We start from the raw sequence: 40,840 nt of genomic DNA, 5'->3' as shown, positions 1-40,840 counted from the left end.
CAACCCCTCCGTATATCGCGGCGCTCGCCCCCTCATCCCGCTGCCGCGGACTTCTCCCCGGCGGGGAGAAGAAACAAGCTGAGGCCTCCTGCTTCACAGACAAGCACCTTCAGGTTCAGCTTATTCCCAACCCCTCATGCATCTTTCGCCACCCCGCCTACGTCAATTGACGTATACGGTTTCGCTCTCACGAGATCGATAGTCCCTCCCAGCAGCGGCCGCAGATGCCGCTGAGCCTCCACGAGAGGCCAAACAAGGAGAGGGGTTCTTCCGATGATATTCCGCAAGACGCTTAGTGCTGCGCTGCTTGGCGCGATCCTGTCCACCACCGCCTTCCACGGCGCTTTTGCCGCTGACGACACCATCAAGGTCGGCGTGCTGCATTCGCTGTCCGGTACGATGGCGATTTCAGAAACGACGCTGAAGGACGCCATGCTGATGCTCATCGACGAGCAGAACAAGAAGGGCGGCGTGCTCGGCAAGAAACTCGAAGCCGTAGTGGTCGATCCGGCTTCCGACTGGCCGCTTTTCGCCGAAAAGGCCCGCCAGTTGATTTCGCAGGACAAGGTCGCCGCCGTTTTCGGCTGCTGGACGTCGTCCTCGCGCAAATCCGTGCTGCCGGTCTTCGAGGAACTGAATTCGATCCTGTTCTATCCGGTTCAGTATGAGGGTGAAGAATCCTCGCGCAACATTTTCTATACGGGTGCGGCGCCGAACCAGCAGGCCATTCCGGCCGTAGACTACCTTGCCAATACCGAAGGCGTGGAGCGCTGGGTTCTGGCCGGCACGGACTATGTCTATCCGCAGACCACCAACAAGATCCTGAAGGCCTACCTGATGTCGAAGGGCGTCAAGGAAGAGGACATCATGATCAACTACACGCCGTTCGGTCATTCCGACTGGCAGACGATCGTGTCCGATATCAAGAAATTCGGCTCTGCCGGCAAGAAGACCGCCGTGGTCTCCACCATCAACGGCGACGCCAACGTGCCTTTCTACAAAGAACTGGCGAACCAGGGCATCAAGGCTGAAGACATTCCCGTCGTCGCCTTCTCGGTCGGCGAAGAAGAACTTGCCGGTCTTGATACCGCACCGCTGGTCGGCCACCTTGCCGCCTGGAACTACTTCCAGTCCGTCGATGCGCCGGTCAATGCCGAATTCATCAAGACCTGGCATGCCTTTACCAAGAACGACAAGCGCGTGACCAACGACCCGATGGAAGCCGCCTATATCGGCTTCAACGCCTGGGTAAAGGCCGTCGAATCTGCCGGCACGACGGATACGGACAAGGTTCTCGATTCGATTATCGGCGTTTCCGTGCCGAACCTTTCGGGCGGTTACTCCACCGTCATGCCGAACCACCACATCACCAAGCCGGTGCTGATCGGCGAAATCCAGGCCGACGGCCAGTTCGAAATCGTGCAGCAGACGCCGCAGGTCGTGGGTGACGAATGGTCGGATTATCTGCCGGATTCGAAGGATCTGATCTCGGACTGGAGGAAGCCGATGTCCTGCGGCAACTTCAATGTGGCCAGTGGGAAGTGCGGCGGCAAGGGTAGTTGATTAGCGAGGTGGGTGCCGCCCCCGTTGTTGGGGGCGGTTTTCTCATTGGAAACTGAGCAAGAATTACCCCCCTCTGCCCTGCCGGGCATCTCCCCCTCAAGGGGGGAGATCGGCAAGACGCTTTCTCGCCGCTTCATTCTCAAACATCGAGATAGGCGAGACCTCGCCACAGGTCGATCTCCCCCCTTGAGGGGGAGATGCCCGGCAGGGCAGAGGGGGGTAAGCGGCATATTCAGGTCGCACAAAATTAAAACGCCCAAGGAACCCGACATGACGATCCGATCTTTTCTCGGAGCCATTTTCCTCTGGCTCACCCTGGGGATCGCAGCCCAATCCTTCGCGCAAAGCGAGCCGAAGGCGCTGATCGACCAGCTCGGCACGGCGGATTTCAAGCAGGCCGAAGTGCTGATCGGGCAGATTGCCGCCACGGGCGATGCGCGTGTCGTGCCGGCGCTCGAGGCTTTTGCGGCGGGCGATCTTTACGTGCGCAAGGCCGACAATCTGGTGTTCATGACGAAGCCGGCAGGTTCCAATTTTACGCTGATCGACCCGCTGACGGGCGAAAGTGCGGGTGAAGCGCCGAAGGCGGCTGTCAGCAAGATCAAGGTCAACAATAATCTGCGCCGGGTCATCCGCGCCGCACTCGGCGGCCTGACCCTGCTCAGCCCGGAAAAATCCGTGCGGCTTTCCGCGGCAGACGCCGTTCTGAAAGCGCCGAGCGCGGAAAATCTCGAATTGCTGGAAGCGGCCATCGCCAAGGAGGCCGATACTGAGGTGCGGACCCGGATGGAGGAGGCGCGGGCTGTCTCGCTGCTCTCCTCCGAACGGTCGCTCGAAGAGAAGAGGCAAGCAATCGCCACCATCAAGAGCCTTGGCGGGCGCGATGCCATCGGCATTCTGATGGCGGCTTCCTCGTCGGTGGATCAGAGCCTGAAGCCGGATATCGACAGCGCCATATCGAGCATCGAAAGCTCCCTTGCCTTCTGGGACTATGCGCAGAATGTCTGGTACGGCCTGTCGCTCGGTTCCGTGCTGCTGCTGGCCGCCATCGGCCTTGCCATCACCTTCGGCGTGATGGGCATCATCAACATGGCGCATGGCGAGATGGTGATGATCGGCGCCTATTCCACCTTCATGGTGCAGGAGGTGATCCGCACGCATTTCCCCGGCCTGTTCGACTGGTCGCTCGCCATCGCTCTGCCCGCCGCCTTTCTGGTGACGGCCTTTGTCGGCCTCGTGATGGAGCGCGGCGTCATCCGTTTCCTTTACGGGCGGCCGCTGGAAACGCTTCTCGCCACCTGGGGCATCTCGCTTATCCTGCAACAGGGCGTGCGCTCCATCTTCGGGCCTACCAATCGTGAGGTCGGCAGCCCGAGCTGGATGTCCGGCTCCTTCAGCGTCGGTTATCTCAATTTCACCTGGAACCGGGTGTGGATCGTCTGCTTCTCGCTTTCGGTGTTCTTCGCGCTGCTGGTTCTCCTGAAGCGCTCCGCCTTCGGCCTGCAGATGCGCGCCGTGACGCAGAACCGCCGCATGGCCTCTTCCATGGGCATTCGCACGCCGTGGGTGGATGCCTTCACCTTCGCGCTCGGTTCGGGCGTTGCCGGTCTCGCCGGCGTGGCGCTGTCGCAGATCGACAATGTCTCGCCCAATCTCGGCCAGAGCTACATCATCGACAGTTTCATGGTGGTGGTGTTCGGCGGCGTCGGCAATCTCTGGGGAACGCTGGTGGGCGCCCTGTCTCTCGGCGTGCTCAACAAGTTCCTTGAGCCGACGGTGGGCGCCGTGCTCGGCAAGATCCTCGTGCTCGTTCTCATCATCCTGTTCATCCAGAAGCGGCCGCGCGGTCTCTTCGCACTCAAGGGAAGGGCGATCGAAGCATGATTACCGGCTTCCTTCTGCGCGCGCTCGACCGCCGCATCTCCATCGCCATCGGCATCATTCTGGCCATCGCCGTGCTGGTGCCTGCCTCCAACCTGCTTTTGCCGGCCGACAGCGCGTTGCGCATCCCGACCTATATCATGTCGATGCTCGGCAAATATCTGGCCTATGCGCTGCTGGCGCTCGCGCTCGATCTCGTCTGGGGTTATTGCGGCATTCTCTCGCTTGGCCATGCCGCCTTCTTCGCGCTCGGCGGTTATGCCATGGGCATGTATCTGATGCGACAGATCGGCACGCGCGGGGTTTATGGCCATCCGGTGCTGCCTGATTTCATGGTGTTCCTCAACTGGAAGGAACTGCCGTGGTTCTGGCAGGGCTTCGACATGTTCTGGTTTGCGGCGCTGATGGTGCTGGTGGTGCCGGGGCTGCTGGCCTTCGTGTTCGGCTGGTTCGCTTTCCGCTCGCGTGTCAACGGTGTTTATCTCTCCATCATCACCCAGGCCATGACCTATGCCCTGCTGCTTGCCTTCTTCCGCAACGACATGGGTTTCGGCGGCAATAATGGGCTGACCGATTTTAAGGATATTCTCGGCTTCTCGGTGCAGGCGGATGGTACGCGCGCTGTGCTGTTCGCCATGACGGCGGTGATGCTGGCGCTCTCGCTGCTGATCGCCTCCGGCATCGTCAATTCCAAATTCGGCAAGGTGCTGGTGGGCGTGCGCGATGCCGAAAGCCGGGTGCGTTTCCTCGGTTTCCGGGTGGAAAACATCAAGCTCTTCACCTTCGTCGTTTCGGCCATGATGGCGGGCATTGCCGGCGCGCTGTTCGTGCCGCAGGTGGGCATCATCAATCCCGGCGAATTTTCGCCCGCCAACTCCATCGAAGTGGTGGTGTGGACGGCGGTGGGCGGGCGCGGCACGCTGATCGGGCCGATTATCGGCGCTGTCCTGGTCAATGGCGGCAAGAGCTATTTCACCGGCGCTTTCCCCGAATTCTGGCTGTTTGCGCTGGGCGGGCTGTTCATCGCGGTGACGCTGTTCTTCCCCAAGGGCATCGTCGGCACGCTGCAACACTATCTGGTCCGGCGGCGCGAAAAGCGGGTCGCGCTTGCGGCAGGCGGCACACAGCCGGGCAATGACAGCGCCGCAACAGTGGCGCAACAGGCGGCGGAGTGAGACGGATATGAACACGATTTCCGAAAACAGAACGAAAAGCCTGCTTTATCTCGACGGCGTCTCGGTGTCCTTCGATGGGTTCAGGGCGCTCAATTCCCTCTCCTTCGTGGTGGAACCGGGCGAGCTGCGCGCCATTATCGGCCCGAACGGTGCTGGCAAGACGACGATGATGGATATCATCACCGGCAAGACGCGGCCGGATACCGGCACGGTGCTGTTCGAAGACAGCATCGACCTCACCAAAAAGGACGAGGCGGATATCGCCCAGCTCGGCATCGGACGAAAGTTCCAGAAACCGACGGTCTTTGAAAGCCATACCGTCTGGGACAATCTGGAACTGGCGCTCAACCGCAAGCGCGGCGTGTTCGCGACGCTGTTTTACCGGCTGACGGAGGAAGACAAGGCCCGCATCGAGGAAATCCTCGCCACCGTGCGCTTGAGCCACCGCCGCGGCGATCTCGCCGCCAACCTCTCGCACGGCCAGAAACAATGGCTGGAAATCGGCATGCTCTTGGCGCAGGAGCCGAAGCTCTTGCTGGTGGACGAGCCGGTGGCCGGCATGACGGATGCGGAAACCGCCGAAACCGCCGTGCTTTTGAAGGAAATCGCCAAGACCCGTTCGGTTGTGGTGGTGGAGCATGACATGGGTTTCATCCGCGAACTAGGGGTGAAGGTGACGTGCCTTGCCGAAGGCTCGGTGCTGGCCGAAGGGTCGATTGATTTCGTGTCGAACGATCCGAAGGTGATCGAGAATTATCTGGGGCGGTGATGGTGGTGTTTGCGCTCGTGATACCCCCCTCTGCCCTGCCGGGCATCTCCCCCTCAAGGGGGGAGATCAGATGCCGCACCCGCCCGTTCCATGGGCAGAGTTTTCGCCGCTTGCCGATCCTCCCCCCTTGGAGGGGGAGATGCCCGGCAGGGCAGAGGGGGGTAACGCCTCCCACCAATGCGCCAATGGAGTCTCACCATGCTGAACGTCGACAACATCAACCTCCATTACGGCGCAGCCCAAGCGCTCCGTGGCGTTTCGCTGACGGCGGAGATGGGCAAGATCACCTGCGTCCTCGGCCGCAACGGGGTGGGCAAAAGCTCGCTGCTGCGGGCCGTTACCGGGCAGCACGCCATTAGTGCCGGGACGATCAGCTTTGAAGGGGCGTCGCTGGATGGGCTGGCGCCTTACCACCGGGCCAAGCGCGGTGTCGGTTACGTGCCGCAGGGGCGGGAAATCTTTCCGCTGCTCAGCGTGCAGGAGAATCTCGAAAGCGGCTATGCGCCGCTGCCGCGTAAGGAACGGTTCATTCCCGACGATATTTTCAGCCTGTTTCCGGTGCTGCAATCCATGCTGGGAAGGCGCGGCGGCGATCTCTCTGGCGGACAGCAGCAGCAGCTCGCCATCGGCCGGGCTTTGGTGACGCGGCCGAAAATTCTCGTTCTCGACGAGCCGACCGAGGGCATTCAGCCGTCGATCATCAAGGATATCGGCCGGGCGATCAAATATCTGCGCGATTCTACCGGCATGGCGATCCTGCTGGTCGAGCAATATCTGGATTTCTGCCGCGAGCTTGCCGATTACGTCTACATCATGGACCGGGGTGAAATCGTGCATCAGGGGCTGGCCGAAACGCTGGATACGCCGGAAGCGCGGCGTCACCTGACAGTATAAATCGAGACTAAAACCCCTGTGCGCCGATCACGGCGTGCAAACGGCCGATTAATATTTTGAAAGCCTATGCGTCTCGACATGGCTTTCATGCGTAATTTTAGCATTTCATTGAATAAAAGCCTGTGATATTGGCAGCGCAAATGCTGCATGCGAGACACAGGAAAAGTCTATTCGCACGCCGCGACAGTTGATCCCTTACATTCCACGCACGTCCGACGTATCGTCGGGGAAACCGTGCCCAATAAAGGCGTGTCAATGAATCAAGACTTTGCCATTGGCCGGGCCGCCCGGCTGTTCCGCTCCGCCCGCACCCTCTTTCTGGGTCTTGCGATGTGCGCGAGCGCCGGTGTCGCAGCGTCGGCATCGACCTGCGGTCAGTTGCCCGGACCCGGCATGGAACCGGGCAGGCATGATTTTTCCATTCTCTCCAACGGTGAAAAACGCGACGGCGTCTATTTTGTTCCCTCGGCCTATGACGGAAAAAAGCCGCTGCCTGTCGTGTTCGATTTCCATGGCTCCAACAGCAATCCGCATGGCCAGCTGAACCGCAGCGGCTGGGACAAGCTGGCCGAGCGTGACGGTCTGGTGGTCGTGGCGCTGGCCGGCAGCCTGAATGGCGAATTGCCCGGCACCCATGCCTGGAATGTTCCCGGCGTCACCAAGCGTCCGGGCGGGCTGGACGAGGTCGGCTTCATTCGCGATGCCATCACCATGGTGAAGGGCAAGTTCTGCGTCGATGAGGAGCGTTTTTACGGTTCCGGTTATTCCGGCGGCGGGCGCATGCTGTCGCAATTCATCTGCAATGGCAGCGCGGATTTCACCGCTGCCGGTTTCGTCGCCTCGCTGCGCGCGGGTTATCCGCTGGAGACCGAGGGCAAATGGGCACCGGATGCGGCAAGCTGCACGCCGGCGCGGCCGATGTCCATCATCGCCTTTGCCGGGCTGAAGGATCCCGCCAACCCCTATCAGGGCGGCGGCAAATCCTATTGGCAATATGGCGGCGAGACGGCGCTGAAGCGCTGGGCCGAGATGGACGGCTGCAAGGGCGCTGCCAAAAGCAAGGTGGGCGAAAGTTTCACCGTCAATTCTTATGACGTCTGCAAGGCCGGCGCACGCATTCAGTCCTATGTCATCAACGATTGGGACCACGCCTGGCCGCGCGCCACCATGAAGGCGGAAGTGCTGGCGGCGAGCGCCGTCGTCACCCGCAAGCCGGGCGGCGAACAGACGCCGAAGGCGGAACCGGCCGTGGAGCGCAAGATGCCCACAGGCGAAGTGACGCGCACGGTTGATGCGGCGGAAAGAATGTGGGATTTCTTCCGCAATACGGAAGGGCAGCTGGTCGTGGATGCCGTCGTCAAGAAGGATTGCGGCGCAAAGGCCTCATCCGCTTCCGCAACCGCTTCGGAGACCGCGTGCAGCCAGAACAGCAAGCCATCGGCCCTTCCGGTCGCCAAGACGCTCAACCTGTCCGGCAGCAGCGCGCCCGTGGCAGAGGACGCATTGTAACCAAAGCGGTTGAAGGGCGCAGCCGGCTGGAGGAACTGTTCCAGGAAGGCTGCGCCAAAATCCGCCTGCCGGAAACCTTTTCGAACGAAGCCGAAGCCATTCTCATCAATTCCTCCGGCGGCCTGACCGGCGGAGACGAACTTGAATGGCAGGCGGTGGCCGGCGCCGGCACATCGCTGGTGGTGACCACGCAGGCCTGCGAGAAGGTTTACAAGGCATCCTCCGGAACCGCCACCGTTACCGCCCGGGTTTCCGCCGGGCCGAACGCCCGATTGCACTGGCTGCCGCAGGAAACCATTCTCTTCGACCGGGCGTCGCTGACCCGCCGGCTGGAAGCCGATCTCGACCAATCTTCCGAATTCATCGCCGTCGAAGCCGTGCTGCTCGGTCGCCAGGCCATGGGCGAGGCGATGGCGCATGGCCTTTTCCGCGACCGCTGGCGTATTCGCCACGGGGGTAAGCTGGTGCATGCCGAAGAGCTTCTGCTGCAAGGCGAGGTAGCGGCGCTGACCGCGAAACCGGCGGTTCTGGCCGGTCAGGTCGCCTTTGCGACGCTGCTTTATATCGGGCCTCTGGCCGAGGCGCTTCTGCCTAAAATCCGGGCTATTGCCGGGGAAAGCGGCGGCGCCAGCGAATGGCAGGGCAAGCTTGTTGTTCGCGTCTCTGCCGAAGATGGTTTCTCCTTGAGAAAATTACTTTTTCCGATCATTTCGCTCTTGCGAAACGGCGCGCCAGTGCCGAAAGTCTGGAATCTGTAAACCCTTCGGATCGTCGGCAACCGGCGTCCTTCGGGGTCTGTCAAACAAGTCGAATTTGGCCCCGGAAACGCTTTGATTTGCGGGGCAGGTGCGAAAGCTGCGGGACCACGATGAACCTTAGCCCAAGAGAAAAAGACAAGCTGCTGATTTCCATGGCCGCCATGGTGGCGCGCCGTCGGCTGGAACGCGGCGTGAAGCTGAACTATCCCGAAGCGATTGCGCTGATTACCGATTTCGTGGTCGAGGGCGCCCGCGACGGCCGTGCCGTGGCCGAGCTGATGGAAGCCGGCGCGCATGTCATTTCCCGCGACCAGGTGATGGAAGGCATCGCCGAAATGATCCATGATGTGCAGGTGGAAGCGACGTTTCCCGATGGCACCAAGCTGGTGACCGTTCACGAACCGATACGGTAAAGGGGGGAGCCTATGCCGGAGAAAAGTCTGCAGGATCAGATTGATGCGATAAAGTTTGAGTTGAGTTCTCCGAAGAGGGCGCCTTTAACCAAAGACTATGCCATCACAACAACGATCGGCACCGGCATCGCGATTGTTTCAGCGGTCGTCGCAGCGACTTTCACTTACGCGACGTTTCAGAACCGTCTGGATGATATCGACGCGCGTTTGGCATCGCTGCCGCTTACGGAAATATCGAAAAAGGTCAATTTTCTCGAGTGCAGGGAACGGGAACATGTTGCCGCGATCAGAGCGATATTTGCGGATCTGAGGCAGGTCCTTGTGTCCATCAACAGCGACTATTCCGTGCTGGAGCAGAAGATGGATCGTCAACTCGCACTACAGGAAGATCAGTTGAAAAACAGCAGTTGCGGAGTCGCACCATGAAACCCGGCGAAATCATTACCGCAGAGGGCAGCATCGAACTCAATGCCGGCCAGCCGACCGTGACCATCGAAGTCGCCAATTCGGGCGACCGGCCGGTGCAGGTGGGCAGCCACTATCATTTCTATGAGACCAATGCGGGTCTCCTGTTCGACCGCGACAAGGCACGCGGCATGCGCCTCGATATTCCTGCCGGCACGGCGGTTCGTTTCGAACCCGGCCAGAAACGGGAGGTGACGCTGGTGCCGCTTTCCGGCAAGCGCGAGGTTTACGGTTTCCGTCAACAGGTCATGGGGAGGTTATGAAATGGCGACGGCGCATTATCATGGAAGCTGCCAGTGCGGCGATGTGAGCTTCGAGGTCGATGCCGATCTCGACCATACCGTCATCTGCAATTGTTCGCGCTGCAAGCGCCTGGGTTCCACGCTGGCCTTCGCGCCGCGTGAGAAATTCACGCTGCTTTCCGGCGAGGACAAGCTGGCGGAATATCTCTTCAACAAACACAAGATCCATCATCTTTTCTGCTCCACCTGCGGCATCGAAAGCTTTGCTTATGCCGATGGGCCGGATGGAACGCCGATGGTGGCGGTAAACGCCAATTGTCTCGATGGTGTCGATCCCCGGGCGCTGAAGCCGCAGGCTTTCGATGGCGCGGCGGCCTGAGCGATGGAGATGAGCCGAAAAAACGTCCTTCTGGCGGCCGTGCTTCTTTGTGCGACCGCCGGCCTGTCCATGCCGGCCGCTGCGCAGGGCGAGCCGGATTGCAAGGCCCCGCAGACGCAGGCGGACATGACCATCTGCGCCGGCAAGGATTACGAAAAGGCCGACAAGCAGTTGAACGCCGAATATCAGAAGCTGCGCAAGCTGCTCACCGAGCGCGACAAGGCGGCGGATGCAGATGGCAAGGGTGCGACCGACGCGCTGGTGACTGCCCAGCGCGCCTGGGTGGCGTTTCGTGACGCCAATTGCGCGCTTTCAGGCTTTCAGGCGCGCGGCGGCTCGATGGAACCGATGCTGATTTCCTCCTGCCTTGCCGAGATGAGCGGCAAGCGGGCGGAAGAGCTGCGTCAGTTGTCGGAAGGTTTCTGAACGCATGGGGCGGCGCATCACGATTGTTGGAAACGGGGAACTGCCGCAGGGTGCTGCTGATTTCATCGATTGTTCCGATATCGTCATCCGCTTCAATGATTGCCGGTCGCTCGGGCCAGGCGGCACACGCACCGATGTGGTGGCGGTGTGCAATACCGGGCGGCCGGGCCTTGAGATGACTGAGGGGAGCGAATGGCGCGAGAGTGACGGCGTGCGGCAGGCCTCCGCCATCTGGTCTGTGCGCGATCCGGCGAAATTTGCCGAAATGGAGACGGATATCCGCGCGCGCTGGCCGGAACTGACCGATTTCTGCGCCGATTATACCGCCGGCTTTGCCGCCATCGCACGAGGAGCCGGCAAGGCTCACATCGTCATTCCGCGCGGTGTGCATGAAAGGCTTGATGCCGCGCTCGAAGCCTATGCGCCCGCGCCCTATGTCTGCCCCAGCACCGGCCTTTTCGCCATCGCCCATGTCCTCGAGAGCGTGAGCGACGATGGTGACGAGGTGGCGATTGCCGGTTTCGGCCATCAGGGCTGGAGCGGGCATCCGTTTGCCGCCGAACAACAGCTGGTCGAGGCCCTGGCGTCTCAGGGCAGGCTGACACGAATTTCTCCCACATCGATTTTCTCCGCGTCCGAAGGAGCCTGAGCCTATGCCTTACAAGATTTCCCGCGCCGCCTATGCCGGCATGTTCGGCCCGACCGTCGGCGACAAGGTACGTCTTGCCGATACCGAACTCTTCATCGAGATCGAGAAGGACCACACGACCTATGGCGAGGAAGTGAAATTCGGCGGCGGCAAGGTCATTCGCGATGGCATGGGCCAGAGCCAGGCGACACGGGCGGAAGGCGCTGTCGATACCGTCATCACCAATGTGGTGATCGTTGACCATAGCGGCATCTACAAGGCGGATGTTGGCCTGAAGAACGGCCGCATCCACGCCATCGGCAAGGCGGGCAACCCGGATACGCAGCCCGGCGTGACGATCATCGTCGGCCCTTCGACGGAGGCGATTGCCGGCGAAGGCAAGATCCTGACGGCTGGCGGCATGGACGCGCACATTCACTACATCTGCCCGCAGCAGATCGAGGAAGCGCTGATGAGCGGCGTGACCTGCATGCTGGGCGGCGGCTCCGGCCCGGCGCATGGCACGCTCGCCACCACCTGCACCGGCGCGTGGCATATCGAGCGGATGATCGAAAGCTTCGATGCTTTTCCGATGAATCTGGCGCTGGCAGGCAAGGGCAATGCATCGCTGCCCGCACCGCTGGAGGAGATGATCCTTGCCGGTGCCTCCTCGCTGAAGCTGCATGAGGACTGGGGCACGACGCCGGCCGCCATCGACAATTGCCTGACGGTGGCCGATCAATACGATGTGCAGGTGATGATCCACACCGACACGCTGAACGAAAGCGGCTTCGTGGAAGATACGGTCGCCGCCATCAAGGGCCGCACCATCCATGCCTTCCATACCGAAGGGGCTGGTGGCGGGCACGCGCCTGATATCATCAAGGTCTGCGGAAATCCCAACGTCATTCCGTCTTCCACCAACCCGACGCGGCCCTATACCGTCAATACGCTTGCCGAACATCTGGACATGCTGATGGTGTGCCACCACCTGTCGCCGTCCATTCCCGAAGATATCGCCTTTGCCGAAAGCCGCATCCGCAAGGAAACCATCGCGGCGGAGGATATTCTCCATGATATCGGCGCGTTTTCGATCATCTCTTCCGACAGCCAGGCCATGGGCCGCGTCGGTGAAGTGGCGATTCGCACCTGGCAGACGGCCGACAAGATGAAGCGCCAGCGCGGCCGCCTGAAGGAAGAGACCGGCGAAAACGACAATTTCCGTGTCCGCCGTTACATCGCCAAATATACCATCAACCCGGCCATCGCCCAGGGTGTCAGCCACGAGATCGGCTCCATCGAAGTCGGCAAGCGCGCCGATCTCGTCTTGTGGAACCCGGCCTTTTTCGGGGTGAAACCGGAGATGGTGCTGCTCGGCGGCTCGATTGCCGCCGCACCGATGGGCGATCCGAATGCTTCCATTCCCACGCCGCAGCCGATGCATTACCGGCCGATGTTTGCCGCTTATGGCAAGTTGCGCACCAATTCCTCGGTCACTTTCGTGTCGCAGGCGTCGCTGGATGCGGGCCTTGCCCAGCGCCTCGGGGTCGCCAAGAAGCTGCTGCCGGTGAAGAATGTGCGCGGTGGTATTTCCAAGGCGTCGATGATCCACAATTCGCTCACCCCACATATCGAGGTCGATCCGGAAACCTACGAAGTGCGCGCCGATGGCGAGCTTCTGACCTGCGAGCCGGCGACGGTGCTGCCAATGGCACAGCGTTATTTCCTGTTTTAACGGCGCCTCGTGTTGAGATCGATCAGAAGGTGGATCGGCGGCGGCCTGCTGCTGATCGTCCTGCTCCTTGTGTTCGGCACCATCGTGCCGCGCCCCTTTTTCGCCGATGGTGCAGGCGGCCCGAGGGATCGCGAGATATTGCTATTATCCAATCCGATCCACACCGATATCGCCCTGCCGGTCGATGAGGATCTGCGGCGGACATTTGCCGAATTGCAGGAAGACGGTATTGCGGTCAACCATCCGGCGGCGGCCTATCTGGTGTTCGGCTGGGGCGGCCGGTCGTTTTATACCGAGACGCCTACCTGGGCCGATCTGAAACCCATGCCGGTCCTGCGTTCGTTTACGCTGGATCAGTCGGTGATGCATGTGGATGTGACCGGGGATTTTCCCGCCGATCTGGCCGGGGTGAAACGCCTGCGCATTTCCGAAGCGGGGTATCAGCGCCTTCTCGCTGGTATCGGGGGGAGTTTTGTCAGGAGAGACCGCAAGGTTCAGCTTATCCCCGGTGTCGCCTATGGTTTCAATGACGCGTTTTTTGAGGCGAATGGCTGGTTCAATGCGTTTGCCGGCTGCAACACATGGTCGGCCGCCATGCTGCGGCAAGCCGGAATTCGCACCGGCTGGTGGACGCCCTTGCCCCCATTGCTGCGCTGGTCGGTCGATCTCCACAATTGATCCTCCGCCGATGCGGCATTTCATACATTCAACGACCTCAATCCGATTTTTATGCTGCACCGCAGCGCGTCTTGCGTTATGGAAACCGCAAAAGAATTCCGCGCGGATCGATCCCAAGCGATCCGCGTAAAACACCTGATCAGGAGAAAAGACATGCTCGGCAAAAAAGTGCCCGCCGTAACCTTCCGCACGCGCGTTCGCGACGAGGCCGTTGGTGGCCCCAACCCGTTCCGCTGGCAGGACATGACCTCCGACGATTATTTCAAGGGCAAGAAGGTCGTTCTGTTTTCGCTGCCCGGCGCCTTCACGCCGACCTGCTCGACCTACCAGCTTCCCGATTTCGAAAAGCTGGCGGGTGAATTCCGCGCGCTCGGCGTGGATGACATTTATTGCCTGTCGGTCAATGACGCCTTCGTCATGAATGCCTGGGCAAAGGGCCAGAACCTGGAAAACGTCAAGGTCATTCCGGATGGTTCGGGTGAGTTCACCCGCAAGATGGGCATGCTGGTCGCCAAGGACAATCTCGGCTTCGGCATGCGCTCCTGGCGTTACGCCGCCGTCATCAACGACGGTCTGGTGGAGCAGTGGTTCGAGGAAGAGGGTTATTCGGACAATTGCGAATCCGATCCTTACGGCGTTTCCGCACCGCAGAACATTCTGGAAAACCTGAAGGCACGCGCTGCGGCCTGATTTTGGTTTCAAGATTTTTACGAAGGCCCGGCGGCAATGCCGGGCTTTTTTCGTTTTCTGGGACGTGATTGTCTTTCGCGGTGCCGCCTCATCCGCACACCGTCACCCCGGACTAGATCCGGGGTCCAGTGCGATCAAGTCCTTGATCGCGAAAGACTCCTCTCACGGCGCAGACGCGCCGTGGCTGGATGCCGGATCCAGTCCGGCATGACGGAGGAGAAGTTGCCGGACGCCTCAAGTCTTTCGGCCGGCAATGCCGACCTTTTTCCCGCCTTGCATTCATTCACCTTGAAATCACCCCGCCTATCCGGCAAAAATCAGGCCCCCAAGACAGTTTCTGAAACGGATCATTCCATGCTGCGCGTCACCTCCTATCATCCGGCCGGAACCCCTGCCGACGAAGCTTCCGGTTATGTTACCCTGGCGCATGACCAGCGGCATCTGCGCCGCAAGCTGCTGCATCTGCAAAATGACGAGATGGTGATGCTGGACCTGAAGGAAGCCGTGCTGTTTGCCCATGGCGATCTTCTGGTGGTGGAGAACGGCGACTTGATCGAGGTTCGCGCAGCGGATGAAAAGCTTTTTGAAATCAAGGCGAAGGACCGCCTTCACCTGATCGAGCTTGCCTGGCATCTGGGCAACCGCCACCTTTCGGCTCAGATCGAGGAGGAGCGTATTCTCATCCTGCGCGACCACGTCATCCGCGCCATGCTGGAAGGTCTCGGCGCCACCGTGCGTGAGGTGGAGGAGCCATTCCAGCCGGCCCGCGGCGCCTATCACGCCCATGGCGGCCACTCCCATGGTCACGGGCATGATCACGGTCACCACCATCACGATCACGGTTGAGCCGTGAGTGAAGATCGCGGCGTTGCCGCGCTGCTGCGGCTCATGGCCTGGCTGTCGCCGGCCTTTCCCGTCGGTGGTTTTTCCTATTCCGGCGGGCTTGAAAAGGCGGTGGAGGATCGGCGTGTGCGCGATGCCGCCGCGCTTCACGGCTGGGTGGAGACGCTTCTGCGCCACGGCAGCCTATGGAACGACGCGCTATTTCTGGCGGAAGCCTGGCGCAATGGTGATGACGCCGCTGTCTTAAACGAAACGGCCGATCTGGCGCGGGCGCTGGCCGGTTCGGCGGAGCGCTATCGCGAGACGGTGCTTCTTGGTGATGCCTTCGTTGCCGCCGCCGGGGCCTGGCCGCATGCGGTTCTGGACCTGTTGCCGAAGGATGTTCCCTATCCCGTCGCTGTCGGCGCGGTCGCTGCCGGTCATGCGGTGCCGCTCAGGGAAACGATTGCCGCCTTTTTGCACGCCGGCGTCTCACAGCTCGTTTCAGCGGGCATCCGCCTCGGGGTTGCGGGACAGAAGGATGGCGTCACCATTCTCGCCGCAAGTGAGGCGATCATCGCGGAGATGGCGGCGCGGGCAACGCAATCCACGCTTGACGATCTCGGCAGCGCAACGATCATCGCCGACACGGCAGCCATGCGCCATGAAACACAGGGCACGCGGCTTTTCCGGTCATGAAAGGGCGAGGGCGCGCTACGCATTTCTTCTCCCCGGCGGGGAGAAGAAATGCGCGGCACGATCTTTGCATATATTGAAGCGTCCCGTTGAGGGACTATGGTGAAACAAGACCAAAGCATATCGAAGGGAACAGAGTGATGAAATCGGGTAATGGGCCGCTGCGCGTCGGCATTGGCGGGCCGGTCGGTTCTGGCAAGACGGCGTTGACGGAAAAGCTCTGCAAGGCGATGAGCGCCGATTATTCGGTCGCGGTCGTCACCAATGATATCTACACCAAGGAAGATGCCGAGGCGCTAGTGCGCATGCAGGCGTTGCCGTCCGAGCGTATCGTCGGCGTCGAGACGGGTGGTTGCCCACACACCGCCATTCGTGAGGATGCGACGATCAATCTGCAGGCGATTGCCGGGCTCAATGCGCGGTTTCCCGATCTCGATGTGGTCTTCATCGAATCCGGCGGCGACAATCTCGCGGCGACCTTCTCACCTGATCTTGCCGATATCACGATCTATGTCATTTCCGTCTGCCAGGGTGAGGAAATTCCGCGCAAGGGCGGGCCGGGCATTACCCGCTCCGATCTGCTGGTCATCAACAAGAAGGACCTTGCGCCCTATGTCGGCGCTGACCTCACCGTCATGGACAGCGATGCGACCCGCATGCGCAACGCCATGCCTTTCGTGTTCACCGACATGAAACGGGGCGATGGCGTGGAGCGCATCGTCGGTTTCCTGAAAGAACAGGGCGGTCTCTGAAATATGGCTATCTCCCGCCGTTTCGGCGCTTACGAGGTTTCCCGTTTTGTCGACGGTGTCTACAAGGCGCCGGTCGGCCATCTCATCCATCGCCAGGGTGCAGAAGCGCTGGCGGCGGCCCTTGCCGGGCATGAGGGCGAAACGGTGGATATGGATGTCAACTGCTTTGCGCTGTCTGGGCCTGAAGGCATCTGGCTGATCGATGCCGGATGCGGTACGGCCTGGGGTGCAGCCTATGGTCATGCCCGCGCGGCGATGATCGCCGCCGGGATACAGCCCGCCGATGTGACGCGTGTCATCCTCACCCATATTCATGGCGACCATGCGCTTGGCCTCATCGACGGCGACCAGCCTTATTTTCCCAATGCGGACATATGGGTTCCCGAGGCCGATCTCGGCTTTTTCACCAGCGAGGTGGCGCGAAAGACCTTGCCGCCCGCCCGGCAGGGCGGGTTCGATCTCGCCGCGCGCCTGCTCGATATTTGCGGCGCCATGCTGCGGCCGATCCCGACGGGAAAGATAGCGGGTGATGTGGAGGCCATCGCCATGCCGGGCCACACGCCCGGACATATAGGCTATCTTATCGGCCAGGGCGATGAACGGCTGTTATTATGGGGCGATGTGCTGCATGTGAGCGCGTTGCAGGCACAGGATCCGGGTATCGGCTTCGTCTATGATATCGATTCCGAACTTGCCTATTCGACGCGTCTAAAGGCGCTGGGCGAAGTTGCCGATAATGACTGGCTGGTTTCCGGCGGCCATCTTGGCGGATTTTTCCGTGTTGAGCGAGAGGGCGATAGTTTTCGCTTCGTGCCACAGCCGTTTTGATATCCGGGTGCAGGAAAATTCGAGGACGGGATACCGGCAGGTGTCCCGTCCTCGTCCTTCCCCCGGTATTGGCTTCATATCTGCTTCAGCGCCGAGACATCATTGACCTGGACGATGCGGCCGCGCACGGTGACCCCGGCTTTTTTAAGGTCGAGAAGGCGCGCGACAGCGCTTCCGGCGCAAGGCCGAGCTTGCCGGCGAGCAGGCTTTTCTGAAACGGCAACCGCAGCGAAAAGGATGTCGCGTCGCGTGGGCCCTGATTGATGAGGTAATGGGCGACACGCTGCGGCGCTGTCTGCAGCCGGTCATTGGCGATGCAATCCATGGTTCCGAGCAGGCTGTTGGACAGGCAGCGCATGACGGCCTTGGCGATTGCCGGCTCCTGATCGATCAGGCTGCGGATTCTTGTCAGTTCGAAACGCGCCACGGTGCAGTTTTCCGCTGCCTGCGCGCTGTAACGATAGCTGTCGCTGCCGAAGATCAGGCATTCATTGAAGGTTTCGCCCGGGCCGCTGACGCGCACATCCGCCTCGCGCCCGTGCCGGTCCAGCCGGTAGAGCCTGACATAACCGGATAGAACGCAGTAGAAATATTGCGCCGTCTCGCCTTCCTTGAAGAGCACGTGGCGGGCGTTCACATTGATGACGCTGGCCGCCTCCATCAGCTTCAATGCAGCCGCGTCATCCGCTATCCCGATCAGGGGTGCGCGCAGCAGAATGTTCCTGTCCCTGTTGCTCAGCTTCACGGTCTTGTTCACGTCCATCCGGCTCCCGCTCAAACCTTTTGCCGGGCTGTCCGAAGCGATACGAAACCGGGGATGTTCCTTTTCCCTCACGCCTATCTGAAAAGAGCTCATCGCATTATCCTTCGACCGGCAACTCCCGATGCGAGGGAGATTAGCAGTTCACCTGAAAAGCGAATTGATTTCGATCAAATGGGTTCTGGTCTTGTTCGGTCGGGCGAGAGATGCAGCCGGGCGGCAGTTGTGCCCCAGCTTCAGTCGTGGAAAATTTCCACTTGCTCGACGTCATCCTCGGGCTTGACCCGAGGATCTATCCCTCGATCGTAAACTGGCGGCGTCATGGATCCTCGGGTCAAGCCCGAGGATGACGGAAGAGGGATTTTGCCACAAAAAGAAAACGCCGGGCACAGGGCCCGGCGTCTGAATCGTTATTTTGCAAGCTTCACTCCGCAGCGAGCGGCGGCAGCCGCAATATATTGCTGCCCTTGTCGCCGGATTTTTCGCCGGTGCCCTTTTCCATGCTGGCGACCCGCGCCTCGAGCGAGGAAAGCGCCAGGCTGTTTTCGCGGGCGATCTCCGAGAGTTTCTCGTTGGAGAGGGCCTCTTCCTCCTCTTCCTTCTTGCCGACGAAGCGGCCGAAGAGGTGGGCGAGCAGGCGCGAAAAGTCGTCCATGATCAGGAAGAAGGCGGGCACCACGATGAGCGACAGCACCGTCGAGACGATGATGCCGCCGATCACCGCAATCGCCATCGGCGCGCGGAACGAGCCGCCTTCGCCGACGCCGAGGGCCGAGGGCAACATGCCCGCCGACATGGCGATGGAGGTCATGATGATCGGGCGGGCGCGCTTGCGGCCGGCCTCGACCATGGCATGCACCCGTTCCATGCCGTGGCGGCGCATTTCGATGGCAAAGTCCACGAGCAGGATGGCGTTCTTCGTCACGATGCCCATCAGCATCAGGATGCCGATGAGAACGGGCATGGACAGCGCGTTCTGCGTTATGATGAGCGCGACCGCCACGCCGCCGATGGCAAGCGGCAGCGAGAACAGGATGGTGAAGGGCTGGATGACATCCTTGAACAGCAGGATGAGCACCACCAGCACCAGCATCAGGCCAAGCAGCATGGCGTTGACGAAGCCCTGCTGCATTTCGCCCTGCACCTTGGCGTCGCCGCTTTCGGCAAGGCGAACGCTTGCCGGCAGGTCGGTTTCGGCCACGATGCGCTTGAACTCGGCCGTCGAGGTGTCGAGCGCCGTGCCGAAGGGCACGTCGGAGCCGATGGAGACGACGCGGTTGCGGTCGTTGCGCTTGATCGAGCTTGGACCTTCCGAATAGTCGATATCGGCAACGCTATAGAGCGGCACCAGCGACCCGGAGGCGGTCTTGATCTTCAGCGCGCGGATGGTGGCAAGATCGCGGCGGGTATCGAGCGATGCCTGCACGCGGATCGGGATCTGCCGGTCATCCAGCGAAATCTTCGTCAGCTGCGCGTCGATATCGCCGATGGTGGCGACACGCACGGTCTGCGAAATCTGCTGTGGCGTGATGCCGAGGCGGGCGATTTCATCCTTACGCGGGCGAATCTGCAGTTCCGGACGGGGCAGGGCGCCTTCCGAGCTGACATTGGCAAGGATCGGCGAAGCGCGCAGGCGGCTCTCGAGCACACCGACGGCGTCGTTCAGATCCTTTTCGTTCGACGAGAGGAAGTTGAAGCTCAGTTCACGTTCCGCGCGGTCGTTCAGCTTGATGATGCGCACATCCGGGATGGTGCGGACCTTGGCGAAAATATCCCGCTCCACATCCCATTGCGGACGGAGGCGGCCCTTTTCTTCCACCTTCGGCAGATATTGGCCGATGAGCGGAAGGGAGCCGAGACCCTTGTTGACCAGGGTTTTCAGCAGCGAGTGATCGATATGCTGAAGGATGACGTTGACCGTGGCGCGGCGAAGCTCCAGATCGCCCTTGGGCGAAGCGCCGCCGAGGATGAAGACGCTTTCCACACCGTCAATATCGCGGATGGCATGGAAAATTTCGGTCGTCGTGCGGTCGGTTTCGTCCAGCGTCGCATTGGGCGGCAGTTCCACCGAAAGCGTTACGCGGGAAGCATCGTCCGGCGGCAGGAAGCTGCCCGGCACCTGGCTCAGAAGATAGACGGATGCGACCAGAAAGCCGATGGCGCCGATGAGCGTCAGGTAACGCGCCCACCACTTGCGGGTGGTGGCGGAAACCATGCGCGTATAGGATTTCATCAGCCAGCCGTCATTGTCGGCATGGTCGTCCATCGCATCTTCGGCGCGCATCAGATAGGCCGCCATCAGGGGTGTGATGAGGCGGGCCACCGCCAGCGAGAAGAACACCGAGAAGGCGACCGTCAGGCCGAACTGGATGAAGTACTGGCCGGGAATGCCGGGCATGAACGACACCGGCACGAAGACGGCGATGATGGTGAAGCTGGTGGCGATGACGGCGAGGCCGATTTCATCCGCCGCTTCGAGTGCCGCCCGATAGGGCGTCTTGCCCATCTTGATATGGCGGGCAATGTTCTCGATTTCCACGATGGCGTCATCCACGAGAATACCCGTGGCGAGCGTCAGCGCCAGGAAACTGACGAGGTTGAGCGAGAAGCCCATCAGGTCCATGATCCAGAAGGTCGGGATCGCGGAGAGCGGCAGGGCGACGGCGGCGATCAGGGTCGCGCGCCAGTTCCTGAGGAAGAGCAGGACCACGATGACGGCGAGGATCGCGCCTTCGATCAGCGTATCGAGCGCCGCCTTGTAGTTGCCATAGGTGAAATAGACGGCGTCGTCGACCATTTCTATCGACACGTCGGGATGATCCTTGCGGACCTGATCCAGGCTTTCCGCCACGGTTTCGGCCACCGAAACCTCGCTTGCACCCTTGGAGCGGAACACCGCGAAGGTGACGGCGGGGTTGCCGTTGAAGCGCGAGAAGGACTTTTGCTCCTCATAGGTGTCCTTGACCGTGCCAAGCTCGGAGAGCTTCACGAAGCGGCCGTTGGAGAGCGCGATGGTGGTGTTGGCGAGCTGGGTGACGTCACGCGTATCGCCGAGCGTGCGGATCGTCTGCTCGTTGCCGCCAACCTGGCCACGGCCGGAACCGAGATCGATGTTGGTGCCGCGCAGCTGGCTGTTCACCTCGGTGGCGGTGATGCCGTAAGCGTCGAGCTTTTCGGGGCTGAGCGAAACGCGCACCTCGCGGTCCGCACCGCCATAGCGGTCGACCTTGCCGATGCCGGACTGACCCTGGAGCGAGCGCTTGATCGTGTCATCCACGAACCAGGACAGCTCTTCCAGCGTCATGTTCGGCGAGGAGACGGCAAATGTCTGGATTGCCTGTCCTTCGACGTCGATCTTGCTGACAACAGGCACCTCGATATCGGCGGGCAGATCGCTACGGATCTTGTCGATGGCGTCCTTGGTGTCCTGAACGGCCTCTTCCGTCGGCTTCTCGATGCGGAAGACGACGGTGGTAAGCGATTGTCCGTCGGTGACGGTCGACTGGATTTCGTCGACGCCGCTGATGGCGGCGACGGCGTCCTCGATCTCCTTCGTCACCTGCATCTCGAGCTCGGAGGGCGAAGCGCCGCTCTGGGTCACGGTGACGGCGACGACGGGGACGTCGATATTGGGAAAACGGGTGATTGGCAGGGCGTTAAAAGCCTGCATGCCAAGGACCATCAAAAGCGCGAAGCCAAGCAGCGGCGCAATCGGGTTACGGATTGACCATGCGGAAAAGTTCATCTCATTCCCTCAGTCAGTTGGACGCAGCCGTCTGGGCTTCAACCGGTCTTATCCGGTCGCCATCACGCACGAATGCTCCAGCTTTCTCGACAACCTTGTCACCAGCGGCAAGCCCGCTGACAATCTCGATAAAACCGCCGTCCTCTATGCCGGTCTCGATCTTCACCTGCTTGACGACGTCGCCTTCCACCTTGCGGGTGGTCGAGCCTTCGCGTCCGGAGGTGACGGCCGATAGCGGCAATGCGAGCGCGTTCGTCTGCTCGACGACTATTTCCGCGCTGGCATACATGCCTGATCGCGCCGGGCTGTTTTCCGGCAGCACCACATGTACGGAGCCGAGGCGCGTCGTCGGATCGACGGTGGGTGAAACGAGGCGCACCTTGCCCTCTATTTTCTCAGCTCCGCCGGCAACCGTCAAATAGGCTTTCTGGCCGGTCTTGACCTTGAGGATATCCGTCTCGGAAAGATCGGCGACGAGTTCGATCGCGCCATCCTTGATGACGGTGAAAAGCGGGTTGCCCGCGCCGCTGGCAATGGCGCCAACCTTGGCGTTCTTGGCCGATACGATGCCGGTGACGGGGGTTTTCACACCCGTCCGCGTCAGCTTCAGATCGATGTCGTCGATCTGCGCGTCAACCACCTTGATGTCGGCTTCACCGGCGGAAACGGCCTGCTTGGCCGCATCGAGGCGGGCCTGCGCAACTTGAGCGGCCGCTTCGGTCTTTTCCGTCTCGGAGACGGAGCCCGAACCGCTCTGGCCGAGCTTGGCGGCGCGGTCGCGCTGGCGAAGGGCGTCGGCCAGATTGGCCTGCGCTTCCAGAACCTGCGCCTTGGACTGGGTGACGGAGGCTTCGGCCTTGGCCTTGTTGGCTTCGAGCTGGCTCTTTTGCAGGACAAGACTATCGGAGGACAGCACGGCCAGAACCGCATTCGCCTCCACCCGGTCGCCGATATCGGCGTTCAGCGTGTCGATCGACAGGCCGTCAACCAGCGGCTGGACGTAAATCTCGTCCACGGGGCGGATCGTGCCGGTGGCGATGATGCGGTCCACAAGATCGCGTTTTGCGGCATGTGCGACGATGATCGAGGGGAGGTTCTGCTGTTTGACCGGTGCCTGCGTCTCCCCTTCGGCTGCTGCCGAAAAGGGCAGGGCCGTTGCGGAAAGAAGGAGGAATACAAAGCGGTTAAACGTGACTTTATGCTGCATGTGTCTTGGCTCGCGCAATATTCGATCGCATGTCCTGCAGCCTCTCGGCGTATATTAGAAGGTCATGCTGAAACGAATGTGAAACAAGGGATCACAATACTTCCTTTTCGATCCTCCCGATTCGAACGCCCCTCAACGCGAATCTTCAGCACTTTGCCGTCGTGCTTTTCTTACAAGATCAAATTTGGCAGTCTTGTGGGCGGGACTCTAATTGTTGTTGTCGTACAAATCAATCCGCATAGCCGCGATGCTTGATATACATTTTTGTATAGGTCGGGATATTGTAATTCGTTAAATACGTCACCAGCGAAAAAAAGAAACGCGCGGACGGTGCCGCGCGTTCCATGCGTTCGGGTTCGATTTTACTATTTCAGCGCCGCATCGGTGATTTCGGTGGTGAAGGCGCCGGAGGGTTCCTTCGTGATGACCGGATCGGAACCGCCGCCAAGCAGGGTCTTGACGGTACGGTCATAGTCCGCCTTGTCGAGTGCGCCCTTCGAGCCGGCGGTGAGTTTTGCCACTTCGCCCATCATGCGCTTCTGGTGTTTTTCGGTCTGGGCGCCGGAGGCGTCGTTTTCGAGAACGATATCGGCGGCGTCGTCAGGGTTTTCTTCCGCCCATTTCCAGCCCTTCATGGAAGCGCGGACAAATTTGACCATGTCTTCCTTGAACTTGGCGTCCTTCAGCTTGTCTTCCAGAACGTAAAGCCCGTCTTCCAGCGTCGCCACGCCTTCCGCCTCGTATTTGAAGGTGACGAGTTCCTCCGGCTTGATGCCGGCATCGATGACCTGCCAATATTCATTATAGGTCATGGTGGAAATGCAGGCGGCCTGTTTCTGCAGCAGCGGATCGACATTGAAGCCCTGTTTCAGAACAGTCACGCCATCGGCGCCGCCGGTGGTCGGGATTTTCAGATGCGCCATCCAGGACAGGAACGGATATTCATTGCCGAAGAACCAGACGCCCAGCGTCTTGCCCTTGAAATCTTCCGGCTTGGTGATGCCGGTTTCTTTCAGGCAGGTCAGCATCATGCCTGACGATTTGAACGGCTGGGCGATATTGACCAGCGGCACGCCCTTTTCGCGGGTGGCGAGTGCGGATGGCATCCAGTCGACGATGACGTCAGCGCCGCCGCCGGCCAGAACCTGCGCGGGCGCAATGTCCGGGCCGCCGGGCTTGATATCGACATCGAGGCCTTCGGCTTCGTAAAAACCCTTGTCCTTGGCGACGTAATATCCGGCGAACTGCGCCTGGGTGACCCATTTCAGCTGAAGGGTAATCTTGTCGGCGGCCTGCGCTCCGAATGCGGTCAGGAGTGACGCGCCGGCAAGAAGCATGGATGCAAGTTTCATTTTCATCGCTGTTCCCTTTTTCGTTATTACGTTCGTCCCCCACGGACGGACGGATGCCAGAAGGTGACGGCCCGCTCCGCGAGCGCCACGAGACCATAAAAGCCGGAGCCGGCGAGTGCTGCGACCGCGATTTCGGCCCAGACCATATCGACATTGCTGCGGCCCATTTCCGCCGAGATGCGGAAACCCATGCCGACGATGGGCGTGCCGAAAAATTCCGCGACGATGGCGCCGATCAGCGCCAGCGTGGAATTGATCTTCAGCGCGTTGAAGATGAAGGGCCAGGCGGCGGGCAGGCGCAGTTTCACCAATGTCTGCCACCAGCCGGCGGCATAGGTGCGCATCAGGTCGCGCTCCATGTGGCTGGAGGCGGCAAGCCCCTGAACCGTGTTCACCAGCATGGGGAAGAAGGTCATGATGACGACGACGGCGACTTTCGACTGCCAGTCAAAGCCGAACCACATGACCATGATCGGCGCGATGCCGACGACAGGCAGAGCCGAGACGAAATTGCCGATGGGCAGCAGCCCGCGCTGGAGGAAAGGCGAGCGGTCGATGAGAATGGCGACGGCAAAGCCGAGGCCGCAGCCGAGCACATAACCCGTCAGCACCGATTTGATGAAGGTCTGGCGGAAATCCGCCCAGAGGATCGGCAGGGAGCCGGCAAGCCGTGCGAGGATGGCGCTTGGGGCCGGCAGCAGGATGGGCGGCACGGAAAAACCGCGCACCACGCCTTCCCACAGCGCGAGGATGGCCAGCCCGAAGAGGAGCGGCACGGCGATGCGGCCAATACGCTTTGCCGCTGGCGTGGAGACGTGGCGGCGCACCAGCCACTCGTTGAAGGCCCAGGCGGCAAGCCAGAACAGGATCGCGCCGAAAAACCAGCCGGGATGGGTCATGGTCGGGCTCCCATTCTCTTGAGGACGGCGGCATGGGCGATGCCGATGATGGATACGAGAAGGGCAGCCACACCGGCGGCCATGAACAGCGCCGCCCATATCTGCACCGTCTGGCCGTAATAGGAGCCGGAAAGCAGGCGCGCGCCGAGCCCGGCAACAGCGCCTGTCGGCAATTCACCAACGATGGCGCCGACCAGCGCAATGGCGACGGCGATCTTCAGCGAGGTGAAGAGATAGGGCAGCGCGGAGGGCCAGCGCAGCTTCCAGAAAATCTGGCCAGGCGAGGCATTATAGGTGTGCATCAGGTCGAGCTGGATCGTCTCCGGGCTTCTGAGGCCCTTCACCATGCCGACGACGATGGGGAAGAAGGAAAGATAGGTGGAGATCAGCGCCTTCGGCAGCAGCCCGGAAATGCCGATGGAATTCAACACGACGATGATCATCGGCGCGACGGCAAGGATCGGGATGGTCTGGCTGGCGATGATCCACGGCATGACGGAGCGGTCCATGGCGCGGTTATGCACGATGGCGACGGCCAGCAGGATGCCGAGCGCAGCACCGATGGCGAAACCGAGCAGCGTGGCCGAGAGCGTGACGCCGGCGTGGTAAATGAGGCTGCGCTTGGAGGTGATGGCCTTGTTGACGGTGGTGCCCCACAGTTCGGCGGCAATCTGGTGCGGGGCGGGGAGAACCGGGCGCTCCTGCGCGAAGGTTTGCGGCAGGAGTTCGAAGAAGCCCGGCGTTTGACCGGCGCGGGTGGCCTGATCGCGGGCGAAGGGCATGTTGAGGTAGACGACCGCGAGGTGCCAGAGGATGAGGATGGCGAGGAGGACGGTGAGGATGGGGAGGATGCGGTGGCGGAGGAGGGTCATGGGTTTTCGCTCCGCCGCTTACTCCGAGGGTGCGGCTTACCCCCTCTGTCCTGCCGGACATCTCCCCCTCAAGGGGGAGATCGACTCGTGGTTGGGTCTCGGCCATCTCAAAGCTCGAGAATTAAGAGGGGAGTGCGCTTCCTGCCGATCTCCCCCCTTGAGGGGGAGATGCCCGGCAGGGCAGAGGGGGTAAAGCTTGCGATGACCTCACCCCTCATAGCTATGCCCTGCCTTCAACCCCTCACGTACCCGATGCGCAATCGCCAGAAATTCCGGCGTCTCGCGAATCTCGAGCGGCCTTTCCCGTGGCAGCGTCGATGTGATCACATCCGTCACCCGGCCCGGCCGCGGCGACATGACGACGATCTTGGTCGAGAGATAGACCGCTTCGGGAATGGAATGGGTGACGAAGCAGATGGTCTTGCCGGTCGTATCCCAGAGTTTCAGAAGCTGTTCGTTGAGGTGATCGCGCACGATCTCATCCAGCGCGCCGAAGGGTTCGTCCATCAACAGCAGGTCGGCATCGAAGGCGAGTGCGCGGGCGATGGAGGCGCGCTGCTGCATGCCGCCGGAAAGCTGCCATGGATATTTCTTGCCGAACCCATTGAGGTTGACGAGATCGAGCGTGCGCTCAATGCGCTCGCGCTGCTCGGCCTTGGTATAGCCCATGATTTCAAGCGGTAGCGCAATGTTCTTTTCGATGCTGCGCCAGGGATAAAGGGCGGCGGCCTGGAAAACGTAACCGTAAGAGCGGTCCCGGCGGGCGTTTTCCGGCGTCGTGCCGTTGACGGTGATATCGCCGGACGTGTGTTTTTCCAGATCGGCGATGACCCGCAGAAAGGTGGTCTTGCCGCAGCCGGAAGGGCCGATGAAGGAGACGAAATCGCCCTTGCCGACCTCCAGGTCGACATTGGAGAGTGCGTGCACCGGGCCATCGCCCGTTTCAAAGGTAAGGCCGAGATTTCTGGCGGAAACGACGGAATAGGGGGAGGCCTGGTTCATCTGGGCTTGGTTTCGCTTTCCGTCAGGGCCGCGCGCGCCAGCGGCAGCATTTGGGTTTCCGTGAGCCTTGCGATCGTTATGCCGGGGTGGCGGTCGAGATCGAGCCAGCGCACTTCCTCTATTTCCGCCTGCGGGGCGACATTGGCGTGAAGCCTCGCGATGAATGTGTGGGCGACGACGTCGGCCCCCGTCTCATTGGCGGCCTCCTCGCGAAAGACGCCTTCATAACGGGCGGCATTTTCGGGAAGCGTCAGGCCGATTTCCTCGGCAAGTTCGCGGTGAAGCGCCTGTTCCGGCGTTTCGCCGGGATCGATCTTGCCGCCCGGCTGCATGAATTGCGTGGTGCCGCGCTTGCGCACGACAAGCATCTGCCGCCGCTCATTGAGGAGAACGGCTGCGGCGATGACGATTTCGCGTTTCGGCCCGGCGCTCACGGTCATACACCCGATGCCGGGATGCCGCTGCGCTCCACCTTGCGCGGCGCAACGAGTTCCTTCCAGGTGGAAAGCGCCCGGCTGACGGCGGGATAGGGATCGCGGGCGATGAACTGGCCGTGGCCCGGCTGCGTTTCGATGGTGGCCTCCTCGATGCTGACGAGACCGCGCGACAGGGTGTAGCGCGGCAGGCCTTTGACCTTCTGCCCTTCGAACACGTTGTAATCGATGGCCGACTGCTGGCTCGCCGCGCTGATGGTCTTTTCCAGCGCCGGATCCCAGACGACGATATCGGCATCGCTGCCGACGAGGATCGCGCCCTTTCTGGGATAGATGTTCAGGATCTTGGCGATGTTGGTGGAGGTGACGGCGACGAATTCGTTCATCGTCAGCCGGCCGGTCGCCACGCCATGGGTCCAGAGCAGCGGCATGCGATCTTCCAGCCCGCCGGTGCCGTTCGGAATCCTGCGGAAATCGCCAAGGCCGAAGCGTTTCTGCTCGGTGGTGAAGGCGCAATGGTCGGTCGCCACGCATTGCAGCGAGCCGGAGGCGAGGCCCGCCCAGAGGCTGTCCTGATGCTGCCGGTTGCGGAAGGGCGGCGACATCACCCGACGCGCGGCGTGATCCCAGTCGGCATTGGCATATTCGCTTTCATCGAGGATCAGGTGCTGGATCAGCGGTTCGCCATAGACCCGCATGCCGTTTTGCCGGGCGCGGCGGATCGCTTCATGCGCCTGTTCGCAGGAGGTGTGGACGACATAAAGCGGCGCACCCGCCATATCGGCGATGATGATGGCGCGGTTGGTGGCCTCGCCCTCCACCGAGGGCGGGCGGGAGTAGGCATGCGCCTCCGGCCCGACATTGCCTTCCGCCATCAGTTTTTCCTGCATCTGCGCGACGATATCGCCGTTTTCCGCATGCACGAAGGGAATGGCGCCCAGTTCGGCGCAGCGCGAGAAGGAGGCGAACATCTCGTCGTCATTCACCATCAAGGCGCCCTTATAGGCCATGAAGTGCTTGAACGAGTTGATGCCTTTTTCCCGAACCACCGTCTTCATCTCGTTGAAGACCTGCTCGCCCCACCAGGTGACGGCCATGTGGAAGGAATAATCGCAATTGGCGCGGGTCGCCTTGTTGTCCCATCTTTGCAGGGCATCGAGCAACGACTGGCCGGGCTCCGGCAGGCAGAAATCCACCACCATGGTCGTGCCGCCGGCAAGCGCCGCGCGTGTGCCGCTCTCGAAGTCATCGGCGGAATAGGTGCCCATGAAGGGCATTTCCAGGTGCACATGCGGATCGATGCCGCCGGGCATGACATAACATCCGGTGGCATCGAGTACCGTGCCGCCGCTCAGATCGGGCCCGATCTCGGCGATCCTGCCGCCTTCGATCTTCACATCGGCCTTATAGGTGAGGTCGGCGGTGACGATGGTGCCGTTCTTGATGATGGTGGCGGTCATTCCACGATCTCCGCAGTCTCAAGCACCGCATGTAGCAGCACATCGCAGCCGGCGGCGGCCCATTCCGGCGAAATCTCCTCGGCTTCGTTGTGGGAAAGCCCGTCCACGCAGGGGCAGAAGATCATGGTGGAGGGGGCGACTCTTGCCGTCCAGCAGGCATCGTGGCCGGCGCCGGAAATGATGTCCATGTGGCTGTAGCCGAGTTTTTCGGCGGCAGAGCGCACGCGGCCGACCAGAACGGGATCAAAGGTGACGGGATCGAAATGGCCGATGGCTTCGATCGAGCAGCCGACGCCGAGTTCTTCGGCGATCTGCGGCACCTCGCGCTCGAAGATGGCGCGCATGCTGTCGAGTTTTGCCTGTGAGGGGGTTCTGAGGTCGATGGTGAAGACCACCTTGCCGGGCAGCACGTTGCGGGAATTGGGTGTGAAGATCATCTGGCCGACGCCGGCCACCGCGCCCGGCTGGTGGGCCATGGCCACTTCCTGCACCTTTTCGAGAATGCGGGCGGCAGCTAAGCCGGCATTGACGCGCATGGCCATCGGGGTGGAGCCGGTATGGGCTTCCTTGCCGGTCAGCGTCACTTCCAGCCACCACAGGCCCTGGCAATGGGTGACGACGCCGATCTGTTTGCCTTCCGCTTCCAGGATCGGCCCCTGTTCGATGTGATATTCGAAATAGGCGTGCATTTTGCGCGCGCCCACCTCTTCCTCGCCCAGCCAGCCGATGCGCTTCAGCTCTTCGCCATAGGTCTTGCCGTCGGTATCAGTGCGGCTATAGGCATAATCGAGATCGTGAATGCCGGCGAAGACGCCGGAGGCCAGCATGGCCGGGGCAAAGCGCGCGCCTTCCTCGTTTGACCAGTTGGTGACGGTGATCGGGTGTTTGGTCTTGATATTGAGGTCGTTCAGGCTGCGCACCACCTCCAGCCCGGCCAGCACACCGAGCACGCCATCGAACTTGCCGCCGGTCGGCTGGGTGTCGAGGTGGCTGCCGATATAAACGGGAAGCGCGTCCGGGTCCTCGCCTGGGCGGGTGGCGAACATGGTGCCCATGCGGTCGACGCCCATCGTCAGCCCGGCCGCTTCACACCAGCGCTGGAACAGGCTGCGGCCTTCCGCATCCTCATCCGTCAGCGTGCGGCGATTATTGCCGCCGGCAATGCCGGGGCCGATCTTCGCCATATCCATCAGACTGTCCCACAGACGGTCGCCATTGACCGTCAAGTTCTTACCCGCCGCCATGAAGTGTCGTCCTCACCTGTTTTGTTTTTATCGAAGCAAAGCTTGTGCCGTTCCCTTTTTTGCCGGTTAAGATAACAGCCATTGCCTTGTGATGGCGATGGGGGATAAATTGACCGGCTGGTAAACATTGCAAATTCGCCATGGCGTCAGCAAGGGATTTTCGTGACGAATCGCAGTAATTTTGCCTAAACTGTACGCGGCGATTATTTTTTAAGCATACTGTAACGGCAATTGCATCGAAAAGAAACAGAGAGCTGAGAATGGCCATACCGCGAGCAGCAAAAACACAGAAGCGGACCCGCATTCAGGAAGAAAAGCAGGAGGCGATTCTCGAGGCTGCGCTCAGTGTATTCTCCATCAACGGCTTTCGCGGCTCCACCATCGACCAGATTGCCGAGGCGGCCGGCATGTCGAAGCCGAATGTGCTTTATTATTTCCGTACCAAGGAGGCGATGCATCGCGCGCTGATCGAGCGGGTGCTAGACACATGGCTTGACCCGCTGCGCGCCTTCGATGCCAAGGGCAATCCCGAAAGCGAGATCCGCTCCTATATTCGTCGCAAGCTGGAAATGTCGCGCGATTTCCCGCGCGAAAGCCGCCTGTTCGCCAATGAAATCCTGCAGGGCGCGCCGCATATCGAGGACGAGCTGAAGGGGCCGCTGAAACAACTGGTGGATGAAAAGGCCGAGGTCATCCGCGCCTGGGTGAAGGCGGGGCGGATGGCCAAATGCGATCCCTATCACCTGATTTTCTCGATCTGGTCGACCACGCAGCATTATGCGGATTTCGATGTGCAGGTGCGGGCGGTGCTGGGTGAGAAGAATGGCGGTGAAGGCCGTTTCGAGGATGCGGCCCGGCATCTGGAGCAGCTTTTCATGGGCGGATTGCGCATAAACGGCTGAACGGAACCATTCTCTCGAATATGTGATCGATTCTTTATGTCAAAACATGAGGAAAATTATCACCTTTATACTTTACTCCAAAACTCATCTTTATTATGGTGCCGGCATCCCCAACGTCGGGGCATTGAAAAATCAACCGGCAGGTGAGGGAATGGCACGCAAGGAAAAGAAGAAGGCCGAACGCGGCGGCAAGCAGGGCAAGGGCGCTCCCCAGACCGAGCGGGACGTGGCCGAACAGCAGCTTTCCGGTCCGAAAAGCTTTCTTTATGTCGGCGGCCGTGACTGTCAGGTTGCGCATCTTCGCCAGATCGCCAGCAATTTCGGCGCGGAGCTCATTCATCACGATGGCGGCCTGCGTGAGGCCGTCTCGCGCATCGATACCGTGCTTCCCTCCGTCGACTGCGTTTTCTGCCCCATCGACTGTATCAGCCACGATGCGTGTCTGCGGGTGAAGTCCGGTTGCAAGAAATTCGGCAAGACGTTCATTCCGCTGCGCAACGGCAGCAAATCCAGTCTGGAGCGGGCGCTGCAGACCATGAATGAACGGAACTCGAACGATGAGCGACGAGCGCAATAATTTTAAGGATGGGGTGCCAGCGGCGGCGGAAGCCTGCCGTGTGGAACTGCACAAGATGGCCGAACAGGCCGCCGATCCGGCTTTGCTGGACATCTATGAAATCATCGGTGAACGCGAAAGGCGCAATCGCCTTGCCGGAAGCGGCGGCAATGTCGTGAACTTTCCCTATCTGCGCACCCGCCAGCCCGGTGAAACGCCGTCCTTCGAAATCGGCGCGGCGGCCGAAGAGGGCCGCAATATCCTGTCGTTTCGCTGGACGCGGCGTAAGGGCTAAAGCTTAGCCCTTCGGCCTTAGAAATGCTCCGGCGCAAAGCACCAGCCATCCGGCAATCATGCCGAGGCCGCCCGTGGGTGCGGCGTAGGGAAACAGGTTGTGGCCGGAAAAATGGCGGGTGACGAGATCACCGACAAAGATCGCCGTGCCGAGGCCGAGGATCAGGCCTGCGGGAATGGCGGTTCTGATGCGATCCGCGCCGATATGAAGCGCCACAAGCACCGGCGCATGTGCCAGCGCCATGGCCGAAGCATTGCCGAGCATATAGGTTTCGCCGGTATGGGTGGCGGCGGCTGCGAGCATCACGCCGGCCGCGCCCGTGAGGCCGCCCAGCAACAGAATAAAGGCCCGCAATCTTTCGCGGGGCAGGCTTGCGATGGTCGCGCTCTGCGTGGTCATTGGCTGTCCGCCTCCTGGTTCTGCATGTGAAAGGCCAGCCGCTCGACCGGCGTCCAGATGATCTCGCGCAACTTCGGATTGTCGATGGTCTCGTCCATGGCGCGGCGGAAGCAGAGCAGCCATTCATCTCGCTCGGCGGGGCCGATAGGGGCGACGAAGTGGCGGCGGCGGAGCATCGGGTGGCCGTGTTTCTCGACATAGACGGGCGGTCCGCCAAGATATCCCGTCAGATAATCGTAAAACTTCGCCTCGCTGCCGGAAAGATCGGCGGGATGGATGGCGCGGCAGCGCGCCGCTTCGGGAAGGGTGTCCATCAATTCATAGAAACGCCGGGTCAGCGCCCTGACGGTCGCATCGCCACCGATCGCTTCATAAAGGGTAATGGTCTCGCCGCTCATAATCCGCCTCTTGTGGCCCTCCGGTCCTTATCGCTCCATGGAGCCGGAAGAGCAACAGGGCACGGGCGGGGTGCGACATTTGCGACACTGTGCGACGACGCCTCGGCTGTCGTCTCAAAGTCGGAATGCCGACACGATTCGGATTGCTGACGAGTGCTTTGAAACTCGACGTCATCCTCGGGTCAAGCCCGAGGATGACGGAGGACAGCTTCAGACAACCAGTGACGCTTCAATGTGAAGTTACGGATCGCATGGGAAATGGCATGCGTTCCGCTTATATCATCTCACGTGCGCGCTCCACTCACCCAAAATTGCGGATGAGATCGAGCCCCTTGTTCAGAAGCGTTTCGGCCTCATCCTGATTGGCGGCCTCGACATAACAGCGCATTTCGGGAGCGTTGCCGGAAGGGCGGAAATGGATGGTGCTGCCGTCGGTCAGCGCCACGCGCAGGCCGTCTATGTCGCTGAGCGTCTTCACCGCGCCGACCGGGGCGAGGAAGGTTTCGAGATTGCTGCGGGAGGCGCGCAGATGCGCCATCAGGGCGGCGCTCTTTTCCTGCGCGAAGTTCTCCAGACGGTCGGCGGCGGCAACCGGCAGCCTGTAGGCGGCTGCGATTTGCGATAGGGGTTTTTTCTGATCGGCGGACAGAAGCAACACGGCGAGGACAGGCAGGAAGCTGTCACGGGTCGGCAGCGGCGAAAGCGGCCTGCCGTTGAGGGTGAAGGCGGAGGCGGTCAACAGGCCGCCATTGGCCTCAAACCCCATGACGCCGTTCTTTCCCTCGGCAAGCGCCTCACCCATGCCGGCGATCACGAAAGGCGAGCCGACCTTGGTGCGGACAACTTCGAACGAACCGCTTGCTTCGATACCGGAATTGGAGGTGACGGGGGTGACGACCACGCCCGCATCGAGAAAATTGGCTGTGATGAGCCCGATCAGGTCGCCGCGCAGCGGCACGCCGTTTTCATCGGCGAGCAGGGGACGGTCACCGTCGCCATCGGCGGAAACGATGGCGTCCAGACCGTGTTGCGGCGCCCATTCTTTGAGAAGCGCCAGCGTTTCCGGTGAGACCGCCTCGGTATCGACGGGAATGAAGGTCTCGGAGCGGCCGAGCGGCACGACATCTGCGCCATAATGGGCGAGAACATCGACGAAGAGATCGCGCGCAACCGTGCTGTGCTGATAAACGCCGATCTTCAGGCCCGACAGCGCCTTTTCCGGCAGCAGCGCGATATTGCGCTCGTAGAAAAGTTCGGCGGCGATTGCGGAATGATCCTCTGCCGTTGCGGCCTCGTCGCTGATACCTTCAGCCTCAACCTTGGCTGCGAGTGCGGCAATCGCCGTTTCGTCTTGCTTGTCGATTTCGCCGTCGGGACGATAGAACTTGATGCCGTTGCGGTCGGCCGGAATATGCGAGCCGGTGATCATCAGGGCTCCGGCCTTGAGGGAGAGTCCGTAAAGCGCCAGCGCCGGCGTCGGCACCGTGCCGCAATCAAGCGGTGTCAGGCCGGCCTTTTTCAGCGCGGCGATGCAGGTTGCTGACACATCCGGGCTCGAATCGCGAAAATCGCGGGCCACAAGAATGGGGTCTCCCGCCTTTGCCTGGCCCGATGCGAGAAGGTGTCTTGCAAATGCCGTGGCATAGACGGCAGAGGCTTTTCCTTTCAGATCGACAGAGAGGCCGCGAAGGCCGCTCGTTCCAAATTTCAGGCTCATGCCAAACTCCGTTTCGATAAAATCTTTGAGGTTCAAATGGATAATGTAAAAATATAACGCCTGAAAGAACCGTATCGATCCATTCAAGTCAATCGTCTCTTTCATGGTGGTCGCGAATAGGCAATGATGGTGGGCATGAGGCGGGTAACCTAAAATTCACCCGTCATATTTAAACTTGCCCGTTGATAGCGGCCTTGGCGACGGTGAAAACAATCCGTTGCCGGCCTTTTTGTGGTTCGTTCGAGTTGGATTGGCTGATGTACAGGCTTCAAAAGGCGGGACATAAGCAGGCACGTCCGCTGGATGAAAAAGCGGGGCCCGCCGCCAGACCCCATGGTTCCCTGCTGGACGATCTGGCGGACGAGGACGAGGTTTTCGAACGCACGGTGCTGAAAGAGCATCTCGAGCCGAAGCCGGCGGCCGCCATTGCCGAACCAGCTCCGGCTGCGCAATCCGTCAATGCGACCTCGCCGAGCGCCAGTCTGGCGAATGCGCTGCCAGGTCTGAAATATATCGACAGGATCGGCCTGGACGATGTGCTCATCTGGCTGCGAAACGGCATTGTGTGGATCGTGCTTGCGATCATTCTCTGCGTCGCCGCGTCACTTTCCTATGCCTATATGACACCGCCGCGCTACACGGCCTATACGGATATCGTCGTCAACCCCTCCAACCTCAACGTCGTCAGCGACGGGGTGTTCTCCCCGAACCAGCAACGCGACACCCAGATTCTCGAGGTGGAGAGCAAGCTGCGCACCATTACCTCGCGCAATGTGCTGGCGCGGGTGGTGGATGAGCTGAAGCTTGACCAGGATGCCGAATTCATCAAGCCGCCGCCGCTTGCGCGGTTGAAGGCGATTTTTTCATCGAAACCGGAGGATGGCGACAACAGGGTCGGCGCGCTTCGTTCGCTCGGAGACCGGGTGGCGGCGGAACGCGATCCACGTTCCTTCGTGGTGACGCTTTCGGTCTGGACCAATGACGCGGAAAAGTCCGTCATGGTCTCGAAAGCCATCGTCAAGGCTTTCGAAAGCGAGCTGTTCCAGACGACGTCCGACAGCAGCCAGCGCATCGTCGATGATCTGAGGACCAGGCTGGAGGAAATGCGTGAGAACGTGACTGTGGCCGAAAAGCGCGTCGCGGATTTCCGCCGCGAAAACGGCCTGCAGGAAAATAACGGCCAGCTGGTCAGCAATCTTGCATCCGGTGAGTTGAATGCGCAGGTGCTGGCGGCGCAGCAGCGTGTCATTCAGGAGGAGTCACGCCTCAAGCAGATGGAGGCGGCGATTGCGCAGAACCGCACGCAGAGCGACGCCATCTTCGACAGCCAGACCATGAACACCATCCGCGCACAATACAGCACCCTGCAGCAGCAGATCGGCGCGATGACGCTGACCTATGGCGCGCGCCATCCCCGTCTGGCGACGGCGGGGGCGGAACGCGACATGCTGGAGCGCGGCATGGCGGACGAGGCGCGGCGCATTTTGCAGGCGGCCAAGACCAATGTCGCCGAGGCCCGTTCCTCGCTCGACGCTCTCAGGCTGAAAGCCGTGGCGGAGCGCGCCAATGTCTTTACCGACAACGAGGCGCAGGTGCGGCTGCGCGATCTGGAACGCGACGCCAATTCGGCCGCGGCGATCTACGAGACCTATCTCAACCGCTCGCGGCAGATCGCCGAGCAGCAGACGATCGATGCCACCAATGTGCGGGTGATTTCGCAGCCGGTGGCCCCCAATTCCAGAAGCTGGCCGCCGGGCAAGCTGATCTTCCTGATCGCCGGCGGCGTGGGCGGTCTGTTCCTCGGTCTTGGCATTGCCATAGCGCTCGGGCTTCTGGGTTATCTGCGCCGCAAGGATCATGCGGACATCGCGGCGCGCTAGCTCCAGTGGGAGCGGCCGGGTCCGATTATTCCTCGGAAATCAGGCCGTCATAAACCTCGAGCAGGGCAGCGGCGATGGCAGCGCCCAGTGCATTGCCCGCATCACGGATGCCAGCCTCGTCGCCGTCACGGACGGAGACGGCAAGATCGGACGCTTCGTTTGCGACGATTTCTTTCGCCCGCTCTATCGCCCAAAGGCCGAAATCGCCGCGGTTGTCGATCGATATGGTTTCCATGGCCGGGACCTTTCCTCTGGTTTGGTTTCGTCGTCCCTTAACCCATCGGTAGCAAAACCGGAATAGGACGGAGAGGGAATGGCACGGGTAACTCAACCTTCAGGCGTATAAATTGCTTGCCTCAAGCTCAGGATTTATAAAAATATTAATGATAGTTCTTCGTAGTGTTTGAAGCCTTATGGCCTAGCATCTGCGTGAATATAACAATGAAACGATGCCTATCTTGGACACCGGACAGAATATGACAGGGAGAGACATCCCGGATTCGGAAGGACCTGGCACAATCTGGCCGGTCATTCCGCTTGCGGCTTTGCCCATCACTGACGCGACGATCGACGAGACGGCACAGGATTTCATCCTGCGCGCGGAAGGCGAGCGCGCGGCCGGCTCAAGGCCGTTCTATTCGACCTCGGCGAATGGCCAGGTGATCGCGCTCTGCCATCAGGACAAGGAATTCGACGCCATGCTGCGGCAGGCGGACCAGATTCATGCCGATGGCATGTCGCTGGTGATCTTTTCCCGCAAATTCTGCACCACGGCGCTACGGGAACGCGTCGCGACCACGGATCTCGTTCATGCGGTGGCCCGCCGGGCCGAAGAGACGGGTACGCGGTTTTATTTCCTCGGCGGCTCCGAAGACGTGAACCGCGCCGCGGTTGAGGAAATGCAGAGGCTCTATCCGCGTCTGGTCTTCTCGGGTCGGCGCAACGGTTATTTCAAGCGGGATGAAGAGCAGGCGATCCTCGCCGATATCGCCGCATCACGGACGGATATTCTCTGGGTTGGCTTCGGCATACCGCTGGAGCAACGTTTCGTTTCGCGCAATCTCGACGGGCTCTCCGGCATCGCGGTGATAAAGACCTGTGGTGGCCTGTTCGACTTTCTCGCTGGCAAGAACAGCAGGGCGCCGCAATGGATGCAGGATATGGGGCTGGAATGGCTCTACAGGGCCATGCTCGAGCCGAAACGTCTCGGCAAGCGTTATCTGCTGACCAATCCGATCGCCATTTATTCACTGCTGAAACATCGCTATAGCGCTTCCGGTCAGAACCGGTAGGGTCTTGCCGCGGCAAGGTCTCACGCTGCTCCCGCCTCCCGCACCTTACTTAAGGCCATTCTAACTTATTGAATGAATGCGTCCCCGTGCCGAAATTCGTTGCAACTGCGCGCAACGGCGCTACATTAGGCGGATATTAGAAATTTATTCGAATCAGAGATATTTGAGGACAGCGATGGTTATTACGTCCGTTTCTCTTTTCATATATGGAATTGGTACCGTTACCTCTCTCGCCATGACCTATATAGAAGGCGCCCGCCGTGACAGGGATTGGGACCTTTATCGGGTCACCGGTATCATCCTTTGCTTCTTCTGGCCGGTTCTGGTGCCGCTTCTCATTCTCGCGGCTGTGTTTTCGTCATTCGGCTTCCAGAAACGGCATTTGAATCCTGTCTCGCTGCACAGGGAAAAAACCCTGAGCTGAGACTTGCGAGCCGAGATTGGCGCTGCGGACGGAACTCGTCCGTTTCAGGCCTTTTTCGCCGGCGCCTTGTAGGGGGTCAGCGTAATGCCGAGGCTTGCCAGCACACGGCCGATGGACATGAGCGGCGGATGGGTGGCGGGCAGCAGCGATCCGGTTTTAAAGAATGCGGAAACGGCGCGGACCACTGAAAGACATAGGCTGACGGCGTTTTTGGCGGTTAGCAGCAGCCCGCCCTTCAGGCCGGGGCGTCGGGCGCGGTCAATGCTGTAGTTGATGATGCCCGTCCTGAGCGAGCGCTCCATGATCCAGCGCGGCGCCATGCGGTTTTCCGGCACATATTCGATGATGAGGGCTTGGGCATTCCAAGCAAATTTGAAACCGGCCTTGCGGCAGCGGGTGAAGAAATCCATGTCGCCGCCGCCGAGGAAATTGAATTGCACGTCGAATTCCGGTTTTGCCAGCGTTTCGAAAACACGTCTGGAGATCAGGCAATTGCCCGATCCGTGAATCTGATCGACCGGGCCGGTTGGGGATTCGATGGAGCCGAATAATGGATGCGACAGAACCGCCTTGGATGCGGGTGCGTCGAATTCGCGGTTGACCGGACCGCCGACGATATCAGCGCCGAAAGACCTTGCAGCCGAGACCATCTCGGCGAGCCAGACCGGGGAGGCCGCCTCGTCGTCGTCGATCATCAGGAACCACTCAGCGGAAGGGTAACTCTGCCGGGCGGTGCGGAATGCGGTGTTGATGGCGTAACAATTGCCCTGTGTCGGCTCCACCAGAGCCTGACCCGTCACTTCATTTTCGGCAAAGAAGGAGCGCGCAACGGCAAGGCCTGCCTGGCCTGCGCCATCATTGTCGACCACGACGATGGCGAAGGGAAAATCGACCTTCTGGGCCAAAAGCGACGCCAATGTCTTCCGCAAGCCTTCGGGCCTGCGGAAACTGGGAATGCACACCACCGCTTCCGGCATGATTTCGGACATGGAAACTCCTAAATACCGGCAAGCGCTGCGGCGGAAAAAACGACGGCCCTGAGGCTTTGGCGCGGGCGATTGAGGAATGTATCGGCAAGCGCCGAAACGGCCTCGCGATAACGGCGGGCGCGAAAGGCCTGCGCCACCGTATAGGCATTCATGTGGTTTTCGGATTTGCGACGCAGCCGCCTCAGTTCCTGCGGCGCTATGGCGGCGACGATGGCAGGGTCGGAAAACACCGCCTCGATCGCCGGTTCACAATCCCGGAACGTCAGGAGACGGTTCATCATCACGCTTGTCCTGTGCACCCGGTAGTCGAGAACATGCTGGCCCGGCAGATAGACGAAGCGGCCGGCGGCGGCCAGCCTGCACCAGCCATACCAGTCTTCCGCGTAGCGCAACGTCTCGTCAAAACCGCCGAAATCCTGAAAGATGCGGGTTCGGACCAGCATGATGCCGCCATTGACGATGAAGTTTCCGCCCAAAAGCGGCTGCAGGATGAAACCATCAGGCTTCTCCCGCCGGCGGATGAGATTGCGCCGGCCGATCTTGGCGCCATTTTCGTCTATACGCTCGTAGTCGCCATAAACCGCAACGACATCCGGTCCGGAGACACCGGCGCCAAGGGCGGCGATGGCGCCCGCTTTCAGGCGGTCGTCGGCATCGAGAAACATCGTCCACTCGCCGCGCGCCTGCGAAAGACCGAAATTGCGCACGGCGGAAACGCCCTGCCTTCCCTGGGGTCGGGCCAGCAGTTTGACGCGCGGATCGGAGAAACCTTGCACCTTCTGCGCCGTTGCGTCGGTGGAGCCGTCATCGACGACCAGCACTTCGCAAACGGTTTCGCCCTGGAACAACACGCTTTCGATCGCTTCCACGATGTAACGCTCACCGTTGCGAACGGGAATGACAATCGAGACGGAAACCAAGACTTTAAACTCCATGGGGCGTGGGCCAAGAATTCGCACAGCGAAGTTACTACCCGATTAAGCGGGCTTGCGCCAATTATGACGTGGTATAGCGTCAGTTAACCTTGCAAATCTTTAATATCCTTTTGGCATGATTGAGATGTTATGTTTTGAGAATTAGAGCGCCCTGCGTCCCTCCGGATGTATCAGGACGCTCTGAAACTTTTGATCTGCGTATCGTTCCTGTCGAGGATCCAGTCCGATTTTCGACCGATGCGCCGGGGTTGCGGAGGCGGGTAAATGCGGATCGGGCGACGGAATTTTCTCGGTGGTGCGGCATGTGTCGGCCTGTTGCATGGCATGGCCGGCCAGGGATTTGCCGCGCAGAAGAAAGCGCCGGTTAAAACAGCTCCCTATGGCGCGGCCGTTTATCTTCCTGACCTTACCGCCGATAGCCGTATCGGCGAGGCGGTGGTCAAATATTGCTCACGCATCACCCCCGTTACCGAGATGAAATGGGAGGTCATGCGACCTTCCGAAGAAGTGTTCGATTTTGCCGCCGCCGATGCGCTCGCCAATTTTGCGCGCCAGCACAATCTTTCCATGCACGGCCATCCGCTCATCTGGTACGCCTCCAACGCGCCCTGGCTCGCCGGCGTCCGCGGTGCGAAGGTCGAGAAGCTGATGGAAACGCACATCGTCAAGGTGATGGAGCGCTACAAGGATGTGATCCATAGCTGGGATGTGGTCAATGAGCCGATCCCCGACGTGCCCGGCAATGTCCGTTCGCGGCGCGACGCCTGGTATTACG

Annotated in this window: 40 protein-coding genes and 2 pseudogenes (1 of these 42 cut by a window edge); 26 read left to right on the top strand and 16 right to left on the bottom strand. The window is 60.6% G+C overall.

Annotated features, from left to right (window positions below; genetic code table 11):
• The first annotated feature begins 273 nt into the window (after window positions 1-273).
• From urtA to aidB, 20 genes are all read left to right on the top strand, one after another.
• A complete protein-coding gene (gene urtA / locus AGR13A_RS11885; RefSeq protein ID WP_035219970.1) occupies window positions 274-1,563 on the top strand; it encodes an urea ABC transporter substrate-binding protein in 1,290 nt (429 codons plus the stop codon).
• A gap of 270 nt (window positions 1,564-1,833) precedes the next feature.
• Window positions 1,834-3,447, top strand: coding sequence for an urea ABC transporter permease subunit UrtB (gene urtB, locus AGR13A_RS11880; RefSeq protein WP_080836801.1), 1,614 nt, complete (start codon window positions 1,834-1,836; stop codon window positions 3,445-3,447).
• Window positions 3,444-4,619 carry an urea ABC transporter permease subunit UrtC gene (gene urtC / locus AGR13A_RS11875; protein WP_080835759.1) on the top strand — a complete coding sequence of 392 codons (1,176 nt, stop codon included), beginning with the start codon at window positions 3,444-3,446 and terminating at the stop codon, window positions 4,617-4,619. Before urtB ends, urtC begins: the two co-directional genes overlap by 4 nt.
• 7 nt (window positions 4,620-4,626) lie before the next feature.
• Window positions 4,627-5,388 (top strand): urea ABC transporter ATP-binding protein UrtD, encoded by a 762-nt coding sequence (urtD, locus tag AGR13A_RS11870; protein ID WP_080815956.1) that lies wholly within the window; start codon window positions 4,627-4,629, stop codon window positions 5,386-5,388.
• Between the two features lie 198 nt (window positions 5,389-5,586).
• Window positions 5,587-6,282: an urea ABC transporter ATP-binding subunit UrtE gene (gene urtE, locus AGR13A_RS11865; RefSeq protein WP_080835755.1), complete on the top strand. Its 696-nt coding sequence runs from the start codon at window positions 5,587-5,589 to the stop codon at window positions 6,280-6,282.
• A gap of 255 nt (window positions 6,283-6,537) precedes the next feature.
• Window positions 6,538-7,791 (top strand): alpha/beta hydrolase family esterase, encoded by a 1,254-nt coding sequence (locus AGR13A_RS11860; RefSeq protein WP_080835753.1) that lies wholly within the window; start codon window positions 6,538-6,540, stop codon window positions 7,789-7,791.
• Window positions 7,698-8,549 carry an urease accessory protein UreD gene (locus AGR13A_RS11855; protein WP_167377481.1) on the top strand — a complete coding sequence of 284 codons (852 nt, stop codon included), beginning with the start codon at window positions 7,698-7,700 and terminating at the stop codon, window positions 8,547-8,549. Before AGR13A_RS11860 ends, AGR13A_RS11855 begins: the two co-directional genes overlap by 94 nt.
• A gap of 110 nt (window positions 8,550-8,659) precedes the next feature.
• Window positions 8,660-8,962 carry an urease subunit gamma gene (locus tag AGR13A_RS11850; protein ID WP_035219978.1) on the top strand — a complete coding sequence of 101 codons (303 nt, stop codon included), beginning with the start codon at window positions 8,660-8,662 and terminating at the stop codon, window positions 8,960-8,962.
• A gap of 12 nt (window positions 8,963-8,974) precedes the next feature.
• Complete coding sequence (locus tag AGR13A_RS11845; protein ID WP_080835750.1) at window positions 8,975-9,388, top strand: hypothetical protein; 414 nt, start codon at window positions 8,975-8,977, stop codon at window positions 9,386-9,388.
• On the top strand, window positions 9,385-9,690 hold the full coding sequence (locus AGR13A_RS11840) for an urease subunit beta (protein WP_035219981.1): 306 nt from the start codon (window positions 9,385-9,387) through the stop codon (window positions 9,688-9,690). Before AGR13A_RS11845 ends, AGR13A_RS11840 begins: the two co-directional genes overlap by 4 nt.
• A gap of 1 nt (window position 9,691) precedes the next feature.
• Window positions 9,692-10,048 carry a GFA family protein gene (locus AGR13A_RS11835; RefSeq protein WP_020808768.1) on the top strand — a complete coding sequence of 119 codons (357 nt, stop codon included), beginning with the start codon at window positions 9,692-9,694 and terminating at the stop codon, window positions 10,046-10,048.
• A gap of 9 nt (window positions 10,049-10,057) precedes the next feature.
• On the top strand, window positions 10,058-10,474 hold the full coding sequence (locus AGR13A_RS11830; protein ID WP_035220652.1) for a lysozyme inhibitor LprI family protein: 417 nt from the start codon (window positions 10,058-10,060) through the stop codon (window positions 10,472-10,474).
• A gap of 4 nt (window positions 10,475-10,478) precedes the next feature.
• On the top strand, window positions 10,479-11,123 hold the full coding sequence (locus AGR13A_RS11825) for a Urease operon accessory protein (RefSeq protein ID WP_080835749.1): 645 nt from the start codon (window positions 10,479-10,481) through the stop codon (window positions 11,121-11,123).
• A 4-nt stretch (window positions 11,124-11,127) separates the two neighbouring features.
• Window positions 11,128-12,837, top strand: coding sequence for an urease subunit alpha (gene ureC / locus AGR13A_RS11820; protein ID WP_035219985.1), 1,710 nt, complete (start codon window positions 11,128-11,130; stop codon window positions 12,835-12,837).
• A gap of 9 nt (window positions 12,838-12,846) precedes the next feature.
• Window positions 12,847-13,515 carry a TIGR02117 family protein gene (locus AGR13A_RS11815; protein WP_167377480.1) on the top strand — a complete coding sequence of 223 codons (669 nt, stop codon included), beginning with the start codon at window positions 12,847-12,849 and terminating at the stop codon, window positions 13,513-13,515.
• Between the two features lie 153 nt (window positions 13,516-13,668).
• Window positions 13,669-14,205 (top strand): peroxiredoxin, encoded by a 537-nt coding sequence (locus AGR13A_RS11810; protein ID WP_080835745.1) that lies wholly within the window; start codon window positions 13,669-13,671, stop codon window positions 14,203-14,205.
• A gap of 354 nt (window positions 14,206-14,559) precedes the next feature.
• Window positions 14,560-15,051: an urease accessory protein UreE gene (ureE, locus tag AGR13A_RS11805; RefSeq protein ID WP_035220654.1), complete on the top strand. Its 492-nt coding sequence runs from the start codon at window positions 14,560-14,562 to the stop codon at window positions 15,049-15,051.
• Window positions 15,052-15,054: 3 nt separating this feature from the next.
• Window positions 15,055-15,726 (top strand): urease accessory protein UreF, encoded by a 672-nt coding sequence (locus tag AGR13A_RS11800; protein ID WP_167377479.1) that lies wholly within the window; start codon window positions 15,055-15,057, stop codon window positions 15,724-15,726.
• 137 nt (window positions 15,727-15,863) lie between these two features.
• Window positions 15,864-16,475 (top strand): urease accessory protein UreG, encoded by a 612-nt coding sequence (gene ureG / locus AGR13A_RS11795; protein WP_020813394.1) that lies wholly within the window; start codon window positions 15,864-15,866, stop codon window positions 16,473-16,475.
• A 3-nt stretch (window positions 16,476-16,478) separates the two neighbouring features.
• Window positions 16,479-17,303, top strand: a complete 825-nt coding sequence (gene aidB / locus AGR13A_RS11790) for an AidB family quorum-quenching N-acyl homoserine lactonase (RefSeq protein WP_080835742.1) — start codon at window positions 16,479-16,481, stop codon at window positions 17,301-17,303.
• 74 nt (window positions 17,304-17,377) lie between these two features.
• Here aidB and AGR13A_RS11785 read toward each other — a convergent pair.
• From AGR13A_RS11785 to AGR13A_RS11740, 10 genes and pseudogenes are all read right to left on the bottom strand, one after another.
• Window positions 17,378-18,066, bottom strand: a pseudogene (locus AGR13A_RS11785) (Crp/Fnr family transcriptional regulator).
• Window positions 18,067-18,487: 421 nt separating this feature from the next.
• Window positions 18,488-21,808 (bottom strand): efflux RND transporter permease subunit, encoded by a 3,321-nt coding sequence (locus AGR13A_RS11780; protein WP_080835741.1) that lies wholly within the window; start codon window positions 21,806-21,808, stop codon window positions 18,488-18,490.
• A 13-nt stretch (window positions 21,809-21,821) separates the two neighbouring features.
• Window positions 21,822-23,015, bottom strand: coding sequence for an efflux RND transporter periplasmic adaptor subunit (locus AGR13A_RS11775; protein ID WP_080835739.1), 1,194 nt, complete (start codon window positions 23,013-23,015; stop codon window positions 21,822-21,824).
• A gap of 365 nt (window positions 23,016-23,380) precedes the next feature.
• On the bottom strand, window positions 23,381-24,373 hold the full coding sequence (locus tag AGR13A_RS11770; RefSeq protein WP_080835737.1) for an ABC transporter substrate-binding protein: 993 nt from the start codon (window positions 24,371-24,373) through the stop codon (window positions 23,381-23,383).
• 20 nt (window positions 24,374-24,393) lie between these two features.
• The gene (locus tag AGR13A_RS11765) at window positions 24,394-25,266 is read right to left on the bottom strand and encodes an ABC transporter permease (RefSeq protein WP_080835734.1); all 873 of its coding nucleotides are present in this window, start codon (window positions 25,264-25,266) and stop codon (window positions 24,394-24,396) included.
• Window positions 25,263-26,138: an ABC transporter permease gene (locus tag AGR13A_RS11760; protein ID WP_080835731.1), complete on the bottom strand. Its 876-nt coding sequence runs from the start codon at window positions 26,136-26,138 to the stop codon at window positions 25,263-25,265. Before AGR13A_RS11760 ends, AGR13A_RS11765 begins: the two co-directional genes overlap by 4 nt.
• Window positions 26,139-26,345: 207 nt before the next feature.
• Window positions 26,346-27,140 carry an ABC transporter ATP-binding protein gene (locus AGR13A_RS11755; protein ID WP_003520586.1) on the bottom strand — a complete coding sequence of 265 codons (795 nt, stop codon included), beginning with the start codon at window positions 27,138-27,140 and terminating at the stop codon, window positions 26,346-26,348.
• Window positions 27,137-27,580 (bottom strand): NUDIX hydrolase, encoded by a 444-nt coding sequence (locus AGR13A_RS11750; protein WP_167377478.1) that lies wholly within the window; start codon window positions 27,578-27,580, stop codon window positions 27,137-27,139. Before AGR13A_RS11750 ends, AGR13A_RS11755 begins: the two co-directional genes overlap by 4 nt.
• The gene (gene hydA, locus AGR13A_RS11745; RefSeq protein ID WP_080835728.1) at window positions 27,577-29,034 is read right to left on the bottom strand and encodes a dihydropyrimidinase; all 1,458 of its coding nucleotides are present in this window, start codon (window positions 29,032-29,034) and stop codon (window positions 27,577-27,579) included. The genes AGR13A_RS11750 and hydA overlap by 4 nt, the downstream gene beginning before the upstream one ends.
• Entirely contained in the window at window positions 29,031-30,278 is a 1,248-nt protein-coding gene (locus AGR13A_RS11740) for a Zn-dependent hydrolase (RefSeq protein WP_167377477.1), read from the bottom strand. Before AGR13A_RS11740 ends, hydA begins: the two co-directional genes overlap by 4 nt.
• Window positions 30,279-30,538: 260 nt before the next feature.
• Between AGR13A_RS11740 and AGR13A_RS11735 the strand changes: the two genes are divergently transcribed.
• The 3 genes and pseudogenes from AGR13A_RS11735 (at window position 30,539) to AGR13A_RS11725 (ending at window position 32,031) form a co-directional block, all read left to right on the top strand.
• Complete coding sequence (locus tag AGR13A_RS11735) at window positions 30,539-31,180, top strand: TetR family transcriptional regulator C-terminal domain-containing protein (RefSeq protein WP_080835725.1); 642 nt, start codon at window positions 30,539-30,541, stop codon at window positions 31,178-31,180.
• Window positions 31,181-31,433: 253 nt separating this feature from the next.
• Window positions 31,434-31,757, top strand: a pseudogene (locus AGR13A_RS11730) (DUF2325 domain-containing protein); the annotation flags it as partial.
• Window positions 31,738-32,031 (top strand): hypothetical protein, encoded by a 294-nt coding sequence (locus tag AGR13A_RS11725; RefSeq protein WP_080835720.1) that lies wholly within the window; start codon window positions 31,738-31,740, stop codon window positions 32,029-32,031. The pseudogene AGR13A_RS11730 and the gene AGR13A_RS11725, both read left to right, overlap by 20 nt.
• Before the next feature lie 3 nt (window positions 32,032-32,034).
• On the opposite strand, the gene AGR13A_RS11720 is transcribed toward AGR13A_RS11725, so the two are convergent.
• From AGR13A_RS11720 to uppO, 3 genes are all read right to left on the bottom strand, one after another.
• Window positions 32,035-32,430, bottom strand: a complete 396-nt coding sequence (locus AGR13A_RS11720; protein WP_080835718.1) for a DUF423 domain-containing protein — start codon at window positions 32,428-32,430, stop codon at window positions 32,035-32,037.
• Window positions 32,427-32,828 carry a group II truncated hemoglobin gene (locus tag AGR13A_RS11715; protein WP_080835714.1) on the bottom strand — a complete coding sequence of 134 codons (402 nt, stop codon included), beginning with the start codon at window positions 32,826-32,828 and terminating at the stop codon, window positions 32,427-32,429. The genes AGR13A_RS11720 and AGR13A_RS11715 overlap by 4 nt, the downstream gene beginning before the upstream one ends.
• Window positions 32,829-33,129: 301 nt before the next feature.
• The gene (uppO, locus tag AGR13A_RS11710) at window positions 33,130-34,545 is read right to left on the bottom strand and encodes a polysaccharide biosynthesis phosphomannomutase UppO (protein ID WP_080836792.1); all 1,416 of its coding nucleotides are present in this window, start codon (window positions 34,543-34,545) and stop codon (window positions 33,130-33,132) included.
• A 257-nt stretch (window positions 34,546-34,802) separates the two neighbouring features.
• Between uppO and uppM the strand changes: the two genes are divergently transcribed.
• Window positions 34,803-36,425, top strand: a complete 1,623-nt coding sequence (gene uppM, locus AGR13A_RS11700) for a polysaccharide biosynthesis protein UppM (protein WP_145980568.1) — start codon at window positions 34,803-34,805, stop codon at window positions 36,423-36,425.
• Between the two features lie 25 nt (window positions 36,426-36,450).
• Here uppM and AGR13A_RS24935 read toward each other — a convergent pair whose 3' ends face one another.
• Window positions 36,451-36,660 (bottom strand): hypothetical protein, encoded by a 210-nt coding sequence (locus tag AGR13A_RS24935; RefSeq protein ID WP_003491679.1) that lies wholly within the window; start codon window positions 36,658-36,660, stop codon window positions 36,451-36,453.
• A gap of 256 nt (window positions 36,661-36,916) precedes the next feature.
• On the opposite strand from AGR13A_RS24935, the gene uppL reads away from it, so the two are divergent.
• Window positions 36,917-37,717, top strand: a complete 801-nt coding sequence (gene uppL / locus AGR13A_RS11690; protein WP_035220658.1) for a polysaccharide biosynthesis UDP-hexose transferase UppL — start codon at window positions 36,917-36,919, stop codon at window positions 37,715-37,717.
• 468 nt (window positions 37,718-38,185) lie between these two features.
• On the opposite strand, the gene uppJ is transcribed toward uppL, so the two are convergent.
• Entirely contained in the window at window positions 38,186-39,130 is a 945-nt protein-coding gene (uppJ, locus tag AGR13A_RS11680; RefSeq protein WP_035220028.1) for a polysaccharide biosynthesis UDP-hexose transferase UppJ, read from the bottom strand.
• 8 nt (window positions 39,131-39,138) lie between these two features.
• Window positions 39,139-40,050 (bottom strand): polysaccharide biosynthesis endo-1,4-beta-xylanase UppH, encoded by a 912-nt coding sequence (gene uppH / locus AGR13A_RS11675; protein WP_308384981.1) that lies wholly within the window; start codon window positions 40,048-40,050, stop codon window positions 39,139-39,141.
• 279 nt (window positions 40,051-40,329) lie between these two features.
• On the opposite strand from uppH, the gene uppI reads away from it, so the two are divergent.
• Window positions 40,330-40,840 carry the start of a polysaccharide biosynthesis UDP-hexose transferase UppI gene (uppI, locus tag AGR13A_RS11670; protein ID WP_080835711.1) on the top strand. It continues 557 nt past the right edge of the window, so only the first 511 of its 1,068 coding nucleotides appear in the window; the start codon lies at window positions 40,330-40,332; its stop codon lies beyond the right edge, outside the window.

Origin of the sequence: Agrobacterium genomosp. 13 str. CFBP 6927 (assembly GCA_900012615.1) — a bacterium.
Lineage (GTDB): Bacteria > Pseudomonadota > Alphaproteobacteria > Rhizobiales > Rhizobiaceae > Agrobacterium.
This window is presented reverse-complemented; position numbering and strand designations above follow the sequence as displayed.

Coding starts and splice junctions, on each gene's coding strand:
- ureC (WP_035219985.1), top strand. CDS start 11,128: ATGCCTTACAAGATTTCCCGCGCCGCCTATGCCGGCATGTTCGGCCCG.
- AGR13A_RS11725 (WP_080835720.1), top strand. CDS start 31,738: ATGAGCGACGAGCGCAATAATTTTAAGGATGGGGTGCCAGCGGCGGCG.
- ureG (WP_020813394.1), top strand. CDS start 15,864: ATGAAATCGGGTAATGGGCCGCTGCGCGTCGGCATTGGCGGGCCGGTC.
- uppM (WP_145980568.1), top strand. CDS start 34,803: ATGTACAGGCTTCAAAAGGCGGGACATAAGCAGGCACGTCCGCTGGAT.
- ureE (WP_035220654.1), top strand. CDS start 14,560: ATGCTGCGCGTCACCTCCTATCATCCGGCCGGAACCCCTGCCGACGAA.
- AGR13A_RS11810 (WP_080835745.1), top strand. CDS start 13,669: ATGCTCGGCAAAAAAGTGCCCGCCGTAACCTTCCGCACGCGCGTTCGC.
- AGR13A_RS11825 (WP_080835749.1), top strand. CDS start 10,479: ATGGGGCGGCGCATCACGATTGTTGGAAACGGGGAACTGCCGCAGGGT.
- urtC (WP_080835759.1), top strand. CDS start 3,444: ATGATTACCGGCTTCCTTCTGCGCGCGCTCGACCGCCGCATCTCCATC.
- AGR13A_RS11755 (WP_003520586.1), bottom strand. CDS start 27,140: ATGAACCAGGCCTCCCCCTATTCCGTCGTTTCCGCCAGAAATCTCGGC.
- aidB (WP_080835742.1), top strand. CDS start 16,479: ATGGCTATCTCCCGCCGTTTCGGCGCTTACGAGGTTTCCCGTTTTGTC.
- AGR13A_RS11765 (WP_080835734.1), bottom strand. CDS start 25,266: ATGACCCATCCCGGCTGGTTTTTCGGCGCGATCCTGTTCTGGCTTGCC.
- AGR13A_RS11845 (WP_080835750.1), top strand. CDS start 8,975: ATGCCGGAGAAAAGTCTGCAGGATCAGATTGATGCGATAAAGTTTGAG.
- uppJ (WP_035220028.1), bottom strand. CDS start 39,130: ATGTCCGAAATCATGCCGGAAGCGGTGGTGTGCATTCCCAGTTTCCGC.
- AGR13A_RS24935 (WP_003491679.1), bottom strand. CDS start 36,660: ATGGAAACCATATCGATCGACAACCGCGGCGATTTCGGCCTTTGGGCG.
- hydA (WP_080835728.1), bottom strand. CDS start 29,034: ATGACCGCCACCATCATCAAGAACGGCACCATCGTCACCGCCGACCTC.
- AGR13A_RS11740 (WP_167377477.1), bottom strand. CDS start 30,278: ATGGCGGCGGGTAAGAACTTGACGGTCAATGGCGACCGTCTGTGGGAC.
- AGR13A_RS11775 (WP_080835739.1), bottom strand. CDS start 23,015: ATGCAGCATAAAGTCACGTTTAACCGCTTTGTATTCCTCCTTCTTTCC.
- AGR13A_RS11850 (WP_035219978.1), top strand. CDS start 8,660: ATGAACCTTAGCCCAAGAGAAAAAGACAAGCTGCTGATTTCCATGGCC.
- AGR13A_RS11735 (WP_080835725.1), top strand. CDS start 30,539: ATGGCCATACCGCGAGCAGCAAAAACACAGAAGCGGACCCGCATTCAG.
- urtD (WP_080815956.1), top strand. CDS start 4,627: ATGAACACGATTTCCGAAAACAGAACGAAAAGCCTGCTTTATCTCGAC.
- uppO (WP_080836792.1), bottom strand. CDS start 34,545: ATGAGCCTGAAATTTGGAACGAGCGGCCTTCGCGGCCTCTCTGTCGAT.
- urtB (WP_080836801.1), top strand. CDS start 1,834: ATGACGATCCGATCTTTTCTCGGAGCCATTTTCCTCTGGCTCACCCTG.
- AGR13A_RS11770 (WP_080835737.1), bottom strand. CDS start 24,373: ATGAAAATGAAACTTGCATCCATGCTTCTTGCCGGCGCGTCACTCCTG.
- AGR13A_RS11715 (WP_080835714.1), bottom strand. CDS start 32,828: ATGAGCGGCGAGACCATTACCCTTTATGAAGCGATCGGTGGCGATGCG.
- urtE (WP_080835755.1), top strand. CDS start 5,587: ATGCTGAACGTCGACAACATCAACCTCCATTACGGCGCAGCCCAAGCG.
- AGR13A_RS11830 (WP_035220652.1), top strand. CDS start 10,058: ATGAGCCGAAAAAACGTCCTTCTGGCGGCCGTGCTTCTTTGTGCGACC.
- AGR13A_RS11840 (WP_035219981.1), top strand. CDS start 9,385: ATGAAACCCGGCGAAATCATTACCGCAGAGGGCAGCATCGAACTCAAT.
- urtA (WP_035219970.1), top strand. CDS start 274: ATGATATTCCGCAAGACGCTTAGTGCTGCGCTGCTTGGCGCGATCCTG.
- AGR13A_RS11760 (WP_080835731.1), bottom strand. CDS start 26,138: ATGACCCTCCTCCGCCACCGCATCCTCCCCATCCTCACCGTCCTCCTC.
- AGR13A_RS11750 (WP_167377478.1), bottom strand. CDS start 27,580: ATGACCGTGAGCGCCGGGCCGAAACGCGAAATCGTCATCGCCGCAGCC.
- AGR13A_RS11720 (WP_080835718.1), bottom strand. CDS start 32,430: ATGACCACGCAGAGCGCGACCATCGCAAGCCTGCCCCGCGAAAGATTG.
- AGR13A_RS11835 (WP_020808768.1), top strand. CDS start 9,692: ATGGCGACGGCGCATTATCATGGAAGCTGCCAGTGCGGCGATGTGAGC.
- AGR13A_RS11860 (WP_080835753.1), top strand. CDS start 6,538: ATGAATCAAGACTTTGCCATTGGCCGGGCCGCCCGGCTGTTCCGCTCC.
- AGR13A_RS11780 (WP_080835741.1), bottom strand. CDS start 21,808: ATGAACTTTTCCGCATGGTCAATCCGTAACCCGATTGCGCCGCTGCTT.